A 57,671-nucleotide genomic window follows, 5' to 3' on the forward strand; every position below is an offset into this window, starting at 1 on the left:
CCGTAAGCTCACCTCGTTTTCTGTCGGTCTGAACCACACGCAGAAAATCCTGGGTGGCGTTGCCACGCTGAACCCTGTGTTCACGCGTGGTATGTCATGGTTTGACGCAGAAAGTGACCACGGTAAAAGAGATGACCAGCCGAAGAGCCAGTTTCGCAAGTTCAGCCTCAGCGCCAGTTTTCAGCGTCCTGTGACGGATGGCCTGTGGTGGCTCAGCAGTGCTTACGCTCAGTGGTCACCTGACCGCCTGCACGGTGCCGAGCAACTGACTGTCGGGGGCGAAAGTTCCGTGCGCGGGTTTAAGGAGCAGTACCTTTCCGGCAACAACGGCGGTTATCTGCGCAATGAGCTGAATTATTCCCTGTTCACCCTGCCGTTTATCGGCCAGGTCAGCACCATTGCCGCTGTGGATGGTGGCTGGCTGCATTCTGACCGGTATGACCGCTATTCCTCCGGTACTCTGTGGGGTAGCGCCATCGGTCTGTCAGCAGCAGGAAAAGGGTACTCATCGCAGTTTACCCTGGGCATTCCCCTTCAGTACCCGGACTGGCTCGCACCGGACCACCTCGTCATTTATTACCGTCTGGCGCTGGCCTTTTAACTTCAGGAACTCACCGTTATGGATAATCACCACACCGTTTCCTTCAGCCGCCGTGTTCTGAGTTATCTCATCAGTGTCCTGATAGCCGGACAGCCCATGCTGCCCGCCATCGGTGCGGCGGTCACGCCTTCCGGTAACACGAAGATGGACCAGGCAGGTAACGGGGTGCCGGTGGTGAACATTGCCACACCCAACGGGGCGGGGATATCGCACAACAGATACGGTGAATACAACGTCGGGAAGGAAGGACTGATTCTCAATAACGCCACCGGCAAGCTGAACCAGACGCAGCTTGGCGGCCTCATTCAGAACAACCCGAACCTGAAGGCGGGTCAGGAAGCCAGAGGCATTATTAATGAAGTGACGGGTGGCAAACGCTCGGAGCTGAAAGGCTACACCGAAGTCGCAGGCCGGGCCGCGAACGTGATGGTGGCGAACCCGTATGGTATCACCTGTGACGGCTGCGGCTTTATCAACACCCCGCAGGCCACGCTGACCACCGGTAAACCGGTGCTGAACGCCGACGGCAGCCTTCAGGCGCTGGAGGTGACAAAAGGCAGTATCACCATTAACGGGGCCGGTCTGGACGGCAGTCAGTCAGATGCCGTGTCCATTATTGCCCGTGCCACGGAAGTGAATGCCGCACTGCATGCGAAGGATTTAACCGTCACCGCCGGGGCGAACCGCGTCGGTGCAGATGGCAGTATCACCTCTATTAAAGGCGATGGCGCTGCACCCAAAGTTGCCATCGATACCAGTGCTCTTGGTGGGATGTACGCCAACCGTATCCGTCTGGCCTCCACCGAAAAGGGGGTTGGCGTCAATCTCGGAAATCTGAATGCCCGCCAGGGCGATATCACGCTCAACAGCGCCGGTAAGCTGGTCCTGAAAAACAGCCTTGCCAGCGGTAACACCACCCTCACCGGTACAGATGTCACGCTTTCCGGTGATAATAAGTCCGGGGGCAACCTGAATGTCACCGGACAGAGCACCCTGACGCTGAATCAGTCCCGCCTGGTGGCGGATAAAAATCTGGCGCTGTCCTCATCCGGGCAGATTGTGCAGAACGGCGGTGAAGTCACCGCCGGGCAGAACGCCACCCTCAGCAGCCAGTCGCTGAGCCAGAACAGCAGCGGCAGAATCAGTGCCGCCGGGAATATCACGCTCACCACTTCCGGGGATGCCACACTGAAGGGCAGTACCGTCGCCGGGAAAACACTCACCGCCAGTACCGGCAGTCTGAACAACGGCGGGACGCTGGCCGCCGGAACGGACGCGACGATTAACACCGGCACATTCAGCAACACCGGCACCGTCCAGGGTAACAGCCTGACGGTCACGGTCACCGACCTCACCAGTTCCGGCAGTCTGAAAAGCAGCACCACACTCGCCATCAGCGCCCGCAATGCCACGCTGTCCGGCGACACCGGCGCAAAAGGCAGAACCAGCGTCACCGCCAGCGGTAAACTCGATAACAGCGGCAGACTCATCAGCGATGACACGCTGACGCTCAGTGCCGCACAGATGAGCAACAGCGGCACCCTCTCCGGAGCCAGGGGACTTACCGCTTCCGCAGACACGCTGACCACCACCGAAAAATCGGTCACGCACAGCAACGGTAACCTCACGCTGAACAGCGCCTCCGCCACGCTTGCGGGTGAAACCAGTGCAGGCGGTGCGGTGACGGTAAAAGGCAACAGCCTGACAACCACTGCCACCGCACAGACGCAGGGCAACAGCATCAGCGTGGACGTACAGAATGCGCAGCTTGACGGCACACAGGCCGCCAGAGACGGCCTCACACTGAAGGCCCGTGACACGCTGACTCACGGCGGAAAATCGTCCGCCTCCGTGCTGAAAACCGAAAGCAGCAGTCTCAGTAACAGCGGTACGCTGACGGCTGCTGTGCTTGCGATCAACAGCCCCACAGTTATCAACAGCGGTCTGATCCACGGTGAGAGGACGCTGTCGCTGGTTTCGCGCCTGCTGGATAACCGCGACAGCGGTGTGGTGTACAGCCCGGCAGCGCTTTCCCTTTCCTTATCTGAACTGAAAAACACCGGCATTATCACCAGCGATGCCGCGCTGTCCCTGTCCGGTACTCAACTGACCAACAGCGGAGAATTGAGTGGCGCTGCACTCTCTGTTGATTACGCCACACTGAACAATAACGCGGGTGGTCTGCTGCTGGCGCAGGGCGGGAGTGCGATCACCGCACAGGCCCTGTCAAATGCGGGCACGATCGCAGGTAACACGCTGACGCTGAATGCAGACCGTCTCACCGGTTCCGGTCTGTTACAGGGAGATACCGCGCTGTCGCTGACGGCGGGCATTCTGGATTTACTGGCGGGATCGCGCACGCTCACGGGCGGGGATCTCACCCTTTCAGGCACCACGCTGACCACCGCAGGCCAGACTCAGGGGCAGAACGTCAGCGTGAATGCCCGTGACTGGCGTCACAGCGGAAGCTCACTGGCGACCGGTTCACTTGACGTTTCTGCCACCGGAACATTCAGCAACACCGGCGATCTGATGAGCCAGGGCGACACCACGCTGAAGGCAGGAACGACAGACAACCGGGGCAGTCTGCTGTCGGCAGGCGACCTCTCCCTTAGCGGAAATTCGCTGGATAACAGCGGCACCGTCCAGGGCAACCGTGTCACGGTTCACCAGGACCGCATCACCAACAGCGGAACGCTCACCGGGATCGCCGCACTGACGCTGGGCGCACGCCCGGAGATGGCGGCCCCCCTGCTGACGCTGACAAATAACAGTGGTGGATCGCTGCTCACGACCGGCGATCTGACTCTCCGCGCGGGCAGCATCAGCAACGCGGGGCAATGGCAGGGGAAACGGGTATTTATCCATGCGCAGACGGTTACAAACAGCGGTGCGCTCCAGGCGGCAGAGTTACTGGATGCGCAAATCAGCAACAGCCTCACCGGCACATCCGGCAGCAAAATCACCTCAAACGGTGAACTGGCACTGTCCGCGCTGACGCTGAGCAACAGCGGGCAGTGGATAGCGAAAAACCTGTCACTGAAGGCGGTTCGGTTTACCAACAGTGGTGACATCACCGGAGTGGATGCACTGTCGGTCACGCTGAACCAGACCCTGAATAACCAGGCGGGCGGTAAACTGCTGAGCGCCGGTAATCTGACGCTCAGCGCGGGCAGCGTCACAAACGCCGGACAGATACAGGGAAAGACAACTGCCATCACCGCAGGCTCGTTTGTTAACAGCGGACGGCTTCAGGGCGAGTCTCTGGCGCTGAACGTCTCCGGGGGACTGAACAATACCGCGAACGGCGTGCTGCTGAGCCAGAATGCCATGAATGTGACAGCGGCGACGCTGAACAACCAGGGCGCAATACAGGGCGGCGGCGAGTCTGCCGTTAAGGCCACCACCCGTGTACAGAACGACGGCAAAATCCTCTCCGGTGGTAAACTCACGCTGACCACGCCGGAGCTGACGAACACCGGCAGCGGACTGGTACAGGCCGTCACGCTGCTGCTGGATGTGGTGAACGCCGTGAACAGCGGGCGCGTACTGGCAACCGGCAGTGCTGAACTGAAAGGCACGTCGCTTAATAACAGCGGCACGCTTCAGGGCGCGGACCTGCTGGTGAATTACCGGACGCTCAGCAACAGTGGCACAGCGCTCGGCACCGCCGGGCTGACGGTAAAAGGCGATTCGCTGGTGCAGACCGACGCCGGCCGTCTGTACAGCGCAGGTAACCTGCTGCTGGATATGCGTGATGTCAGCGGTCGCGGTCAGGTGGTGGCGCTGGGTGATGCCACGCTGAAGCTGGTGAATGCGCTGACGCACACCGGCACGCTGGCCGCCGGGAAAACCCTTTCCGTCACCTCGCAGAATGTCGTCACGAATAACGGTGTGATACAAGGCAATGCCATCGTCCTCAGCGCAGGTGGAACGTTCACCAACAACAAAACGCTCACTACCGGCAGTGGCAGCAGTACTTTCAGTGCGCAGAACATCCTGCTGAATGCCTCCGGCTCGCTTCAGGCGGGCGGCGATGTCAGTCTGACCAGCCGGGGCAATATCACCGTCAATGGCTTCACCGGCACGGCGGGCAGTCTGACCATGGCAGCCGCAGGCACCCTGCTCAACACCGCGCTGATTTATGCCGGTAACAACCTGAAGCTGTTTGCCGACAGGATCCACAACATTTACGGCGACATCCTGGCCGGTAACAGCCTGTGGATGCAGAAGACGGCGTCCGGCACCGCAAATACCGAAATCATTAACCGCTCGGGGAATATCGAAACCCTCCGGGGTGATATCACCCTTGCGACAGGACATCTGCTGAACGAGCGGGACGGGCTGCAGGCAACGGAAACAGAGATCAACGGTGCTCAGGCCGTTCCCGGAATGGGAAATACGACCATTGATGTGGACATAAGCCTGTTGCCGGAAGGGAGTTTCGGGGTTAACGGATATTCCTATACCAGGGAGTCTGGTGCCTGTAATGCTAACGGGGCCTGTAACTATCATCATGAATATCAATACTACTACGCCCCTTTTGAGAGCGCTGCCACACAACAGTTTATTTCCCGTCAGGTACGCACGGATGTGACCAACACAGGTGGTGCGTCACGCATTGCCTCAGGCCGGAACCTGGTGGCAGCCGCTGACGTACTGGACAACGCCGCCAGTTATATCCTTGCTGACGGTAATGTCACCCTGACGGGAACGACACTCAATAACCAGAGCTGGCAGTCGGGTACCTGGACTGAGTATCTGGTTTATCAATATCAGACAGGGTACCACGCAGGTTATGCCGTTGACACTGTTGATATTCTTCCACCGTGGTATAACCCCGGTCAGAATGCGGCGGGTGAAAGTATTATTTTGCCGAAAAAGGACAAAATAACCTTTGTTCTTGCCGGGCATACGACGGCGCGGGAGCAGGGCGAAGATTTCCGCGCAGTGATTCAGGCGGGTGGTAATGTTAATGCCTCATTCAGTCGCGATATCAGCAACACCACGACCACGGCAAACGCAGGCGGTATCAGCAACACCATCAGTGCGCCTTCGCTGAACACGCTGACGCCGCAGACTGTCAGCAATGGCCTTAGTGCCGAATCCCTCACCAGTGCCGGGAACGCCACCATCAGCGGTCCCGGCTGGCTGGACAGTATCACCGACGGACTGAAAGACATCGCCGGGGGCTCGTCACTTTCCGGTCAGAGTGGCAGCGGTGGCAGTTATCCTCTGCCCTCCGGTAACAATGGTTACTTTGTCCCGTCCACCGACCCTGACAGCCCGTATCTGATTACGGTAAACCCGAAGCTGGACGGCCTCGGGAACCTGGACAGCAGCCTGTTTAACGGTCTTTATGGACTGCTCGGGATGAAGCCCGGTCAGGCACCGCAGGCGGATGCCCGCTGGAGTGATGAAAAACAGTTCCTCGGCTCATCATATTTCCTTGACCGTCTCGGCCTGAAGCCAGAGAAGGATTACCGCTTCCTCGGCGATGCGGCCTTTGACACCCGGTATGTCTCAAATGCGATGCTGAACCTGACCGGCTCGCGTTATATCAATGGTCTCGGTTCGGACCTGGAACAGATGCAGTACCTGATGGACAGTGCAGCGGCCCAGCAGAAAGGTCTCGGACTGACCTTCGGCGTGGCGCTGACCGCTGAACAGGTGGCACGCCTGACCGGCAGCATTCTGTGGTGGGAGTCCGCCACCATCAACGGCCAGACCGTGATGGTGCCAAAACTCTATCTCTCCCCGCAGGATATCACCATCAATAATGGCAGTGTTATCAGCGGGAATAACGTACAGCTTGCCGCAGGCAATATCACCAACAGCGGGGGGACGCTGATTGCACAGAATGACCTGTCCCTGGATGCAGACAACAGCATCAGCAACCTGAACGCGGGACTGATAAGCGCAGGGAACAGTCTGAACCTGAGCGCCATCGGGGATATTAACAATATCGGCTCGGCCATCAGTGGTAAGACCGTGGCACTGGAGAGCATCAGCGGCAGCATTAACAATGTGACCCGGACTCAGCAGTGGAGCGCGGGCAGCGATGGCCGTTATGGCAGTGTGCACGTCAGCGGCACGGACACAGGGCCTGTGGCGACTATTAAAGCGACAGAATCACTCTCACTGGATGCGGGCAGGAACATCAACATCACCGGGGCAAATGTAACATCCGGCGGAACCCTCGGAATGTCTGCGGGTAATGATATCAGTATCACCGCGAACCAGATAAGTGAGAGCAAAAGTCAGTCCGGTTTCTGGCGCACTAAAGACAACAGTTCATCATCCACCGCCTCACAGGGCAGCACCGTCAGTGCGGGCGGAAATCTGGTGATGGTGGCAGACAATAACCTGAATGTCACCGCGTCCTCTGTTTCCGCCGGTAACAGCGCCCTGCTCTCTGCGGGCAATGACCTGAACCTGAATGCGGCACGGGAGAACAGCAACAGTCGTAACGGTAAATCAGAGAGCCACGAAAGCCACGCGGTCGCCTCCACGGTGACCGCCGGGAATAACCTCACCCTTGCCGCCGGTCGCGACGTGAACAGCCAGGCTGCCAGTATCGCGGCAGAAAACGACGTTGCCATCCAGGCCGGTCGTGACGTGAACCTGATGGCCGAAGCGGCAAATGCGGGCAACAGCTATATCTCAAAAAACAAAAAAGAGATTAACGAGTCCGTCCGTCAGCAGGGCACCGACATCACGTCCGGTGGAGACACCACCATTGTGGCCGGACGGGATGTGACCGCACAGGCCGCTGACGTGTACGCCACCGGTAACACCGCCGTGGTGGCCGGGCGGGATATCACCCTCACCACCGCCACTGAAAGTGACTATGAATACCGGGAGAAGAAGAAAACCTCCGGTGGCATGTTCAGTAAAAAGACCACCCACACCATCCACGAGGAAAGCCACACCCGGGAGAAAGGCACACAGCTTTCAGGGGAAAACGTGGTACTCAGCGCAGGTAATAACCTGACGGTACAGGGCTCATCCGTTGCCGCTGAACGCGACGTGGCACTGAAGGCCGGAAACAACGTGACGGTGGAAGCCGCCACCAACACCGACACGTATTACGACATGAAGAAGACGAAGAAATCCGGCATCTTCTCCAGTGGTTCGGGTCTCGGTGTGACCATTGGTTCGCAGTCGTCGAAAACCACCCGGCGGGGTGCAGAGACCACGCAGAGCGATGCACGAAGCATGGTGGGCACCTCCGGCGGTAACGTCATTATCAGCGGAGGAAATCAGGTCACGTTAAGCGCCGCTGACGTCATTGCCGGACGGGCAAAGGACGACACGTCCCGTGCCACCGGGCATATCGATATCACCGGCAGTGACATTGCCATTATCCCCGGACGGGATACGGTCACCGAATCGGTGAAACAGGAGACAAAATCCTCCGGTCTCACCGTCAGCGTGAAAGCGCCGTTTGAGGACACGGTACGCAATGTTCGCGACACCGTGCGCGGGAAAGACGGCAACGGTAACAGCACCGTTGATAAGGTGAAATCGCTGGGTGCGGAAGGTGCCGCTCTTGCCCTGGACGGTGCCGGTCAGATGCTGTCTGTTTCCGCAGGCAGCAGCAAGTCGTCCTCTGAATCACACTACCAGGGCGAGTTTAACAGCGGAAGCCAGCTTGCCGCCGCAGGCAATATCCAGATGACCGCTACCGGCAGACAGGGTGGCAACAGCGGCAATATCCTGATTGCAGGCAGCCAGGTGAATGCCGGTGAAGCGGTGATACTGGATGCGCAGCGTGACGTGAACATCACCACCTCCACAGACACTGAACAGTACAGCAACAGCAGCAAATCCAGTGGCTGGAATATCTCAGATTCACTGAGTGCCGGGACAGCGGTCCGTGCCACTACTGGCGGGGGTAAACACGGCAGCCAGCTTCTGCCGGGCGGGATGAGCCAGTCAGAAAGCAACAGCAGCGGCACGCGCACCACGGAGAACGCGTCAGTCATTCAGGGTGCGGATATTTACGTCAACAGCCGTGAAGGCAGTGTGAACATCAGCGGCAGCCAGCTTACTGCCACAGATGACCTGTTACTTTCGGCTACAAAAGGCGACATCACGGTTACCGCCGGGCGCGACACGTCACATAGCAAAACGAGTGGCAGCAGCAAAACCATTGGCACCCTGGGTGGGGACGGTTACAGCGCCACGGCGGGTTACAGTCGGGATAAACACAGCAGCCGTGAGGACGCGACCACTGAAAGCGGGCAGCGCAGCCAGTTAACGAGCACAAACGGCAACATTATTGCTCAGGCCGGGAAGGACGTTTCCCTTTCCGGTACGGATGTCAGCGCCGGTAAATCGGTTTCACTCAGCGGTGAAAACGTGCTGTTTGACGTGAGCCGCGACATCCGTGACGGCGAGGCCCACAGCAGCAGTTCGCAGTACGGTGTGACCGCCGCTGCCGGTGGCTGGGCGGTGGATGCGGCTAAGGCGGCTGAAACGGCTGCCCGCAGTGCGGAAAATGGCGACGATGCGCGTCTGACTGCCATCAGAACAGGCCAGGCAGGTACCACTGCCGCACAGGGCATGATGACGGACTCGGCTGTTGTGAAGGGCAAGGTCTCAGTCACAGTGGGTTCATCCTCGCAGGACAGTCAGTACCACAGCAGCAACACGCAGGGCACCACCGTCAGCGCCGGTGAGAATGTCATCATTAACGCCCGCAACGATATCGCGGGTCAGGGCGTACAGATTGGCGGGAAACAGGTGGTACTGGATGCGGGGCGGGATATCCTGCTGACCGCCTCACAAAACACGCACAACAGCCAGAGTAAAAACAGCGGCAGCCAGGTCAGCGCCGGTGTGGGCGTCAGCCTCATCGGCTCACAGAACGGTATCAGTATTGAACTGGGGGCCTCACAACAGAAAGGTAAGGAAAACGGCCAGTCACAGAGCAACACCAACAGCGTTATCCGTGCCGAAGAGCAACTGACCGTGAACAGTGGACGCGACACCACCCTGAAAGGGGCTGAGCTGGAAGGCAACCGTGTGGTGGTGAACACCGGGCGCGACCTGACCATCAGCAGCGTTCAGGACACCGCCTCTTACGACAGTAAACAGTCTTCTTCCGGCGCGTCCCTTAGTCTGTGTGTCCCGCCACTGTGCTACGGTGCTTCATCGGGTAGCGTGAATGCTTCAGGTGAAAACGTCACCCAGAGTGGTAAGAGCGTCACCGACCCGAGCGGTATCTATGCCGGAAAAGGCGGCTTTGATATCACGGTCGGAAACCATACCCAGCTTGACGGTGCGGTGATTGCATCCACGGCAACGGACGACAAAAACAAACTGGATACGGGAACGCTGGGCTGGACCGATATCCACAACGAAAGCAAAACCTCCGGTGACAGCTATACCGTGGCGATTTCGGGCAGTGCGGGCGGCAGCGGAAGCGGTGAAAACCGCAACGTGGTCCCGGCCATCGGTACCGGTCATGCGGAAGAGAGCAGCAGCGGCACCACCTCATCGGCCATCAGTAACGGCACCATCATCATCCGCGACAAGGATAACCAGACGCAGGATATTGCCGACCTGAGTCGTGACACCGACAACGCCCACCATGGTGTGGATGTGAACGGTGATGTACAGAAGGTGAAGGATAACCTGGCGGTACAGAGCGAAGGGATGGCCCTGGCAACCTCTGCGCTGGATGTGTACGGCAAGTACGCAGAGAAGCAGGCGAAGGAATCCAATGCCGCGCTGGAAGCGAAGCTGGAAGCCGAAGGTGCGTTTGCGGGCATGACGGAGGCACAAAAGCAGGTGGCGCTGGAGAAAGCGGAAGGCTATCAGAACACCGACTACGGTCCGGGAAGTGAGTTCTGGACGAAGGGCAGCGCGGCGGCAGGACTGCTGGCCGGTGCGCTCGGTGGTAACCTGAAGGCAGGTGCCGCAGCCGGAGCGGCACCGCTGCTGGCCTCACTGGTTAAGGATGTGAATAACGATGCGGCCCGTGCGGCCCTGCACGGCATCGTTGCAGCGGCGATGACGCAACTGAGCGGGGGCAGCGGCTCTGATGGCATGAAGGCCGGGGCGATTGGTGCCATCACGGCTTCAGTGATGACAGAGTACCTGGTGCGCGGTCTGTATGGTAATAAAAAAATCAGTGACCTGACGGCTGACGAGAAACGTCTGGTCAGTAGTCTGGTGACGATTGCAGGCGGTCTGGCCGGTGCGGCAGGCACGGATGGTGATCTGTCAATGGCTGCGCTCGCGTCCAGCACCGCGAAGGTGGAAGTCACTAACAACTCGCTCAGCGAAGATCAGATCAATGGATTTGCAGCAAAAGCCAAAGGCTGTGAAGCCCGTGGCGACTGCGGAAAAATCGTGAAAGAAATGGAAGATCTGAGCCTCAATCAGCAGAAAGAAATGATTGCGATCTGCTCTGTTAATCCTAAAGCCTGCAAAGAGAAGTACGGGGATATCCCGGCTAATGGGATGCTGGTACGCCAAGCCCTTGATCAGCTTTTTGATGCAGATGTGCCGTCAGAAATGAAGAATGATATTTCGTCATTCTGGGCACAACAAATGGAGGCTGAAGGTGTCGTTACCAGTACCGAGTTTGCGAACCAACTGGAAAGCCGGTATGGCATGGACAAACAGCAGTCCGAGATCCTTGCAATGGCGGTGCTGGGTGCAGTGACCGGGGGAATGGGGAAAGCTGGCGCTTCAACACCAGGTAAAACAATATCGGCCAAGCCTGAGTGGTTGCAGAATGTTCAGGCTGGTAATAAGTTTAATGCGGAACAGTCTAAAAATTATCCATACAATGAGCTGTATGTGAACAAACCTAATGGAAACGGTTATTATCGTGTTGATTCATATAACCCGGCAACAGGTGAGATAGTGTCGCGTAAGTTCACACAATTTGCAGATATTACAGAGGCTACGGCGACCAGTTACATTAGGGAAGCTGTGAATAAATACCCGGCAGGTGCATCTATAGCGCAAGTGCCATCCAGTGGAGCGTTAGGTGGTAAGCAATTACAGGGTTCAAATATTCTAGAAATTCCTCCGCAAATTAAACCAATTCCACAATCTGTTCTTGACTCAGCTAAGCAATCTAACGTGATAATCCGTGACACTAACGGAAAGGTATACAAATGAGGCATAATATTTTTTATTGCAAAAAATGGTCTATTGGTTACAAAGAACCAATAACCCCATTGACTGAACACGAGGCCCAGAAGCTGCATTCTCGCGGCCTTCCATATACAGTGCTTATTGATTCGGATAAAGAGCCAACGTGTTTTTTAGAAGTGATAAAAAACAAAAAAATGGTAGGGGTTGGTTTTTTGGATGAGCAGCAAAAAGAGTATCTAATGTACCAGTTTCAGTTGGTAGAAAGTGGAAAGCTTTTTCTATCAATGGCTGTTTATCGAGAGTTTGCTGAACACGATGGCGAAGGTGCAGGTATATTGAATGTGTCGCATGGTACTACATATACCTTTAACGAAGATGGTAGTGCTGTGGTAAGAGAAGAACAGTTTAATCCCTATAAACTCGAAGAGAGTCAAACAACGGTCGATGTGACGGGGAATTATGATCAGTTTCCCGAGTTTGGAAAATATGACTCTTTGATTAGAAAAGAACGATAAAACTATTCAGCCACTTACAAACGCTTCTGAGGCGTGTGTCGTGGCATCACATCTTCAGACTGATATGATGGTGGGGTAGCAGACCAAGTGTCACGGCCGGACGGTAGCGTCTGCGGAGCCAAAAACGCTTAACAGCGCAAAAAGTTGCCGTTCCGGAAGTACAGCAGAGAAAACAAGTTGTAACTCACGGAAAGAACAGGGGAAAATTGACTTCGCCCCTGCAATCCGCGTCAGAGAGAGTTGTTTCGGACAACAATGCCCTCGCAATTGTTGCCGCAGGAAACTCAGCCGCTGCTGCTGGCTCCGGTGCGGTAGCCGGTGCAGTCGGCCAGGGCTCACAGTATCAGGTGAATAATACCACTGATGATCTTGATATAGCTGGAAGCTGTGAAGGAACCCGCGAGCAATGTGCTGTGCGCGATCCGAGCCGTGATGGAACACGCGGACCGGGGCATACTGAGTTACCAATAGCTGAACAGGACCCAACTGGTGGTAAACTGGTTAATCCTGATCAAAGTGGTGAACAAGGGCTTACACATACAGGAAATAATCAGCCTTCAGGTCAGAGCGTAACCAATACAGGTGACCCTGGTGGTAATCCTGATACTGGCGGTAATACAACTGTCACACCGATACCGGAGGGGCCAAGCAAAGATGATTTGGCTTATCTTGCCCTTAAGGGCAAAGAGGCTCAAGAAGCCGCTAAAAACTTAGGATTCGATCGTAGAATCCCACAACAGAAAGCACCATTTAACTCTCATGGACAACCAGTTTATTCTGATGGAAAAAACTATATTACCCCTGATATTGATAGTCATAACGTTACAAATGGCTGGAAAATGTTTGACCGAAAAGGGAACAGAATAGGAACTTATGATAGCAATCTGACAGGATTAAGGATTAATATATGTTTGGTATTTTTCCTGATAAGAATCTGGTGTATATTGATGGCGAACTTGCATCACCTGCATCTATTGTTATCGATGAATTCACAGAAATGATGAATATCCCTTTAACATATTGGAGTATAGATGATTACAAACTTTCTTGGCTCAGGTCTCTTGAGTATGGTTTGGCAACTAAAAAACACGCCGTTTTAGCTGTGTCGATGTACCTCCCTGAAAATGTTAAATTTATATTTGCGTGGATTCTATATTTTCATGGGGATAAGACTTTTATACAAAACAAAGTTTTATTTCTTGACGAATGTGAAGGCTTTACTGCTACCAGAATTAATGATTTTGTACAACCACGTTCAACTCATACTGAGGATGGTATCAAAATTTCTGAATGGACTATTGATTTTGGGGGAGTTATCGATTTTTATAAGACACTTAAGCAATGGGAAGAATCTCGCCAATAGGTGGTGAGATTTTTGTGACAATGGAATGAATAACATGTCAAATTATACAATAAGGTTAGCGCAATCTCTTTGGTACTTTGGGATGCCGACTCTTTGGTATGGTTTATCAATTTTTACTGGTATTTGGGTTTACAATGGTACGTTCATTAATCCAGCTTACTCATTTGTACTTTTTGTTCTAATTTCATTTATCATTATCACACCATGTTGGCTCTTATATAAAGAAAAGTATGGCACACTTACTATTGGTCGATTTTCTGGCAAATTAATGCTTCAGTTTGTTGCTGTACTTGCACCAGTTTTAATACTAACGAATTTAATGACAACAGAAGAAAATAACTGGTTCCTACAGGTTATAGACTCTTCGGTCAAAGGATGGTTAGCGGTCATACTGGCAATGGTGTTTTTTGCCCCTATAGTTGAAGAAATTATTTTTCGTGGTTTTTTATTGCAAGGCTTTTTGATATGGTTGCCAAATAATCGACTGGCTTGCTGTGTATTGGTATCATTAATATTCTCGGCAGCTCATGTACAATACAAATCAAATGCAATAATAGCTGAGTTAATTATTCTTTCTTTGTTTTTTTGCTACGTGCGTATTATCAGCAAAGGACTACTAATGCCTGTACTATGTCATATGCTAACAAATGCAATAATTTTATTATGGTACTACCTTGGTGTGGTATAAATTGTCAAAAATCTGTTCACACAGTTGGATAGGCTATTGAATGATCCCACCCAAAACCTTGGATTGACCTTTCCTAAAGGATGAGTGTACAATTCAATTGATGGCTGTAGAACTATCCGCGAGATCTTCTTGTGTTTCAGTGGGTTATCTTTTGAAGTTTACAGAGGCCCCCGCAACCATTTTCCCACAGAGTTTTTTTTCAAATAGGATGTGAAGACATTGCGCTTCGTAGCTGGATTTGAAAGAAATCTCTCGGAAAATGCTTCCAGACCGCATTTGCGGTTATAGGGTTCAGTTATCTAAAGCCCCGATTTATCGGGGTTTTTTGTTATCTGACTACAGAATAACTGGGCTATACGCCCTTTTTTTATGTCTTGGGGGTGGGTTTGTCCACATTAGAGCAGAAATTAACTGAGATGCTCACTGCGCCAGTTGAAGCCTTAGGATTCGAGCTGGTCGGCATTGAATTCGTTCGCGGTCGCACATCGACGCTGCGCATCTATATTGATAGTGAAGACGGCATCAATGTTGATGATTGCGCTGATGTGAGCCACCAGGTCAGCGCGGTGATGGATGTCGAAGATCCTATCACCGTCGCCTATAACCTGGAGGTGTCTTCCCCAGGCCTCGATCGCCCTCTGTTCACCGCTGAGCACTACACGCGTTTTGTGGGTGAAGAGGCCACGCTGGTCCTGCGTATGGCGGTTCAGAATCGTCGCAAATGGCAGGGCATCATTAAAGCGGTCGACGGTGAGATGATCACGGTAACCGTCGAAGGAAAAGATGAAGTGTTCGCGCTGAGTAACATCCAGAAGGCGAACCTGGTTCCCCACTTTTAACAGTCTGGATTGAGGTGAAAGGCCCCGATGAACAAAGAAATTTTGGCTGTTGTTGAAGCCGTTTCCAACGAAAAAGCGCTGCCGCGTGAGAAGATCTTCGAAGCGCTGGAAAGTGCTCTGGCAACGGCCACCAAGAAAAAATACGAACAGGAAATCGATGTTCGCGTTGAAATCGATCGCAAAAGCGGCGACTTCGATACCTTCCGTCGTTGGTTAGTGGTTGAAGAAGTCACCCAGCCGACCAAAGAAATCACCCTGGAAGCCGCCCGTTTTGAAGACGAAAGCTTCAACGTTGGCGACTATGTTGAAGATCAGATTGAATCGGTGACGTTTGACCGTATCACCACCCAGACCGCTAAACAGGTTATCGTACAGAAAGTGCGTGAAGCTGAGCGCGCGATGGTGGTTGATCAGTTCCGCGAGCACGAAGGCGAAATCATCACTGGTGTGGTGAAGAAAGTGAACCGCGACAACATCTCTTTGGATCTCGGCAGCAACGCTGAAGCTGTTATCCTGCGTGAAGACATGCTGCCGCGCGAAAACTTCCGCCCGGGTGACCGCATTCGCGGCGTTTTGTACGCCGTTCGTCCGGAAGCGCGTGGCGCACAGCTGTTTGTAACTCGCTCCAAACCGGAAATGCTGATTGAGCTGTTCCGCATTGAAGTGCCGGAAATCGGTGAAGAAGTTATCGAAATCAAAGCCGCTGCTCGCGATCCTGGTTCTCGCGCGAAAATCGCTGTGAAAACCAACGACAAGCGTATCGACCCGGTCGGTGCTTGTGTTGGCATGCGCGGCGCGCGCGTACAGGCTGTCTCCACCGAACTGGGTGGTGAGCGCATTGATATCGTACTGTGGGACGACAACCCGGCCCAGTTCGTGATCAACGCCATGGCGCCTGCTGATGTCGCCTCCATTGTGGTCGACGAAGACAAACACACCATGGATATCGCGGTTGAAGCCGGTAACCTGGCGCAGGCCATCGGCCGTAATGGTCAGAACGTGCGTCTGGCTTCACAGCTGAGCGGCTGGGAGCTCAACGTGATGACCGTTGATGACCTGCAGGCGAAACATCAGGCCGAAGCGCATGCCGCTATCGATACCTTCACCAGGTATCTCGATATTGATGAAGATTTTGCCACGGTGCTGGTGGAAGAAGGATTCTCTTCACTGGAAGAACTGGCCTATGTGCCGATCAAAGAGCTGCTGGAAATTGACGGTCTTGATGAACCGACCGTAGAAGCGCTCCGCGAACGCGCGAAAAACGCACTGACCACGCTGGCGCTGGCTCAGGAAGAAAGCCTCGGTGACAACAAACCGGCTGACGATCTGCTGAACCTTGAAGGTCTGGATCGCGCAATGGCATTCAAACTGGCTGCCCGTGGTGTTTGTACGCTGGAAGATCTCGCCGAACAGGGCGTTGATGACCTGGCTGATATCGAAGGGATGACCGACGAGAAGGCTGGTGAACTCATCATGGCCGCCCGCAATATTTGCTGGTTCGGTGACGAAGCGTAATAAACTGTAGCAGGAAGGAACAGCATGACAGATGTAACCGTAAAATCGCTGGCCGCAGAGATTCAGACTTCCGTGGAACGCCTGGTACAGCAATTTGCTGATGCAGGGATCCCGAAGTCCGCTGAAGACTCTGTGACCGCGCAAGAGAAGCAAACTTTATTAACGCACCTGAACCGCGAACATGGTTCAGGCCCGGATAAGTTGACGTTGCAGCGCAAAACGCGTAGCACATTAAGCATTCAGGGTACCGGTGGGAAAAGTAAATCGGTACAGATTGAAGTCCGCAAAAAACGCACCTTTGTAAAACGCGACCCTCAAGAAGCTGAGCGTCTCGCGGCCGAAGAAGAAGCGCAGCGTGAAGCGGAAGAGCAAGCCCGTCGTGAAGCTGAGGAAGCAGCCAAGCGTGAGGCGCAATTAAAAGCTGAACGTGAGGCCGCAGAACAAGCTAAGCGTGATGCCGCAGACAAGGCGAAACGCGAAGTAGCGGAAAAAGACAAAGTGAGCAATCAACAAATCGACGAAAAAACCAAAACCACCCAGGCTGAGAAGGTTCGCCGGGAAAACGAAGCTGCTGAACTGAAGCGTAAAGCGGAAGAAGAAGCGCGTCGTAAACTGGAAGCTGAAGCCCGTCGCGTTGCGGAAGAAGCTCGCCGCATGGCGGAAGAAAATGCTAACACCTGGAATGAACAGGATACCGTGGAAGACGACAAGAGCGACTACCACGTCACCACTTCTCAACATGCGCGCCAGGCTGAAGACGAAAGCGATCGTGAAGTAGAAGGCGGTCGTGGTCGCGGACGTAACGCGAAAGCTGCACGACCGAAAAAAGGCAACAAACACGCGGAATCTAAAGCTGATCGCGAAGAAGCGCGTGCAGCGGTTCGCGGTGGTAAAGGCGGTAAGCGTAAAGGTTCCACTCTGCAGCAGGGCTTCCAGAAGCCAGCGCAGGCGGTGAACCGTGACGTAGTTATCGGCGAAACCATCACTGTTGGCGATCTGGCGAACAAGATGGCGGTTAAAGGTTCTCAGGTCATCAAAGCGATGATGAAACTGGGCGCAATGGCGACCATCAACCAGGTCATCGATCAGGAAACCGCACAGCTGGTTGCCGAAGAGATGGGCCACAAAGTTATCCTGCGTCGTGAAAACGAGCTGGAAGAAGCGGTAATGAGCGACCGTGATACGGGCGCTGCGGCTGAACCGCGCGCACCGGTAGTAACCATCATGGGTCACGTTGACCACGGTAAAACCTCGCTGCTCGACTACATTCGCTCAACGAAAGTGGCATCCGGTGAAGCGGGGGGTATTACCCAGCACATCGGTGCTTATCACGTTGAAACTGAAAATGGCATGATCACATTCCTGGATACCCCGGGCCACGCCGCGTTTACCGCGATGCGTGCACGTGGTGCGCAGGCGACGGATATCGTTGTTCTGGTGGTCGCTGCTGACGACGGCGTGATGCCGCAGACTATCGAAGCTATCCAGCACGCGAAAGCGGCGCAGGTGCCGGTAGTGGTTGCAGTGAACAAAATTGATAAGCCAGAAGCCGATCCGGATCGCGTCAAAAACGAACTGGCTCAGTACGGCATCATCCCTGAAGAGTGGGGCGGCGACTGCCAGTTCGTCCACGTTTCAGCGAAAGCAGGAACCGGTATCGACGATCTGCTGAACGCTATTCTGCTGCAGGCAGAAGTGCTGGAGCTGAAAGCGATCCGTAAAGGCATGGCGAGCGGGGCGGTGATCGAATCCTTCCTGGATAAAGGTCGTGGCCCGGTGGCGACGGTTCTGGTTCGCGAAGGTACGCTGAACAAAGGCGACATCGTACTCTGTGGCTTCGAATATGGCCGTGTTCGTGCAATGCGTGACGAACTGGGTCAGGAAGTGCTTGAAGCGGGTCCGTCTATTCCGGTTGAGATCCTCGGTCTGTCCGGCGTTCCGGCGGCGGGTGATGAAGTGACCGTGGTTCGTGACGAGAAGAAAGCCCGTGAAGTGGCACTGTATCGTCAGGGCAAATTCCGCGAAGTTAAACTGGCGCGTCAGCAGAAATCTAAACTCGAGAACATGTTTGCCAACATGACCGAGGGCGAAGTCCACGAAGTGAACATCGTACTGAAAGCGGACGTTCAGGGTTCTGTGGAAGCGATCACCGACTCACTGCTGAAACTGTCTACTGACGAAGTGAAAGTGAAGATTGTCGGTTCCGGCGTAGGTGGTATCACCGAAACCGACGCGACGCTGGCCGCCGCATCCAACGCCATTCTGGTGGGCTTTAACGTCCGTGCCGATGCTTCTGCTCGCCGCGTGATCGAAGCAGAAAGCCTGGATCTGCGTTACTACTCCGTCATCTATAACCTGATCGACGAAGTAAAAGCGGCGATGAGCGGCATGCTGTCTCCGGAACTGAAACAGCAGATCATCGGTCTGGCTGAAGTGCGTGACGTATTCAAATCACCGAAATTTGGCGCCATCGCAGGTTGTATGGTTACCGAAGGTGTGGTCAAACGTCACAACCCGATCCGTGTTCTGCGTGACAACGTGGTTATCTACGAAGGCGAGCTGGAATCCCTGCGCCGCTTCAAAGATGACGTTAACGAAGTCCGTAATGGTATGGAATGTGGTATCGGCGTGAAGAACTACAACGACGTGCGTACCGGCGATATGATCGAAGTGTTCGAGATTATCGAAATCCAGCGTACGATCGAGTAATCCACGTCGTCTTTTGAGCCGCGGCTGTGTTGGCTGCACTTGTTCACTCCGGTCACATAGTTATCTATGTTCCCGGGGATTCACAAGTTTGCCGCCTTGCCGCAACTCAAAACCCTTAGTGGATTAAAAGGGGGGAGCCGGGTAAGCCCAGCGCCACCCGGCAATGTATTTCAAAAGGGGCTTTTGCCCCTTTTTTGTCTTTAGTCTGGAGAATTTATTATGGCGAAAGAATTTGGTCGCCCGCAGCGTGTGGCGCAGGAGATGCAAAAAGAGATTGCTATCATCCTGCAGCGCGAAATCAAAGACCCGCGTCTGGGTATGATGACCACCGTTTCTGGTGTTGAAATGTCCCGTGACCTGGCCTATGCCAAAGTATTTGTCACCTTCCTGAACGACAAAGATGAAGCCGCCGTCAAAGCAGGCATCAAAGCGTTACAGGAAGCGTCTGGTTTTATCCGTACGCTGCTCGGCAAAGCCATGCGCCTGCGCATCGTGCCTGAGCTGACCTTCTTCTACGATAACTCGCTGGTCGAAGGGATGCGCATGTCAAACCTGGTGACCAACGTGGTGAAGCATGACGAAGAACGTCGTGTGAACCCGGACGACAGCAAGGAGGACTGATGAGTCGTCCTCGTCGTCGTGGTCGTGATGTCCATGGTGTGCTGCTGCTGGACAAACCGCAGGGTGCGTCCAGCAATGATGTTCTGCAAAAGGTAAAGCGGATTTATAACGCCAACCGTGCCGGACATACTGGTGCGCTGGACCCGCTGGCGACCGGCATGCTGCCGATTTGCCTCGGTGAAGCGACCAAGTTTTCGCAGTACCTGCTGGATTCCGATAAGCGTTATCGTGTTATCGCGCGTCTCGGTCAGCGTACCGACACCTCTGATGCGGATGGCGAAATCGTCGAAGAGCGTCCGGTGACGTTTACCGACGCCCAATTGGCTGCGGCGCTGGACAGCTTCCGTGGCGACACGATGCAAGTGCCGTCGATGTATTCCGCGCTTAAGTATCAGGGTAAAAAACTGTACGAATACGCACGTCAGGGGATTGACGTCCCGCGTGAAGCCCGGCCCATCACTGTCTACGAACTGCTGTTTATTCGCCATGAAGGGAATGAGCTGGAGCTGGAAGTTCACTGCTCTAAAGGTACCTACATTCGTACCATCATTGACGATTTAGGCGAAAAGCTCGGCTGCGGCGCGCATGTCATTTTCCTGCGTCGTCTGGCGGTGAGCAAATACCCTGTTGAGCGAATGGTGACGCTTGAGCAGCTTCACGCGTTAGTTGAGCAGGCGCAAGAACAGGAAATCCCCGCCGCGCAGTTGCTGGATCCGTTATTGATGCCGATGGACAGTCCCGCTTCTGATTTCCCGCGGGTGAACATTCCGACGGTTGTCGCCGCTTACTTTAAGCAGGGGCAGCCGGTGCGTGCTTCACAGGCGCCCGTCACGGGTCTGGTCCGCGTGACAGAAGGCGATGACGAAGCGTTTATCGGGATGGGCGAAATCGACGACGAAGGCCGTGTTGCGCCGCGTCGTCTGGTGGTGGAATACCCGCAGTAAAGCGCGCTCATCTTGCGATTACAGGGCGCTGCGAGTAGAATATTGCCGCTTGACGTCTGCACATTTGTTTAACAATTGTCGCTGCGTTAATCTCAGGGTGGCTGAATTAGAGATCGGCACCCTTTATTTCTTTTTAATTCTGGAGTTTAAAATGTCTCTAAGCGTTGAAGCTAAAGCTAAAATCGTTTCCGAGTTCGGTCGTGGTTCTAACGACAGCGGTTCTACCGAAGTTCAGGTTGCTCTGCTGACTGCACAGATCAACCACCTGCAGGGTCACTTTGCAGAGCACAAAAAAGATCACCACAGCCGTCGTGGTCTGCTGCGCATGGTTTCTCAGCGTCGTAAACTGCTCGACTACCTGAAACGTAAAGATGTTGCACGCTACACCGCGCTGATCGAGCGTCTGGGCCTGCGTCGCTAAGTCTGGCGAGTTTCATAAAGAGGGGCCTTCATGGCCCCTTTTTTCAAGCTGATGGCAGCAATTCACTGGAAACTAATGTATTGTTGCTTTAAATGATCTTCATTGCAGAGGTTCGCGCGGCTAATGAGAGGCTTGACCCGGCGCGGGTTAGGATTGTCATTAGTCGCGAGGATGCAAGAGGATCGGGTGCACTGGTCGGCATACCAGCAGGGTGTGCTGTCCCCCAATCAAGTAAAGGATATTATTTTGCTTAATCCGATCGTTCGTAAATTCCAGTACGGTCAACATACCGTAACACTGGAAACCGGCATGATGGCGCGCCAGGCAACGGCCGCTGTGATGGTAAGCATGGATGACACCGCGGTATTCGTCACCGTGGTAGGTCAGAAAAAAGCCAAGCCGGGTCAGGACTTCTTCCCGCTAACCGTTAACTACCAGGAGCGTACTTACGCTGCCGGTAAAATCCCCGGTGGTTTCTTCCGTCGTGAAGGCCGTCCAAGCGAAGGCGAAACGCTGATCGCGCGTCTGATTGACCGCCCGGTTCGCCCGCTGTTCCCGGAAGGTTTCGTTAACGAAGTCCAGGTCATTGCAACCGTGGTTTCCGTTAACCCGCAGGTTAACCCGGATATCGTCGCGATGATCGGTGCTTCTGCGGCACTGTCTCTGTCCGGCATTCCGTTCAATGGCCCTATCGGCGCCGCCCGCGTCGGTTACATCAACGACCAGTACGTGCTGAACCCGACCCAGGAAGAGCTGAAAACCAGCAAACTGGATCTGGTGGTTGCCGGTACCGAAGCCGCTGTGCTGATGGTGGAATCCGAAGCGGAACTGCTGAGCGAAGATCAGATGCTGGGCGCGGTGGTCTATGGCCACGAGCAGCAGCAGATCGTCATTCAGAACATCAACGAGCTGGTCAAAGAAGCGGGCAAACCGCGCTGGGACTGGCAGCCGGAAGCGGCAAACGACGCGCTGAACGCACGCGTTGCTGCACTGGCGGAAGCACGTCTGAGCGATGCTTACCGCATCACCGACAAGCAGGAACGTTACGCGCAGGTTGACGTAATCAAATCTGAAACCATCGATGCGCTGGTGGCAGAAGACGAAACGCTGGATGCTAACGAGCTTGGCGAAATCCTGCACGCTATCGAGAAAAACGTTGTTCGTAGCCGCGTCCTGGCCGGCGAGCCGCGTATCGATGGTCGCGAAAAAGACATGATCCGTGGTCTGGATGTGCGTACTGGCGTGCTGCCGCGTACTCACGGCTCCGCGCTGTTCACCCGTGGTGAAACACAGGCGCTGGTCACCGCGACGCTGGGCACCGCCCGTGATGCGCAGATCATCGACGAACTGATGGGCGAGCGCACTGACAGCTTCCTGTTCCACTACAACTTCCCTCCGTACTCCGTGGGTGAAACCGGCATGGTGGGTTCGCCGAAGCGTCGTGAAATTGGTCACGGTCGTCTGGCGAAACGTGGTGTGCTGGCGGTTATGCCGACCATGGATGAATTCCCGTACACCGTTCGTGTGGTCTCTGAAATCACCGAATCTAACGGCTCTTCTTCTATGGCTTCCGTCTGTGGCGCTTCTCTGGCGCTGATGGACGCGGGTGTGCCGGTGAAAGCAGCTGTTGCGGGTATCGCGATGGGTCTGGTGAAAGAAGGCGACAACTTCGTTGTGCTGTCTGACATTCTGGGTGACGAAGACCACCTGGGTGACATGGACTTCAAAGTGGCGGGTTCCCGCGACGGTATCTCTGCGCTGCAGATGGATATCAAAATTGAAGGCATCACCAAAGAGATCATGCAGGTTGCTCTGAACCAGGCGAAAGGTGCGCGTCTGCACATCCTGAGCGTGATGGAACAGGCGATCAACGCGCCGCGTGGTGACATCTCTGAGTTCGCGCCGCGTATCCACACCATCAAGATCAATCCGGACAAGATCAAAGACGTGATCGGTAAAGGCGGCTCTGTGATCCGCGCGCTGACTGACGAAACCGGCACCACCATCGAAATCGATGATGATGGCACCGTGAAGATCGCAGCGACCGACGGCGACAAAGCAAAACACGCTATCCGTCGTATCGAAGAGATCACTGCTGAGATCGAAGTAGGCCGTGTCTACAATGGTAAAGTGACCCGTATCGTCGACTTTGGCGCGTTCGTTGCCATCGGTGGCGGTAAAGAAGGTCTGGTACATATCTCTCAGATCGCTGACAAGCGCGTAGAGAAAGTGACCGACTACCTGCAGATGGGTCAGGAAGTACCAGTGAAAGTGCTGGAAGTTGACCGTCAGGGCCGTATCCGTCTGAGCATTAAAGAAGCGACCGAGCAGTCTCAGCCTGTCGCCGCGCCGGAAGCACCGGCTGCGGAACAGGGCGAGTAAGGTTGCCATTTGCCCTCCGCGAAAGCGGAGGGCGTATTGACCCGGCAGGATGCCTGATTTGCAACCGGGGAACAGGACGTTCATCCAATAGTTGTCTTCGGGAGTGGGAAATGAAGCCTTTTTTGCGCTGGTGTTTCGTTGCGACAGCACTCACCCTGGCAGGATGCAGCAACTCTGCCTGGCGTAAGAGTGAAGTCCTCGCGGTACCATTGCAACCGACTTTGCAGCAAGAAGTGATTCTGGCACGCATGGAACAAATTCTTGCCAGTCGGGCTTTAACCGATGACGAACGCGCACAGCTTTTATATGAGCGCGGAGTGTTGTATGATAGTCTCGGTCTGAGGGCTCTGGCGCGAAATGATTTTTCACAAGCGCTGGCAATCCGACCGGATATGCCTGAAGTATTCAATTACTTAGGCATTTATTTAACGCAGGCAGGCAATTTTGATGCTGCCTATGAAGCGTTTGATTCTGTACTTGAGCTTGATCCAACTTACAATTATGCGCATTTAAATCGCGGCATCGCACTGTATTACGGCGGTCGCATTAAGTTAGCGCAAGATGATCTGCTGGCGTTTTATCAAGACGATCCCAATGATCCTTTCCGAAGCCTGTGGCTTTATGTCGTTGAGCGTAAACTCGACGAAAAGCAGGCGCGCGAAGCACTGAAACAGCGCTTTGATAAATCGGATAAAGAGCAATGGGGATGGAACATTGTCGAGTTCTACCTCGGTGACATTAGCGAACAAACGCTAATGGAAAGACTGAAGGCGGACGCAACGGATAACACCTCGCTCGCTGAGCATCTCAGTGAAACCAACTTCTATTTAGGTAAGTATTACCTAAGTCTGGGGGACATGGACAGCGCTACGGCACTGTTCAAACTGGCGGTGGCTAACAACGTTCATAACTTTGTTGAGCACCGATACGCATTGTTGGAATTATCGCTCCTGGGCCAGGAGCAAGATGACCTGGCAGAATCGGACCAGCAATAGCTGACGAACACATCAGCCCAAAGTCTTTTGATTGCCATCACCTTCGCGGGTGAGGGCTTTATTGTTCGTTAATTCAACTAATTTGAGCCGGTTCACACTTTTCAATGAAAATTGCCGTAAGTTTTCACGATGAGTTATGTAGACTGGCCGCCATTCATATTGAGGCACACGTACTACATGGCTGAATTCGAAACCACTTTTGCAGATCTGGGTCTTAAGGCTCCTATCCTCGAAGCACTCAACGATCTGGGTTACGAAAAACCATCCCCGATCCAGGCGGAATGTATTCCACACCTGTTGGGCGGTCGCGATGTTCTGGGTATGGCCCAGACCGGTAGCGGCAAAACTGCAGCGTTCTCTTTGCCGCTGCTTAACAATCTTGATCCGGAACTGAAAGCACCGCAAATCCTGGTGCTGGCACCGACCCGCGAACTCGCGGTGCAGGTAGCTGAAGCAATGACGGATTTCTCTAAACATATGCGCGGCGTAAACGTAGTAGCCCTGTACGGCGGCCAGCGTTATGACGTGCAGTTACGCGCCCTGCGTCAGGGACCGCAGATTGTCGTCGGTACGCCGGGTCGTCTGCTGGATCACCTGAAACGCGGCACCCTGGATCTCTCTAAACTGAGCGGTCTGGTACTGGATGAAGCTGACGAAATGCTGCGCATGGGCTTCATCGAAGACGTAGAAACCATTATGGCGGAGATCCCGGAAGGTCATCAGACTGCCCTGTTCTCCGCAACGATGCCGGAAGCGATCCGTCGCATTACCCGCCGCTTCATGAAAGAGCCGCAGGAAGTGCGTATTCAGTCCAGCGTCACTACCCGTCCTGACATCAGCCAGAGCTACTGGACTGTCTGGGGTATGCGTAAAAACGAAGCGCTGGTGCGTTTCCTGGAAGCGGAAGACTTTGATGCGGCGATTATCTTCGTTCGCACCAAAAACGCGACCCTGGAAGTGGCCGAAGCCCTTGAGCGTAGCGGCTACAACAGCGCGGCGCTGAACGGTGACATGAACCAGTCCCTGCGTGAGCAAACCCTGGATCGTCTGAAAGATGGTCGTCTGGATATCCTGATCGCGACAGACGTTGCGGCCCGTGGCCTGGACGTTGAGCGTATCAGCCTGGTGGTTAACTACGATATCCCGATGGATACCGAATCTTACGTTCACCGTATCGGCCGTACCGGTCGTGCGGGTCGTGCTGGCCGCGCGCTGCTGTTCGTTGAGAACCGTGAGCGTCGTCTGCTGCGCAACATCGAACGTCTGATGAAGCTGACCATTCCGGAAGTGGAACTGCCGAACGCAGAACTGCTGGGCAAACGCCGTCTGGAAAAATTCGCCGCGAAAGTTCAGCAGCAGCTGGAAAGCAGCGATCTGGACCAGTACCGTAACCTGCTCGGCAAACTGCAGCCGGAAGGTCAGGAACTGGATATGGAAACGCTGGCCGCTGCACTGCTGAAAATGGCGCAGGGTGAACGTCCGCTGATCCTGCCGCCAGACGCGCCGATGCGTCCGAAGCGTGAGTTCCGTGACCGTGACGATCGCTTTGAGCGTCGTGGCGACCGTAATGACCGTGGTCCGCGTGAAGATCGTCCGCGTCGCGAGCGTCGTGATGTGGGTGACATGGAACTGTACCGCATTGAAGTGGGCCGTGATGATGGTGTTGAAGTGCGTCATATCGTGGGCGCTATCGCCAACGAAGGCGACATCAGCAGCCGTTACATTGGCAACATTAAGCTGTTTGCGTCTCACTCTACCATCGAGCTGCCGAAAGGCATGCCGGGTGAAGTGCTGCAGCACTTTACGCGTACCCGTATCCTGAACAAGCCGATGAACATGCAGCTGTTGGGCGATGCGCAGCCGCGTCCTGACCGTGGCGGTGAACGTCGTGGCGGTGGTCGTGGTTTCGGTGGCGAGCGTCGTGAAGGCGGTCGTGGTGAAGGTCGTCGCTTCTCTGGCGAACGTCGCGAAGGCGGCCGTAGCTTTGGTGGTGAGCGCCGCGAAGGTCGCGCCCCGCGCCGTGATGACAACGGCAGCAGCCGTCGTCGTGACGCGTAATTACCGCGTAAAAAACTACGTTCACTTACGTAAAGTAAAATATACAGCCTCGATCCCTGTGATTGGGGCTTTTTTTATTCCATTTGTACTCGTGTACTGGTACAGTGCATCACGTTATCAGATCACCGTTTTTCTGGAGAAGGCTCGCATGGCGACACTCACTACCACAGCAACCCGACCGTCACTGTTTGGCGGCGTGGTCATCATCGGCGGAACGATTATCGGGGCAGGGATGTTCTCATTACCTGTTGTGATGTCCGGTGCGTGGTTTTTCTGGTCGCTGGCGGCGCTGCTTTTCACCTGGTTCTGTATGCTGCACTCGGGGCTGATGATCCTCGAGGCCAACCTCAACTACCGCATCGGCTCCAGCTTCGATACCATCACTAAAGATCTGCTCGGCAAGGGCTGGAACGTGGTGAACGGGATCTCGATTGCGTTCGTGCTTTATATTCTGACCTACGCCTATATCTCGGCGAGCGGTTCGATTTTACACCATACCTTTAGCGAGCTGTCACTGAACGTACCGGCACGGGCCGCAGGTTTCGGCTTTGCTTTGCTGGTGGCGTTTATCGTCTGGATGAGTACCAAAGCGGTCAGCCGTATGACGGCGATTGTGCTGGGCGCGAAGGTCATTACCTTCTTCCTCACATTTGGCAGTCTGCTGGGTCATGTACAACCTGCGACGCTGCTGAATGTGGCGGAACCGAATACCTCGTACATGCCTTATCTGCTGATGACGCTGCCGTTCTGTCTGGCATCGTTTGGCTATCACGGCAACGTGCCGAGCCTGATGAAGTATTACGGCAAAGATCCCCGCACCATTACCCGCTGCCTGATTTACGGCACCCTGCTGGCGCTGGGTCTGTACGTGATCTGGTTGCTGGGCACCATGGGCAACATTCCTCGCCCGGAATTTATTGGCATTGCGCAGAAGGGCGGCAACATTGATGTGCTGGTGCAGGCGCTGAGCGGTGTACTGAACAGCCGTAGCCTTGATGTGCTGCTGGTGGTGTTCTCCAACTTTGCGGTGGCGAGCTCATTCCTCGGCGTGACACTGGGGCTATTTGATTACCTGGCGGATCTGTTTGGTTTCGATGATTCCGCAATGGGGCGTTTCAAAACTGCGCTGCTGACTTTCCTGCCGCCGGTAGCTGGCGGTCTGTTGTGGCCGAACGGTTTCCTGTACGCCATTGGCTATGCAGGGCTGGCGGCAACGATCTGGGCGGCGATTGTTCCGGCGCTGCTGGCGAACGCGTCGCGTAAACGCTTCGGCAGCCCGCAGTTCCGCGTCTGGGGCGGCAAGCCAATGATTGTGCTGATCCTGCTGTTCGGTGTCGGTAACGCCGCGGTGCATCTGCTGTCGAGCTTTAATCTGCTGCCGGTCTATCAGTAACCGAAATCGCGCTCCCCGCCGGGGAGCGCGGTGTTAATACTACCGACGTCTTCCGCCTAATAAACTTCCCAGCACGCCACGCACAATCTGGTTCGTCACCTGACGCGCTGCGCTTTTCGCCATGGTTTGCACCACGCCGTCTCGCTTGCCGCCACGTGGACCGGTAGTCCCGAAGAGAATATCCTTCAGACCGCCGAGAATGCCGTCATCAACTTCCACGTTATTCCCCTTAGCCGGCGGCGCGCTTTGCGCTTCTGTCGCTACCTGAACACTTTTTTGCAGCATCTCAAAGGCGGATTCACGATCAACGTCATCTTCATACTTACCGTACATCGGTGAATTGTTGATAAGCCCGTTACGCTCGTCGTCCGTCACTGGCCCCATTCGTGAGCACGGGGCGATTACCATCGCGCGTTCGACCACCGATGGACTGCCTTTTTCGTCAAGGAAGGAGATCAGCGCTTCACCAGTGCCCAGCTCCTGGATGGCTTTCTCAGTATCAAAGGCCGGGTTGGCGCGCATGGTCTCTGCCGCCGCTTTGACGGCTTTCTGATCTTTTGGTGTAAAGGCGCGCAGCGCATGCTGAACGCGGTTACCCAGTTGCCCGAGTACCTTGTCCGGGACGTCGGACGGGTTTTGTGACACAAAGTACACGCCGACCCCTTTTGAACGGATCAGGCGGATCACCTGCTCGACTTTATCCAGCAGGACGTCAGGTGCGTCGCTGAACAGCAGATGGGCTTCATCGAAGAAGAACACCAGTTTCGGTTTTTCGAGATCGCCCGCTTCCGGCAGTTGTTCGTACAGTTCGGAGAGCATCCACAGCAGACTGGCAGCGTAGAGTTTAGGCATCTGGTAGAGCTTTTCCGCACTGAGGATGTTGATGATCCCTTTGCCATTGCTGTCGGTGCGCATCCAGTCTTTGATGTCGAGCATCGGCTCGCCGAAGAAATGTTCCGCACCCTGTTGCTCCAGCGTCAGCAGCCCACGCTGAATAGCGCCCACCGATGCGCTGCTGATATTGCCGTACTGGTTCTGGAAGCCTTTGGCGTTATCGCCGATGTACTGCGTAATGGCGCGCAGATCTTTAAAATCAAGCAGCAGCAGGCCCTGGTCATCGGCAATCTGAAAAATAATGTTCAGCACGCCGGACTGCACTTCATTAAGGTTCAGCAGGCGGGCGAGCAGCAACGGCCCAAGGTCAGACACCGTGGCACGTACCGGGTGGCCTTTTTCGCCGAAGATATCCCACAGCACCACCGGATTATCATGAGACTCCCAGTCAGTGGCACCGATCTTTTTTAGTCGCTCCTGCAACTTCTCTGACGATTGTCCCTCTCTGGCGACGCCGGTCAGGTCGCCTTTGACGTCGGCCATAAAGACCGGAACGCCAATCTCCGAAAAAGATTCCGCCAGTTTCTGCAGAGTGACAGTTTTGCCTGTCCCCGTCGCACCGGTAATCAGCCCATGCCGGTTCGCCATGCCTGGCAACAAAAACAGCTCTTTATCGATGGTACGCGCTATTAACAAGGGTGCGCTCATGATTCTTCCTCCGTTGGTCCTGCGAGCAGTATAGGCAACCTGACGTCAAAGCGACTCAGTAAATTCTGCACTTTGCGGCGTATTATCCAGTGCGAACTATGCTTTGCATACGGTTTACTTTTTTTTGGGAAATTATGTCCAGATTCTTTTTTAATGACCGCAAACAGCTGGTTAATGATGCCATTGAAGGTTTAGTGTTGTCTGCGCCGCATGGCAATCTTGTGACGCTGGATATCGATCCGGCGATTCGTATCGTCGCGCGTGGCGACTGGGATAAATCCCGCGTGGCGGTGATTTCTGGTGGCGGCTCGGGACACGAGCCTGCGCATGCCGGGTTCGTCGGCAAGGGGATGCTGACCGCCGCGGTGTGTGGCGATCTCTTTGCTTCGCCGAGCGTCGATGCGGTGCTGAACGCCATTGTGGCGGTAACTGGTGATCGCGGCTGCCTGTTGATTGTAAAAAACTATACCGGCGATCGCCTTAACTTTGGCCTCGCGGCAGAGAAAGCGAAACGCTACGGCCTGAAGGTGGAAATGGTGATTGTCGCGGACGACATCGCGCTGCCGGATAACAAACAACCGCGCGGTATTGCCGGCACGGCGCTGGTGCACAAAATTGCCGGGTATGCTGCCGAACAGGGGAAATCGTTGTGCGAAGTACGCGACATCGCTCAGAAGGCGTGCGACAGCGTGTTCAGCCTCGGTGTGGCGATGGAAACCTGCAATCTGCCGGGCAGCGACGATGACGAAAGCCGTATCAAACACGGTCAGGTTGAACTGGGGCTGGGGATCCACGGCGAACCGGGTGCCTCTGTCGTCGACAGCCACAATAGCAAAACGATCATTGATACGCTGGTGGCGCCGCTGAAAGAGAAAGTGGGTGATGCACGCGTCGCGGTGCTGATTAACAACCTCGGCGGCGTGTCGGCGCTGGAGATGGCGCTGCTGACGAAAGAGCTGGCGCACTCGGCGCTGAAAGATCAACTCGCGTACCTGGTTGGCCCGGCGCCGCTGGTGAGCTCGCTCGATATGAAAGGCTTTTCGCTGTCTCTGCTGACGTTAAATCCTGTCTTTGAAGCGGCATTGAAAGAAGAAGTTGAGACCGTCGGCTGGCAGAAACCTGTTGCCTTCGCGCCGTTGAAAACGCTGAAGCATGGAAAAATTCATGACAGCGTGGAAGTGACACCGTCTGACAACCCGCGGGTGAAAGCGCTGGTGGCGACAGCAACGCAAACGCTGATCAATCTTGAAAACCGGCTGAACGCGCTCGATGCGAAAGTCGGCGACGGCGATACCGGCTCCACCTTTGCTGAAGGCGCGCGTGAAATTGCGCAGTTGCTGGCGCAGAACAAACTGCCGCTCAACAACACCGCACAATTGCTCCAGCTGACCGGCGAGCGGCTGGCAACGGTAATGGGCGGCTCCAGCGGCGTGCTGATGTCTATCTTTTTCACGGCGGCGGGGCAATCCGTACAGAATGGCAAAGCATTACCGGACGCGCTGCTGAACGGTCTGAAGCAAATGAAACACTACGGTGGCGCGGATCTCGGTGATCGCACGTTGATCGACGCGCTCCAGCCTGCGCTGGAAGCATTGCGCGACAGTGATCTCAGCGCGGCTATCACCGCGGCGAAGCAGGGCGCTGCGCGTACGGCGACAATGCAAAAAGCAGGTGCCGGACGTTCGTCCTACGTGAATAAACAGAATCTCGACGGCGTAACCGACCCGGGAGCAGTGGCGATTGCGGAGGTGTTTGCAGCGATCGGGCAATAACATTCTGGCGCCTTCACACAGTATGAAGGCGCCAGTAGTATTACTTCACTTCCGCCAGCGCGGTTTTCTCAACGTATGGTTTCATCAGCGTGTCGGCTTCCTGCTGCGCGGCTTTCGCGGCCGCTTCCGGCGTTACCTTCTGGTCGTTAACCACAGCGGCCAGCTGGTTTTCCATCGCCTTACGTACCGCCACCGTTTCATAAGTGGAGTACCACGGATGCGCGTATTTCAGCTGTTCCAGCGCGATTGCCGCGCGCGGATCTTTTTGCAGATACGCTTTCATCTCCGGCGTATCGTAAGACGCTTTGCGCGGTGAGAAGTAGCCGGTAAAGCGGCTCCACTCGCCGTTAACCTGCGGGCTGATAAGCCAGGTCAGGAACTGATATGCGGCTTTTTTCTGCGCGTCGGAAATGCCTTTAAAACTGACCAGGCTGGCGCCGCCAATCGGCACCGCACGCTGTTCTTTGGCAGGTAACATCGCCACGCCCAGCTCGAAGTCTTTAGCGTTTTCGCGCATAAAGCCCAGTGCGCCGGTGCTCAGCATCGCCATACCGACTTTGCCGGAGAAGAACGCGGCGCTGATCTGCTTCGAGTTCAGCACGCCGGACGGCATCACTTTGTCTTTGTAGATCAAATCCTGCCAGAAGCGCAGCGCGCCAGTGGTGGACGGGGCGTCGTAATAGACTTCGCCAGGGTAGTCTTCGTTGAAGTACTTACCGCCGTTGGCGCGAACCAGCGAAGAGAAGATCCAGCCGCCGTAGTCGTCATTCGTTGAAGGCAGCATGATCCCCCACTGGCCTTTGCTTTCGTCGGTCAGTTTTTTGGCGGCGGCCAGCAGTTCCGTCCAGGTTTGCGGCTCTTTGAGACCGGCCTGGTTGAACAGGGTTTTGTTGTAATAGAGGATCGGCGTTGAGTTGTGGAACGGGATGGCGTAGGTCACTCCCATCACCTGCGCGTTTTTATGCATCGCCGGAAAGAACTCGTTCAGCAGGAAAGGGCCGGCTTTTTGATTACCGAATTTGAACAGTTCGTCCATCGGTAAAATTTCGTCTTTCAGCGCCAGGTCGGTAGTAAAGTTGGCGGACATGATCACCAGCGCGGGTGGTTGCCCGGCCTTTTGGGCGGATTCCGCTTTGATCTTTGTGGTGTCGTAGTTACCAGTGAAAATGCCGCGGACTTCCACATCCTGCTGCGAGTCGTTGAAGACTTTAATGACGCGGGTCATCTCCTTCGTCAGTTGACCGTCGACCGGTGCCGGGAACATAAAATCGATCTGTTCTTTAGCCAGCACCGTACCGCTAAAGGCGAGTACAACGCTGACGGTGAGCGCCTGCAACTTCTGTTTCAGGGGCTTAAGCATGATGGTCAATCTCCTGGAGTAAGTTGTGCTGTTTCTCAGCATGAAAAAAATGAATATCCGACGGCGAAAAGCCGAGGGTAAGAGTATCTCCCTTATCGGGCACCACCCCGCGATGGCGGCGGCTGTAGCGCAATGTCCCGACAGGGGTGCTGACGTGGAGCAGGTAATCGGCTCCCATCAGTTCTCGTTGCATCACCGTCGCGGGCAGAACAAGCTGGTCGTCCGTCGGGTGATCGGTAATGTGTTCCGGGCGTATGCCCAGCCAGACGCGCGTCTCCTCGCGGGAGAGTGGCGGCAGCGGGTACGTCACTTCGCCGAGTTGCACCTGACCTTCCGCACAAGGCAGCAGCACCAGGTTCATCGCCGGGGAGCCGATAAACCCGGCCACGAAGAGATTCGCCGGGCTGGCGTAGAGATGTTCCGGTTTGCCCACCTGTTGCACGTAACCGTTGTTCATCACCACGATGCGGTCAGCCATCGACATCGCTTCGGTTTGATCGTGGGTCACGTAGATGGTGCTGGTTTTGAGCTGCTGATGCAGCGCCATAATGCTGTCGCGCACTTCACTGCGCAGACGTGCATCGAGGTTGGAGAGCGGTTCGTCCATCAGGAACAACCGTGGATTGCGCACAATCGCCCGTGCCATCGCCACGCGCTGACGCTGGCCGCCGGAGAGCTTCGCCGGTTTGCGATCGAGCAGTTCCTCCAGTTGCAGCATCTGCGCGACCCGCTCAAGGCGCGGCTGCCAGCTGGCTTTCTCCTCATTGCGGATCTTCATGCCGAAGGTGATGTTGTCGCGCACCGACAGATGCGGAAACAGGGCGTAGTTCTGGAAAATCATCGCGAAGTTGCGTTCGCGCGGCGACAGCGACGTGATGTTCTCGTCGTTCAGCCAGATTTCACCGTCGCTCACTGCTTCCAGCCCGGCGAGCAGGCGCAGCAGCGTGCTTTTACCGCAGCCGGACGGCCCGACCAGCACCACAAATTCCCCTTCGCCGATATCCAGCGACAGCGCATTCAGTGCCGGTTTGCCGTCGAATTCCTTACTGATATTGTTCAGGCTCAACATGGCGATTAACGCTCTTGCGTCGGGCAACTGGTATTTTCGTCATACAGCCATGGCCCGGCGTAGTGTGCCAGCGAGTGCTGATAACTGACCCACTGTTCGCCCACCTGGCGGTGCATCACACACGACGGCGGCGACATGTCGTAATACGGGCGCGTATCTTCATGATGGAACGGCACCTGATGGACAGTGGCAGGCACGGTGGCGATCATCGCCTGACGATATTGCGTCATAGTCAGGTTATGGTTATGACCACAGAATATGCGCACCAGCGACGGAAAACGCTCCACCAGTGCCAGCAGACGATGACCGTTTTCGCAGAAGATAGGGTCCATCTGGGCGTTACCCAGCGGCAGCGGTGGGTGATGCATAAACACGGCGGCAGGTTTGTCGCCGCCTTCAAACAGTTGCGCTTCCAGCCATTCGAGGGTCTCTTCCGTCAGCCAGCCTTTGGAATGGCCCGGCAGGCTGGAATCGATAAACAACAGGCGGGTGGCGAAGTCATCCACTACGTAGCGCATGTTCTGCGGATCGTTGCCCAGTTGCGGGCACAGCGGTTGCAGATATTCCAGGAACAGGGCTTTGTCATCATGATTGCCGGGGATCAGCAGCAGCGGGTAATGCAGTGCGCCGAGCGTCTGGCGGGCGACAAGGTACTCTTCCGGGCGACCGCAGTTGACGATATCACCGCTGACGACGACCGCGTCCGGGCGTTCGCGCAGGGCGTTAAGCTGCGCCACCACATCGGCATTACCGGCGTTGACGTCGATAAAACCATACAATTTCTGACCCTGGCTACGGAAATGGGTATCGGAAATATGCGCTAACAGCATGAAATAACTCCTTATTTTATGCCTGAAAAACCGAAGCTTCGCAGGAACTGTTTCTGAAATGCGATAAAAGCGATCATCAATGGCAGACAGACCATCAGCGTCCCGGCGCCGATCATTCCCCACTGACCGCCGGATTCCGCGCCCATGGCGAAGGAAACCAGTCCGACGGTTAACACCTGTTTGTCCGGGTCGTTGAGCATCATCAACGGCCACAAATATTCATTCCAGTGATAGGTAATGCTCACGGTGGCGAAGGCCAGCACCGACGGCCACGACATCGGCAGCAGCACGCGATACAGCACCTGCCACCAGCGGCATCCCTCCATCAGCGCCGCCTCTTCCAGCTCTTTCGGAATGGCGAGGAATGCCTGACGCATCAGGAACACGCCAAACGCCGATGCGAAATAGGGCATCATCACGCCGGTCAGCGTATTGAGCAGCCCGATGGTTTTCAGCGTCATCATGTTCGGTACCATCATCACCACCGGCATGATCATCAGTTGCACGAGAAACAGCAGGAACAGCGTCTGCTTGCCGCGAAACTCATGGCAGGCAAAGACGTACCCGGCAGTGGTGATGGTCAGTAACTGCACGGCAAAGGTGCCGAACGCGAAGATAAGGGTGTTGGCGTACAGGCTCAGCCAGTTCGCGCTGTCCCAGGCGTCGCGGAAGTTGTCGAATGTCAGCGGGAAACGCGGCAGCACCGAGGCCATTCCCTCGCCAAACGTACTGGCGCTGAAGGCCGACGACAGCATCCACAGGAACGGGCTAATCCACAGCAGCGCCATGCAGCTCATCAGCACGCTGAGGGTGACGGTTTTTGAACGGCGCAGACGCAACCACAGCGGGCGCGAGGCGTTTTGCGTAGGAGGGATGACCGGCGAGATCTCAACGCTCATGGTGCGCACCTCGTTCCAGTAATTTCAGGTTAATGAAAGAGAAAGCGAACAGCCCGGCCAGCGTCAGGAAAGTGGCAGCGGAGGCTTTGCCGAGATCGTGGGTATCCCACGCCAGATTCTGGATGTAATAGAGCAGCACGCTGGTGGCGTTGTCCGGCCCGCCGCGCGTCATCACCGCGACGTGGTCAATCTGCGTAATGGAGTAGATGAGCGCCGTCGTAACCACAAAGCTCAGCGTCGGGCGCAGCAGCGGTAGCGTCACCTTGAATAAGATCTGCGTCGGCGTGGCGCCTTCCATCATCGCCGCTTCGCGCGCCGAAACCGGAATGCTCTGCAACCCGGCGAGGAAAAACAGCATGTAATAGCCGGCGAATTTCCACACGCCGATCAGTGCCAGCGCGTACAGGGCGCTGTTGCTGCGACCGAGCCAGTTGTTGTTCATCGGCCCGAACAGCTTCGCCAGATAGTAATCCAGCATCCCCATGCCCGGCATAAAGATGAACAGCCACAGCGCCGCAGCGCTGACCATCGGAATAATCATCGGAAAGAAGAAGGCGGTGCGCAGCCAGCGGTTAACGCGGTGGTTTTCCCACAGCGCGACGGCCAGCAACAACGCCAGCGCCACACCGGGCACCACCGTCAGCAGGATATAAATCAGGTTGTTGACCAACGACTGCCAGAAGACGGCGTCTTCAAACAGACGGATGAAATTGCCCATGCCGACGTACGACGCCGTTTCGCCCGCCATGCGGGTATCGAACAGGCTGTCGTAGACCGAACGCACCAGCGGAAAGTAAGTAAACAGCAGTAAAAACAGCAGGGAAGGCGACAGGATAAGCCAGGGAAGCCAGGTTTTTTTCGTCATCATCATCGGGCTCGCTAAGGCGTTTCAAAGCGACCCAGTCTGGAAAAGATTTACTGCAAATGAATGGCGGTAAGATGATGGTTTTATGAACAGGACGATTTTTGGCCCTCTCAGGAGAGCGGGCCAAAGGGATCAGAAGTCCGCTTTCAGCACCACGCGGTAGCGTGCTTTGCCTTCACGAAGGTGCTTTAGCGCGTCGTTGATTCTGGACATCGGGAACAGCTGTGTTGTTGGCGTCACGCCGCTGCGCCCGGCAAACTTCATCAGTTTACGCAGTTCAGACGGATTACCCGTCGCCGAACCAGAGACGCTGCGATCACCCGCAATCAGCGTAAACGCCGGAACCGACAGCGGTTTGAGCACCGCGCCGACGGTATGGAAGTTGCCGCCATAGGTCAGCGCTTCGAAGTACGGTTGCCAGTCGAGGTCAACGTTGACGGTGTTGATGATCAGATCGTACTGACCCGCCAGCGCCTGTAACGCGGCTGCATCGCGGCTGTTGACGACCTTATCGGCACCCATCGCACGGACTTCCTGCTCTTTCGCCGGGTTTGAGCTGAACGCCGTCACTTCCGCGCCCATGGCATGCAGCAGTTTAATGGCGATATGCCCCAGCCCGCCGATACCGATCACCCCTACACGGCTGGTGGCCGTGACGTGATGCATCAGCAGCGGTTTAAAGACGGTGATACCGCCGCACAGCATCGGGCCTGCACTTTCGATATCAATGTTTTCCGGCAGCGGGATCACCCATTGCCAGTCAGCGCGCAGCTTATCGGCAAAACCGCCACGGTTGATGATGGTCGGCACCGCGCCTTCCAGACAGTTGATCTGATTACCGCTGATACAGGCATCGCAATGACCGCAGCTACGCGCCGTCCAGCCCACGCCCACGCGCTGACCAATTTTCAGCCCTTTACCCTGCGCCGCGCTGCCGAGCGCCACCACGCGACCGATCACCTCGTGGCCCGCCACCAGCGGATACTGCGACATACCCCATTCGTTGTCGATCATCGACAGATCCGAATGGCAGATCCCGCAGTAATCCACCTGCACTTCCACATCTTCCGGCGTCAGTTCACCCGCGTCGTACTCCCACACTTCCAGATCGGCACCCGCTTGTTTTGCGGCATAGCTTTTTATAATCGTCATCATGCTTTCCCGTTGTTGGTGTTGAACTGGAAGTGTAGAGCATGCGCGAAGCAGGCGCTTTGGCAGAAGGAGGCATGGGGGTTAGCGTGCGGTTGATTTCACCAGCAGTGCGTTCAGCCAGATTTCATCCCGATCGGGGCGTTTGTCCTGGGTTTTCCACATTGATGAGATATGGATATCCGGCAGTCCGGCGACCAGCGCGTTTAACCCGGCTTCATTCAGATCGGTAAAATGACGCCCGTCTTTCAGCCGCTCGCCCTCGCCATATTTAAACGACACATACCACGCGCCGCCCGGTTTTAATGCACGTGACAGACGCTGCATCGCATCCGGCAACGCATCCATGCCAACATGCAGAAGCGAGGCGCAGCACCAGATACCGTCATAACGTTCGCCATCATTGAGATCGGCAAAGGTCTGCTGGCGCACGGGCAAGCCGGTATAGTCCGTAGCCAGTACGACCATTTCCGCTGAGGCGTCAAAGGCATCAACCTCAAACCCCATCTCTGAAAACGCTTTGCTGTCGCGGCCAGAACCACAGCCCGCATCGAGGATTTTCCCCTTCGGCACGACCGCTGTCACGAAAGGCGCATACAGTGAGGACATATCCACGGCAACCGTGGCATCAAAAAAGCTATTCGCGTTCTGCTGGTAAAATTGAATGGTCATCAGAATATATCCGGGCCGCTGGATTGAGGTTCCCATTGGTGAATCAACGTCTGTTGCGCAGTGTTCCATACCCGGTTCAGAAAATCACCCCGTTGCGCAGGCGTATTGCCCGTCTGCTGGATCAACGTTTCACGAAGCGGCAGATGGCTGTTAATAAAGTATTCGTTCCTGTCGTGCAGGCGCTTTAACAGCTTCAGCGACGGGACGTGCGCAAACTTTCCCTGCACGCCACGGTTGCAGTGTTTACACGCCAGCACCAGATTCCACACACCATTGATATTTGCCACCTGATGACGCGCTGCCCAGGGGATAAAATGGTCGACGTCTGCCAGATCATCATCGTCTGGCTCAAGGCTTATCGGCGCATAACAGTAAAAACAGTACCCTTTCTGGTAACCGTTGAGGCTGTCGCGACAACTGGTGATCGTCACCCGACGATGATTCACAGTGCTGAATAGCTGTTGTTCTGCGGCATCGTATTCAATGGCAATCACATTGCGCGACACCCCCATCGCCCACGCCTGCTCAACCAGCCGCCAGCGGGCGTCGGTTTCATGGATCAGATTCTGGAACTGCTGGCGTTCCGTCAGCCGGTAAAAGTTATCCGTCAGACGAATACCTTTGTGTGTTTTGCGCTCATCAATGAAAAAGCGTTTCTCTATTTCAGCCTGATTGACGTTGTGAAACTTATCCAATACCACGCTGAAACCCGTCTTCACTGTCGCCGCGGTTAAGACGTCCTGATCGATCTCGCCGTTATTAAAGCTCCCGCAAGTATTCAGATACTGACTGTTTTTAGCGGTGATTTGCTTCGGCGCTTGCGCCAGATGGCGACACAGATGCTGACTGAAGGGCAGGGCAAGATCTTCAAGCAGGATGAGATCACTGCCATCGCGTTTAACGTCATACAGGGCATGCGCCAGCGCGAACTTGTAGGAGGCGACATTTTTACCAAAGAGGATGATGCCGCGCCAGTAGTTCTCCAGCGAGGGATCGACCTGATAGAAACGCATGCGTAATCCTGATTAATGGATGAGGTGAATAACAGCAACCAGTAACAGGATCAGATACCAAACGAGCGGAAATGTAAACCACAACGATCACGTTGCAGCGTTTTGCGAGGCGGATTCAGGAATGAGGGCCGCGAAACGGCCGATGCTGAAATTTTCGGCATTCAGAAGATGTTAGGCGGGTGAACCCTTGCACGAGGATCCCCAACAGGTATAATGCACCGGCTATCAGCATATCCCCTTCCGTGCCGGAGTGGCGAAATCGGTAGACGCAGTTGATTCAAAATCAACCGTAGAAATACGTGCCGGTTCGAGTCCGGCCTTCGGCACCATCGGAACATCAATAGACGTCAACGGACGTCTTTTTTTGTGCCTGTAAATCAATACCAGCAATGTTTACCTTTCTCGTTCGCGGGATATTCAATCGACATTTTTGCGCTCTTTTTAAATGGGTTATTCAACCCGATATTCATTTCTTTGCCCTGTATCGTTTGCGATAGCCCTTGTTACGAGTATGATTTTGCGAATTACTTTCCAATACTGACTTTTTGCCTGGGCATATTTGCGCTATGGCTGCGATCTTTCCAGAGGGCATCATGACTAACACTAACTTTTCTCAAACGGCTGCGTTTATCTGGTCAGTGGCCGATCTGCTGCGCGGGGACTTCAAGCAATCTCAGTACGGGCGCGTGATCCTGCCCTTTACGCTGTTGCGTCGTCTTGAGTGTGTGCTGGCAGAGACCAAAGACGCGGTGGTGGCGAAATACGATGAATTAAAAACCAGCCCACTGCCGGAAGATGCCAAAGAGAAGTTTCTGCTGCGCGCCAGCGGGCTTTCCTTCTTCAACACCTCGAAGATGGATCTTGGCAAGATGGGTCAGAACGACATCAAAGCTAACCTGGAAAGCTACGTACAGGCGTTCTCCCCGGATGCACGTGAAATCTTCGAACACTTCAAATTCAGTGAGTTTGTCGGCCTGCTGGAAGATGCCAACCTGCTGTTTAAAGTGGTGAAGAAATTCGCTACCACCGATCTCAGCCCGAAAGCGATTTCCAACTATGAGATGGGCCTGGTGTTTGAAGAGCTTATCCGTCGTTTCGCGGAGAGCTCTAACGAGACCGCAGGTGAACACTTTACCCCACGCGATATCGTGCGCCTGACTACCTCGCTGGTGTTTATGGAAGATGATGAAGCCCTGACGCAGGACGGTATCATCCGCACCATTTATGACCCAACTGCCGGGACCGGCGGCTTCCTCTCTTCGGGCATGGAATATGTGCACGAGCTGAACCCTAACGCGGTGATGCGTGCCTTTGGTCAGGAGCTGAACCCGGAATCCTACGCTATCTGTAAAGCCGACATGCTGATCAAAGGTCAGGACGTCAGCCGCATTAAGCTGGGCAACACCCTTTCTAACGACCAGCTGCCGCAGGACCAGTTCGACTACATGCTCTCTAACCCGCCGTTTGGCGTGGACTGGAAAAAAATTGAGGGCGAGATCAACGACGAACATACGCAGAAAGGCTTTAACGGTCGTTTTGGCCCGGGTCTGCCGCGTGTATCCGACGGCTCGCTGCTGTTCCTGATGCACCTGATTAGCAAAATGCGCGATAACCACAATGTCGATGGCACCGTGAGCAATGGCGGGCGTATCGGGATTATCCTTAACGGCTCGCCACTGTTTACCGGTGGTGCGGGCAGCGGTGAGAGTGAAATTCGACGCTACATTCTGGAGGCCGATTTGCTGGAAGGCATTGTCGCACTGCCAACGGACATGTTCTACAACACCGGCATTGCCACCTACGTCTGGATCCTCTCCAACAAGAAAGCGCCTGAGCGTAAAGGCAAAGTACAGCTGATTGATGGCACCAACCTGTGCGGAAAAATGCGTAAATCGCTGGGTTCGAAGCGCAACCTGATGGGCGAAGACGATATCAAGCTGATCACCCAAACCTTCGGTGAGTTTGAGGTGGTGGATGCCACCACTCTGGAAGAACTGGGTCTGGAAAAAGCCGCCGAGCAAAAATCCAGCCGCGGTCGCCAGCCTGCCACTGCCAAAACCGAAGCGCCGAAAACCTTCGCCAGCAAAATCTTTAACAGCACCGACTTTGGCTATCGTCGCCTGACCATTGAACGCCCGCTGCGTTTATCTGCTCAGGTGACGGATGAGGCGATTGCGACTCTGCGCTTTGCACCGAAGCCGTTTAACGCGCCGATGGAACGCTTGTATGACGAGTTCGCTGCGCAGTGGCAGGCGGATAACTACGGTGATTTCTCCGAACTGGAAGCAGAAGCGCGCGCTATTATTAAAGCCGAATTTGCAGAACTGAAAGAGAAGCAGATCAAAGACCTGCTCGACAGTAAGCTGTGGCTGGCACAGCGCGGATTGATGGAAAAGGCTCAGCAGATTCAGACGGCTCTGGGTACGCAGGCGGGTGGTAAAACGCTGGTGAGCAATGACTTCAACCAGTTCCAGCTGACCCTGAAAGGGGCCATCAAAATGGCTGGCGTGAAGCTGGATGCGAAAGAGAACAAACAGTTTACCGACGCCATCACCACCAAAAACCCGGATGCCGAGCCGGTGGTGAAGAAGGCGCTGAAAGAAGCGGCTCAGCCGTTGTACGGGGCATTTGAGTACAAAGGCAAAGTGGTGGAGTTTGAGCAGGACGGTGAGCTGCGTGATAACGAGAACGTACCACTGAACCCGGCAGTGTCCACCAGCGACCTGATTGAAAACTATTTTAAAGCAGAAGTCCTGCCACATGTGAATGACGCGTGGATTAACGCCGATAAGCGCGACGCGAAAGATGGTGAGGTGGGAATTGTCGGTTATGAAATTCCGTTTAACCGCCATTTCTATGTCTATCAGCCGCCGCGCCCGCTGGAGGAAATTGATGTCGATCTGGATGCGGTCAGCGCCGAGATTATGAAGCTGCTGCAGGAGGTACATTCCTGATGGCTAAGTATAAGGCGTATCCGGAGTATAAGGATTCTGGGGTTGAGTTGTTAGGTGAAGTACCGCTGACATGGCGCGTATTTAAATTAAAATTTGGTTTGTCTGAACCACTGGTTTATGGGGCTAATGAGGCTGCATTAGACGACAATCCAGATAACCCTCGTTATATTCGCATTACAGATATGAATCCCGATGGTACTTTGCGTAATGATACTTTTAAATCGTTACCTAAAGTCATATCCGAACCATATATGTTAATCGATGGAGATATACTGTTAGCTCGAAGTGGTGCGACTGTTGGTAAATCGTTTTATTATAAATCTATTTTTGGACCATCTTGCTTTGCAGGATATTTAATCAGAGCGAGATTTAATGGTGATAAAATAGTTCCGCGATTAGCATACTGGTTTTTCCAATCATCAATATACTGGCAATATATTAGTGGTAGTCAAATTCAGGCTACGATTCAAAATGTTAGCGCAGAAAAATATTCCGATTTGTATCTATCAGCGCCGCTAGGGTACGCAGAACAAGCACTAATTGCGGACTTCCTCGATCACGAAACCGCAAAAATCGATAACCTGATCGAGAAGCAACAGCAACTGATTGAACTGCTGAAAGAAAAACGTCAGGCAATGATTAGCCATGCCGTCACCAAAGGGCTAAACCCTGATGTAACGATGAAAGATTCTGGTGTTGAGTGGTTAGGGAAAGTGCCGGAGCATTGGGAACTCGTACCACTTAAATATTTGTGCAATTTTAGTGGGGGTGGGACTCCGACAAAAGATAACTTATCTTATTGGCAGGGGGGGACTGTTCCATGGATTTAGCCGAAAGATATGAAGTCTTTTTGGATTTCAGAAACTCAAGATTATGTTACACCAAAAGCAGTAAGTGAATCCTCAACAAACTATGTTGAAGAAGGTTCATTGCTCATGGTAGTTCGTTCTGGAATTCTTCAGCGAAATATTCCTGTGGCTATAAATATCGTAAAGGTTACGATGAATCAGGATATGAAAGCGTTAAGATTTAATGAAAGAATGAAGGCCCATTATGCCGCGTATTTTATCAACGGGAATGTCAATTCTTTGTTGTTAGAATGGACAAAAGAAGGGGCTACTGTCGAAAGCATTGAGCATGAGTATCTTGCAAATGGATTGATCCCTGTCCCACCGATAGATGAGCAACATTCGATAATTAAGAGCATCTCAGACCAAATGATACGCTTTGAGTTATTGGAAGAAAAAGCATTAACAGGTATCCGACTTCTCCAGGAACGCCGCACCGCCCTTATCTCCGCCGCCGTCACCGGAAAAATTGACGTCCGCGATTGGGTTGCCCCGGACACGCAGGATGTTGAGGAGCCACAGGAGGCCACCGCATGAGCATGGATAGCACCAAAGAGTTGATTTTCCAGAATGAAATGATTGCTCAGATGGAAGCAAAAGGCTGGATTTGCGGTAAAGCTGACGGCTACGATCGCGAACGTGCACTTTACTCGCAGGATGCGCTGACCTTTGTGCAGGCAACCCAGCCGCAGGAGTGGGAGAAGTTTGCCAAAATTTACCCTACCGATACCGAGCGTCATTTCCTCGATGCGCTGGTGGCGCAACTGAAAAAAGCGGACATCAACGCCACCGATGTTTTATCTCGCACCTACGGCACGCTCGGCGTGCTGCGTCATGGTATCAAAAGCCATAACGCACGCTTTTCCCTGTGCCAGTTTAAACCGGAACATAACCTTAATCCGGAAACCCTGACGCGCTACAAACAGAATATCTGCCGCATCGTGCCGGAGCTGGTTTACAGCCCGCATGCGTCGAAAGCCGCGTTTGAAGAAACGGGCATCAAGGCCAAGAAATGGCGTATCGACCTGGTGTTGTTCGTCAATGGCCTGCCGGTAGCGACCCTTGAACTGAAGTCCGAATTTAAGCAGACGGTACAAAACGCTATTACGCAGTATAAGAAAACGCGTTTACCGAAAGATCCTGGCACCAATAAACCCGAGCCGCTGCTGACCTTTAAACGCGGTGCGCTGGTACACTTTGCCGTCAGCCAGTACGAAGTGTTTATGGCGACCAAACTGGATGGCGATAAAACCTTCTTCCTGCCGTTTAACAAAGGCACCCATGACGGCGGCGCGGGGAACGATATCCCGGAAGATGCAAACGACTACGCCACCAGCTACCTGTGGAATGAGGTGCTGCTGCCAGACAATCTGCTGAAAATTCTTGCGAGCTTCGTGCATCTGCAAATCGTCGAAAAAGAAAACGCCATTGGCCTGAAGTACAAAAGCGAGAGCCTGATTTTCCCGCGCTATCACCAGTGGGACGTGGTGAACAAACTGATCACCGCCGCCACAGTGGAAGGCACCGGCAATAAATATCTGATCCAGCACAGCGCGGGGTCGGGCAAATCGAACTCTATCGCCTGGACGGCCCATCAGCTTTCCCGCCTGTACGATGAAAATGGCGAGAAGCAGTTCCACTCGGTGATTGTGGTGACGGACCGCACCGTGCTTGACGACCAGTTGCAGGACACCATCTATCAGTTTGAGCATCAGGACGGCGTGGTCGGGCGTATCAATAACAAAGAAGGCGACGGTTCGAAATCGGAGAAGCTGGCGAGCGCACTGGAAAACTCACAGCCGATAATCATCGTCACCATTCAGACCTTCCCGTTCGTTCTGAAGGCGATTGAAAACAGCGTCAGCCTCAAGCAGCGAAAATACGCGGTGATCGCTGATGAAGCACACTCTTCGCAGAGCGGCTCTACGGCGCGTCAGCTGAAAGAAGTGCTGATGACCGAAGAGGCGGAAGACGATGTGGAGATGTCTTCAGAAGATATTCTGGACGCTACCGTCTCCGCGCGTAAAGGCAGCAGCAATCTCAACTATTACGCCTTCACCGCCACGCCGAAAGCAAAAACACTGGAGCTGTTTGGCCGTCGTCCTAACCCGCAGGAACCGGCATCGAAAACCAACAAACCGGAAGCGTTCCACGTTTACTCCATGCGTCAGGCAATCGAAGAAGGCTTTATTCTAGATGTACTTAAGAACTACACCAACTACAAAGTGGCGTACAAACTGCTGCAAAAGCTGGACGATCCTGACCGGGAAGTGGACAGCAAGAAAGCGAAGATCAAACTGAACCAGTGGGTCTCTCTGCACGATCATAACGTGTCGCAGAAAGTGAAGGTAATTGTTGAGCACTTCCGTAAGCATGTTATGCACTTACTGGCTGGCCAGGCGAAAGCGATGGTGGTGACCAGTTCGCGTAAAGCGGCGGTGCGCTACAAGCTGGCGTTTGATAAATACATCGCCGAGCAAAAGTACGACAAGATCAGCGCGATGGTGGCATTCTCCGGGGAAGTGGAATTCCATGAAGATGATCACAACAGCCTTGCGCTGCTCAATCAAAAGTTCACCGAGATCAATATGAACCCAGGCCTGAAAGGCCGGGATATGCGTAAAGCGTTTGATACCGACGACTACCAGGTGATGCTGGTGGCTAACAAATTCCAGACCGGTTTTGACCAGCCCAAGCTGTGCGCCATGTACGTGGATAAAAAGCTGGGCGGTGTGGAGTGCGTACAGACGCTGTCGCGCCTGAACCGTACTTATCCCGGGAAGGCGCAGTCCGGCACCTTTGTGCTCGATTTTTACAACGAACCCGACGAGATTTTGGCTGCTTTCCAGCCGTACTACCAGACCGCGGAACTAACGGATGTCAGCGATCCGCAGCTCGTCTTTGAGCTTTATGAAAAGCTTCGTACCAGTGGCATTTTCCTGTGGAACGAAGTGGAGCAGTTCTGCGAGGCGTTCTTCAGCAAAAACAAATCAAACGCAGCCATTAGCAATATTTGCAAACCTGCAGTAGAACGCTGGAAGCACCGCTACACCTCGGCAATTGAGGCGTATGTGCTGGCCAAAGAGATGTTTGAACGCACCAAGAAGACCGGCGATGTTGTGCTGATCACTAATGCGGAAAACACCTTCAAAGAGTGCGAGAAAGAAAAAAGTAAGTTGGATATCTTCAAGAAAGATCTCGGCAGCTTTGTCCGCTTTTACGAGTTTATGTCGCAAATCGTCGATTACGATGACAAGAACTTAGAAAAACTAAGCCTGTTTGCCCGTCACCTGCGTCCGTTGCTGCATGAGCAGCGCATCGAAGAAGATGAGATTGATTTAAGCAACGTGGAGATGAGCCATTACCGCCTGTCGAAGCTCCACGAACAGCACCTGAAGTTGCAGGAAGATGCGGCGGAGTACAAAATCAAACCGGGTAATGATGTCGGTACGGCGAAACCAAAGGACAAAAAAGAAGAATTTCTGTCGAATATCCTGGCTCGTCTGAATGAGCTGTTTGTCACCGATAATCTGACCGATAAAGACATGATCAATTATGCTTTCGCGGTGCGCGACAAGCTGTCAGAAAACCAGGCTGTAATGACTCAGATTGCGAACAATACGCGCGAACAGGCGATGCTGGGCGATTTTCCGAAAGCCATTGATGATGCCGTGATGGACAGCAACGACGCCCAGCAGGAGATGATGGTGCAATATCTTTCGAACCCTGAACTGGCGAAAGGCTTTGCCCGCGTAGTGTTTGATATGTTGAAAGGGGCTTAAGTTTTAACTGATATTAACGAGATCATCGCAAGGTACTATCCGGGAATATCGTAGCGGTAGCCGCTAAGGTTTTTTGATGCCTAAGGATAACAAGCATATGATCTTTCGTAATTTCTATTTCTCACTAAGGAACGGATATGAGTAACAGAATGTGGATGATTCGTGGTGATGGCGGTAAACTCTATGATGATTTCCGCGATAAACAAATTGTGGGTATCGGTTGGTCTCAGCTTGCTCCTTTGGTTAAGCCCGGTTTATCCCGAGCTCAGTTACTTCAGTTATATCAGGAGGCAGATCCGTTAACCAAGTTAGGAACTGCACGTTCTGGCGCATCGCAAGTATGGCGTTTTGTAAATGAAATCCAAAAGGGTGATTGGGTTATTACTTATTCACCAGCCAACCGTACTTACCTTTTGGGCAAAGTCATATCCGACTTCCAATATCATCCTGAATGGGTTGAAGAAGGGATGGGGATTGCTCGTCAGGTAAAATGGAACGCTGAAGAAATTGACCGCGACAGGTTATCTTCAGCTACCAAAAATACCCTTGGTTCCACGCTGACGGTTTTCCAGCTTCCGGAATACGCGCTCGGAGAGCTTTTACAGGATAAGAAACCCGTCGTTGATGTTATTACTCGAAATCCAATCGCCCTTGATGAAGATGAAGTTATCTCTGATCCACTCCGGGATATGGAAATACTGGCGTTTGAAGGTATTAAAGATCGCATTAATTCTCTTGATTGGGATGAGATGCAAGATTTAGTTGCTGGAGTTTTACGCAGCATGGGATATAAAACACAGGTTTCTCCTGCGGGCCCTGATCGCGGGAAAGATATCATCGCTTCACCTGATGGGTTTGGTTTTGAAAACCCGCGCATTATCGTTGAGGTAAAGCACCGTAGAGAACAGATGGGAAGCCAACAGATTCGCAGCTTTATCGGTGGCAGACACAAAGACGATCGCGGGCTTTATGTCAGCACGGGCGGTTTTACCAAGGATGCTCGTTATGAAGCAGATCGTTCGACGATACCGCTGACTCTTTGGACGCTGGACGATCTTGTCCGGGCGCTTATTGAAAACTATGAGCAAGTTGATCTCGAGACCAAACTTTTGGTTCCGCTGAAAAAAACCTTCTTACCTGCTTAACTCTCATTATAATAGCCATATCGGTGTTGTACTGATATGGCTTTGTTACTAACCGGCTTCATCCGAGTTTTTGTCTGTGATTGCTGGTGCGTGTAATATAATTAAGATACGTTATGTTTTATAATATTAAATTCACGTAATTCATTTTTTTGAAATGCATGGCATTCTCTTGCTTTTTCTTTTAGAGTATCATTTAACTTTCCATCATATATTTTATCCGCTGGGATAAATTTAATGCTGTTGTTATACGCATCCAAAACATGAACAGGGCATACCAATTTAATATCGCCAAATGAGTACATTGTTATTCCGTCAATTAAATAATGGCCTTTCCCAGTGGTTTTTCTCGAGTTCCAGTTTTTTATATTGAAGATTTCAATTGGATACTGTTCTTCGTTAATTAGATATGAATGAGGGTTGTAATTATTAATCCCTAATATTTTCATCGATGCATTTATGACGAGGACAGGGAGAGGTGTTATTACCCATGACATCGAAAACAATGAAAAGAACACTGCATATCCTGTCATTAACATTCTTGCTTTAGATTCGTGCTCTCTTATATATACAATTCCAGGAATTAGAGCAAAATTGACAGCAAATAATGATGTGGCTAATACATATACAATTAACGTGCTATCGCTAATATTCTCTGAGATTCTATTTATAATGATAGAAAGAGGGAAGGCGTAGAAAGCAGTCATAACGCAAATCAATAACGGTATGGTAATGTAGTAATGATATTTCACTTTCAGGTCGTTTTTATTGAATGAAATGTTGATTTTTGGAGAAAGGATTCTTCTGTTAAGGAAATAGGATAGTAATAAGCTTAAAGTGATTGTTAATAAGATTGATGCAATCATAATGGCTAAGGTATTGCTCTCATTATGAGAAATTAACCACGTAGAAAATATGAATAGACTGACTGCAAAAGAAGAGACAATAATAGCGATTTTGATGAAATTATTCTTTATTCCTATTTCTGATAAAATGTTATTCCCCAATTTTTTAATAATTAACGCTAAGGTAATTGAAGGAAGAAATATGATAAGTGAAATTGAAAATAAACTCACCAGGAAAGTGGATGCGACTACAATGAACATGTCTTTAAACGAAATAGATGGAATGAATATATCTAGCCAGCCTAAGCGATTGAGATAAAGCCAGATAACAAATAATGCTAAAAATCCCATTAGCAAAGCCGGTGTAATGATTTTTTTGGCTATGACAGAAAGCTTCGTTTGTAGTTCATCGTCGTGCATTTTATCACCTGTCTAATGTTTCATTTATCATGAGATAATGAGCCGTTGCCGTTGACTATTTTAGCCTTGTTATCTTTATGGAAATTGATTTTTTTTATGCCCTAATCATTCCATAAATTAAATTTATTGTGTTAAAGTGAATTTTATGGCTTGCATCGAATTGAAGAGTTAATACTGTTGCTGGCCATGTTACCATCTCATAAATTATAATTTCACCAACGCCGACTATTCGCTGTGGTTACTTTTTCGGGTATGGCATAAAGAGACTATGCGAAAATTTACCCCTTTATTATATCCGGGCAGATTCGTTATTTATTAAGTTCCCAAAACCCCTTCGGTGATAGTTCTACTGCTTTGATTCGTCCAGCATGGCGTAGCCGGTTTGCAGCCCAACGTATATCGTACTGCCAGGTGAAAAACAGATCTCCACTGGTCTTTAATTCTTTCTCGTAGGTTTTCCAAATGAACTTCGCAACCTGAACGATAGTTGCTTTGCCACTATGGGCTTCCAGTGCAGCGATAACACATTTTTCCAGATCTTGTTTCTGCATTTCGGTTCATCCTTATAAAAGAGAGCCAATACCTAAATTCTCAGCCCTTTCTTGCAAACCAACCCGCCACCACCTCAGCCAAATCATCCTCAACTGTATAAAAGTAACAAGCCGGGATATTCAGAACGGCCGCCAGCTTACAGGCCAACGCAAAATCAGGTGTGTGGATCCCTCGTTCATACTGGTTCATCCGGGCGCTTGCAGTGGCTTCATCGATGCCCGCGAGAATGCCCAATTTTTGCTGGGACAGGCCAGCTCTCAGGCGCGCTTCTTTTAAACGGTGTGGCAGCATGATGATCCCGAATGTCTGGAAACAGAATCATGATTTTGGTATTTAGCAGTTGAAAATGTACTAAGCATTCCTTAGTATTTGCGGTGAAAATCTGAACTGCCAGGTTGATTCAAAGAGGTTACGTATATGGAAAGAAAAGATATGCATCCGGCTGATATTATTGCTCTATTACATAAGCGGAAATCATCATTAGCCGCACTATCCCGCCAGTCGGGATTGGGCTCTTCCACGCTTGCCAACGCGCTGAGCAAGCCATGGCCCAAAGGCGAATATCTCATTGCAGAAGCGCTGGATCTTGAGCCAAGTATTATCTGGCCGAGCCGTTATTTTGATGAAAAGGGTAATTTGATTGATCGCCGAAAACTAATGCGTTCTGTGAACAAATGATCGGGTTGCTGGGGCATAGCTAAAACCATTTCTCTATGCCTCCGGCCTGGCTCCCTTCCACACACAAATACTCCCAACAAACTCCCAAACCCTTTCCCTTGCTCTCCTCGCCATCCCCTCATCAAACGCCGGTTCGTGGCGGGCGATGAATCCACGCCCTTGCCATTCCTCGCGCACATGCTGGATGTGCGCGTTTATGCCATAAATTTCATGCAGAATGACAACAGCCTGGCAGTTGGCGGCCACGGTGGGTTTAGTCGTCCGCTTTATGCGCCCAGGCGGGCATTGCGGTCAGGTAGCGCTTCGCGCGCTTACGGGATTCTTCGGGGCCGACATGCTGCCAGCTGTCGAGAAATTCCGCGGTACCGGCAAGGGCTTCTTCCCAGGGTTTCAGGTTCCCTTCTTTGTCGCTGCAATAGAAACAATATTTATCGCTGGCGCTCGGCTGGTCCATTACAGACATCGGTACGCCACAGGCTTCACAGAACTTATCGAATGTTGGCATGGTACTCTCCTTGTGTTGTGGTTGTGGCTAATAAATATACTAATTTTCCCTTTCTGTAATGCCATGTCAGATCAAACAATCCTGATGGTAATGCCACAATCATTGACTAAACGTATATATATTTGGCTTAAGGATTGATACGCTCGGCATCCACTCATCAAAACAAGGGACTGTTGTGCTGGAAATCTTTTCTTAACCCGCTGAAAAATATCTCACCGATATTTTTCGCATAACAAACGCCATGGTTCGTTTTTTAACGGATCCAGTTTTGTATGGGTTAAAGAAAGGTACAGTATGCAAGTCACATGGACGGTCAGCCCTGTCGGCTACCAGGGGATTGTAAAACGCTGCCCGGCGTGCAACGTCAAACGCGAGTTTCTTCCGGCTGGGGCGTTCCGGATGAATTCACAGAAAAAGAGGCTTGATGTCTGGAGTATTTATAAATGTACGCACTGCGATTACACCTGGAATATCAGCCTGTTCTCACGCCTGCCAGTAAGCCGCATTAACCACTCGCTCTATCGCAGGATCATGGCCAATGATGAAGCAACGCTGATGTATTTTTCGCATGATGATCAGGTCCTCAAGCGCAATAATGCGGTGTTGTCAGGCGCGCCAGAATTTCACGTTCAGGAGCAGTGGTCTGCGGGGCATCCGTGCAATAAACGATTGAAGGTGCACATCAGGTTACATTGTTCGTTTCAGGTTAGTCTGTTGTCAGTGATGAAAAAACAGCTTTCCCTCACCGCCAGTGAAATAAAAAAACGGGTTGTGACGGGTGAAATTGCCGGTGTTACTCTGAAGGACCTTAAATCGACAAAGCGGAAGACAGCCGGAGTTGTGATATGGGTTTCAGCCAGCGTCTTTTATTCCGGGAGGAAAATCATGCTGTAACGCATGGGGAATTTGGAAAACTAAAAAACGATGCCGCCAGTCTGCGGCATCGTTACAATTTCAGAACAGAACGCTCAACGTATAATCGGCAGGTGAGTGACAGGACATGGATGAATATCACATTTTACTTTTCATTAACAATGATCTTTAAATAATGCTTTATAAGTAGATAAGAGGAAAAATGTCCAGTGAAACTATAAATTAATTTTTCCGCCTTAATTTTCCATTAAGAACTTTCTATAATTTTTGCGAGATCTTAATTTCCCATTTCAGGCATTTTAAGTTTATGTGTTTGATTTATTTCTCATTGTTGCAACCGATAATGCTCCTTGTTAGAATGATCGTTAATATCTGCGGTCTCTTTTGATAAAAACCATTGATGGTGCTTTTGCATCTTATCCCGGATGACCTGGCCATATTTTTCCAGCGGTAGTAACAAATGTCTGACTTTATAAATTGAAATACCACACTGGTCAGCCAGCTCTCTTGTAGACAGACCTTCAGTACTATGCTTATTTAGCAGATCGAGAATAAATACTTGTTCCGGAACCCTGACCGTAGCGAAGCCACTTATTCCCGTTTCCGCCGTCAACAGCTGCAGATTGTCGAGAGGAGCGTTGTAGTCCTGATGTAACGCACCTGAGTTGTAAGAACACAGCGAGAGTTTCATTTTGCAGACTCCACGGTTTTAAAGGAGTTTACAGTATGCCGCTCCACCCGGTTGGCTAGCAACGTTAGCTGAAGATGGACGAATAAATAGAGTTTTTATCTGTGATTTATCTCTTTTTTTTATGAAAACTCTATCTGTCGGCAGGAAACGCGGTTTGGTAAGGAGGTGACATGAGGTTTGATATAGAAGGATTTATTACTTTTGACACCGAGGATGCCACACTCGTTAACGTGTTGACCGGGGACTGCATTGAATTATCGCAGACGTCTACTCGCCTGCTGACGGAATTGCTTAATCATCACGGCGATCTCCTGTCAAGAAACGAAATCTTCCAGTCAGTGTTTGATAAATATGGCGCACGTGCGTCAAACAGCAACCTGAATCAATATATTTCTACGCTGCGCAGAAATCTGTGCGATCTGGGCGTGGAAAAAGAAATCATCGTCACAGTACCGCGTATCGGATTTAAAATATCTGAAGAGGCGATTATCAATAATGACCGTGAGTACAAAACCCCTTGTCTGGAAGAGAAAACGCCTGACGTCTCACCCCCTTATCAAAAGTGGCGATACCGGCCAGTGCTCATCAGAGCGCTCATTGTGGCATTTGCCATTGTAGTACTGGGTATTAACCTTGATATCGGTCGGGCAGATGCCGACACCCAGGAAATTGTGCAGGATAAATGTCAGTTCTTTTTATCTCCCGCGCTTTCGATGAAAGACGTCGCGGACAGCTTTGCTTTAGCATCGCAACCATTAGACTGTTCTTCTATTAAAGAAGTTTATGTTTATCGACAGCAGATAAAAAGCAGCTTAGGGAATTATATCCAGTTGTTGATTGTTGAATGTAAGAAGAGTAAAAGCAACTGCGTCAGTTTTTACATCAGAGAGCAGGGCAATGTTTAAACGAATCATAACGGTTATCGTTTTCGTGATCATCATGCTGATCGTTTCAACCGCGCTTTATGCCAGGCATTCCAGTTTTTCATGTATATCGCAATTTTCTATTGTGCGGAACATCAATACAGTTAATACTCGTGCAGAAGGTTTCGCTTTTTTTGATCTCAGTGATGATCATTTGCTTATCAATATTGATGGCTTACTCACCCAGAACAATAAGAAGTATATTATCTCGCGAACGGTTAGCGTGAAATATAAAAGTTATAATATTAATGCGAATTTATATAAAATATTGCATGTCAGGATGACTCGTGATGACTCTGATAATGTGAATGATAAGATTGCTAACGGCTTATTATTCAACGAGGGAGGAGAGGGAAAACTCATTTTTATTAAAAAGATAAATGATGACATGATCTTATTTGGTAACCACACATTTCCGCAGTATGGTTGCAAGCGACGTTAAACCGTGTGGTTTTGCTTAAGTGGAGTATAAAATAAGTTAAATTTCTTAATTATGATGAACATAAACCTCATAGAATCGTTGGCTTGCATCTCTAAAATAATAGACATGATCAACCCCAGACTGAACTTACATCATGTCAGAACGGCATTTATTGCCTGGCATTTAGCCCGGGAATCCCATTTTTCTCTGGCGCAGTGCCGTAAAACCTTACTGGCGGCACTTCTTCATGATATTGGCGGTCTGGATGAGGAATCGCGGCTGCAGCCACTCAGCTATTATGATAATGAACTTAATGATCACGCGGTGATTGGCGGGGAACTGTTGGCCAGTGTTCCCTTACTGAACCCATTGCAGCGTATCGTGCGTTATCATCATACCCGCTGGCAGGAAGGTAAAGGCGAATATGTGAATGGCGAAAAAGTGCCGAAAGAGAGTCATATTATTTATCTTGCGGATCGCATCGATGTGCTGGTGGCGCGTTATAGAAAAGAAGATCTGCTCTCGGAAAGAGAAGCAATCACTCAAGTTATTCTCGATGGGGAAACTTCACTTTATAAACCAGAATATATCACTGCATTCAGAAAAATATCCGCTTGTGAACATTTCTGGCTCATGATGACGTCGACCGATTTCGATGATTACATCAAAGAAATACCCCGCATTCACAATGATGCGATTTCATTACATAACTTTCGTGATATCGCCGGGATGCTGGCGTTTGTCATTGATGGCTTTAGTCAACACGGCGTGCAGCACTCTCTGGTGATCGGCAGGATATCGGGTTATCTGGCAAGAGAGATGGGCATTGCGCCTGTGCAGTGCCTGAAAATTGAAATCGCCGGGCTGCTGCATAACCTGACCTCCCTGGCGCTGTGCGCCGCGCCAGCCCACACCGGTGATGAAAATGTGGTCTGGGAAGTGCTTTCGCCCATTGAGGCCATCAGTGATATTGCCAGCTGGTGCCGGCGTCAGAAAGAAGAAGATGTCGCTTCTGCAAATCACCCCGAAGTGAAGATCCTGAAAGCCAGTATTTATCTGGCGTCGCTATTGCCGGAAGTGACGTTGTTAACAGAGTTCAATGCGCGTGTCGGGGAATCGGCGGAGATCGCGCCGGAACTGACGGAACTGGTCCGCCAGCACAGCGCGACGTTACTACAAATTTTTAATGAATCTGTTCGTGAGCGGCTCACGCTGGTACAACATATCAATCAGCTGAGCAGGCACTAAACAGATAAACCACCATCAATCACCAGCGTCTGTCCGGTGACATAACCGCTTCCTTCCCCGACCAGAAATGCCGTCGCCTGCACCACATCCTGCATACGTCCGAGACGACGCAGCGGAATGTGCTGCCGCAACGCTTTCAGTTTCGTTTCCGGAATGGCCTGCACCATGTCGCCTTCAATCAGTCCCGGCGCCAGGCAGTTGACCCGGATGCCAAATCGCCCAACCTCCAGCGCCAGGGAGTGCGCCAGACCAATCATCGCCGCCTTGCTGGCTGCATAGGCTGTCTGTCCGCTGTTGCCTTTAAGCGCCGACACGGACGACATCAGCACAATGGCGCCGCTTCCCTGCGTCATCATCGCCGGAAGCAGATGCCGGTTCCAGTTAACGATAGATATCAGGTTATTACCCAGCACTTCATGCCAGTCTTTCGCATTCTGATGAATATGCAGCGCATCAAGGGTCATTCCCGCGTTATGGACAATGGCGGCTGGCGCGCCGAACTCTCGAATGAGTGACGTCGCGACCTGCTCCACTCGTGTTTCATCGGTGCCATCGCAGCAAAGTCCTTTAACCCAGGTGGCGGCGCGCTGGCTTCTGGCGAGTGCCAGCGTATGGGCGATGCCCGTCTCGCTGCGCCCTGTAAAGGCGATATTCCACTCCGGCAGCAGGTGTGTCACCAGCGCCTGACCGATCCCCCGACTGCCGCCAGTAATCAACATCCATTTTCGTGTCATATTAGCCCGCCATCTGCTTTTCAATCGCCTGGCACAATTCCCGCAGCGTCATATGCGGGTTCTGTATGAACATCTCCGCCGTCAGCGTTACCGAAAACTCCCGCTTCGCCAGCACCATCAGCTCAACATAGTCGAGACTGTCCAGCTCCAGCGCTGGCAGGGTGGTATCGGGGGTCAATGCCTCTGGCTCCAGATCTTTGGCGTCGCAAATCATGTCGCTGATTTTGGCGTAAATCATCTCGTATTGACTCATGGCAATCTCCTTGCTTTATTGCGCGCCAATGGGCCCCACTTTAAGGGTGATGGCGCTGCTGATGTTATGGTGTAAAAAACGGGTCTGGTTGGCGATGCGCACAATCGCTCCGTGCTGAAGGTCGCCGACCACCAGCGCCGGTAAGGTCTCGATCTCAAGAGCGGCCGGTAGCGTATCCGCCTGCCAGGGTGCCAGTAACTGGCTGTCGAAAATAACCTCCTGATGGGTTTGCACCACCGGATAACACGACAGCAGCGAGGACAGCGTGTCGCAGTGCGGCTGCAGGGCGGCGATAGCGTCCTGACGAAGCACGCTGTTGTCCTGAATAAGATGACGAAACAACAGCGCATCCAGAAAATGCCACTGTTGCGCCGTTGGCAGTAGCGGCACAAATTTCGTCTGCAACGCGGCCAGCGTGGCGCCACCCAGTACCGCCCGATGTCTGATTTCGGAAGGCGGAAAGTGGGTCTGCGGGGTGAGCTGACAGGAGAGAAAAATCTGCCCGGCGAGGATGTCGGTGACCACTGCGGCGCCTTTTCTGGCGCTGTCGTGTGTCAGGAGATACGTCGTGTCATGCAACAGCGGTCGGCGCAAACGCACGGTACAACTCAGGTACGGGGCGTGCGCCACCTCATGGCTCAGCGAGCGTTTTACATCCAGCAATGCCAGCATGCCGTGAACGCTCAGCGCGGTCCCGCCCTGCGCTTTCACCCACGCTTCATCAAAATGCACCGGGTTGTAATCCCCGGAAAACGCCGCCCAGCGGTGGGCATCGTCAAGGGTGTAGTAAAGCGGCGTCATTGCGGCTTCTCCAGAATCAGCGCCGCATTCGCCCCGCCAAAACCAAAACTCAGGTTCAGCGTCCGGTGAAGATCACCATGGCGATGACCGTCAACGATATAGTCGAGATCGCAAAGCGGATCGGCCTGCCGGAAATTCGCCGTGGCGGGCATGATGCTGTTTGCAATGGCCTGCAGACAAACAATGCTTTCGAAGCTGCCCGCCGCTGAGATCAAATGCCCCGAGTAAGATTTGGTGCTGGAGACCGGGATCTGATACGCCGCGTCACCGAGAGCCATCTTCAGCGCCTGCGTTTCGTTGATATCATTCAGCGGCGTCGAGGTGCCGTGGGCGTTGATATAGTCGAGTTGTTGCGGCTCCAGCCCCGCCTGTTGCAGCGCATGGGTAATGGTCTGCACGCGGGCGAGGCAATCGTCAGCCGGAGAGGTGAAGTCCCAGGCGTCGGAAAAGTTGGCGTAACCGGTGATTTCGCCAAGGATCGTCGCCCCGCGTGCCAGTGCGCTTTCGCGCTCTTCGAGGCACAGCACCGCCGCACCTTCCGAGAGTACAAACCCGCTGCGTTCGGCACTGAACGGGCAGTTTGCCCGCTGCGGATCCTCCTTTTCTTTGCTTAACGCCCCCAGCACATCAATGTTCCACACCGCGCAGGTACTGGTGAGCGACTCCCC

45 protein-coding genes, 1 tRNA gene and 1 pseudogene (1 of these 47 running past the window's edge) are annotated in these 57,671 nt (G+C 52.9%); 29 read left to right on the forward strand and 18 right to left on the reverse strand.

The window, feature by feature from the left end; genetic code table 11:
• From GTGU_RS21560 to mtr, 17 genes are all read left to right on the forward strand, one after another.
• A partial coding sequence (locus tag GTGU_RS21560) for a ShlB/FhaC/HecB family hemolysin secretion/activation protein (RefSeq protein ID WP_038162380.1) occupies positions 1-601 on the forward strand: 601 nt, incomplete at its 5' end.
• An 18-nt stretch (positions 602-619) separates the two neighbouring features.
• On the forward strand, positions 620-11,743 hold the full coding sequence (locus GTGU_RS21565) for a hemagglutinin repeat-containing protein (RefSeq protein WP_051857422.1): 11,124 nt from the start codon (positions 620-622) through the stop codon (positions 11,741-11,743).
• A complete protein-coding gene (locus GTGU_RS21570; RefSeq protein WP_038162383.1) occupies positions 11,740-12,234 on the forward strand; it encodes a hypothetical protein in 495 nt (164 codons plus the stop codon). The genes GTGU_RS21565 and GTGU_RS21570 overlap by 4 nt, the downstream gene beginning before the upstream one ends.
• A 206-nt stretch (positions 12,235-12,440) precedes the next feature.
• On the forward strand, positions 12,441-13,235 hold the full coding sequence (locus GTGU_RS26390) for a toxin C-terminal domain-containing protein (RefSeq protein ID WP_211252879.1): 795 nt from the start codon (positions 12,441-12,443) through the stop codon (positions 13,233-13,235).
• A complete protein-coding gene (locus tag GTGU_RS21575; protein WP_038162386.1) occupies positions 13,142-13,597 on the forward strand; it encodes a hypothetical protein in 456 nt (151 codons plus the stop codon). The genes GTGU_RS26390 and GTGU_RS21575 overlap by 94 nt, the downstream gene beginning before the upstream one ends.
• Positions 13,598-13,631: 34 nt before the next feature.
• A complete protein-coding gene (locus GTGU_RS21580) occupies positions 13,632-14,285 on the forward strand; it encodes a CPBP family intramembrane glutamic endopeptidase (protein ID WP_038162389.1) in 654 nt (217 codons plus the stop codon).
• 386 nt (positions 14,286-14,671) lie between these two features.
• Complete coding sequence (rimP, locus tag GTGU_RS21585; RefSeq protein WP_038162392.1) at positions 14,672-15,124, forward strand: ribosome maturation factor RimP; 453 nt, start codon at positions 14,672-14,674, stop codon at positions 15,122-15,124.
• A 27-nt stretch (positions 15,125-15,151) separates the two neighbouring features.
• Positions 15,152-16,639 carry a transcription termination factor NusA gene (gene nusA, locus GTGU_RS21590; RefSeq protein WP_038162395.1) on the forward strand — a complete coding sequence of 496 codons (1,488 nt, stop codon included), beginning with the start codon at positions 15,152-15,154 and terminating at the stop codon, positions 16,637-16,639.
• A gap of 24 nt (positions 16,640-16,663) precedes the next feature.
• Positions 16,664-19,348, forward strand: coding sequence for a translation initiation factor IF-2 (gene infB, locus GTGU_RS21595; RefSeq protein ID WP_038162398.1), 2,685 nt, complete (start codon positions 16,664-16,666; stop codon positions 19,346-19,348).
• 219 nt (positions 19,349-19,567) lie between these two features.
• Positions 19,568-19,969, forward strand: coding sequence for a 30S ribosome-binding factor RbfA (gene rbfA / locus GTGU_RS21600; RefSeq protein ID WP_038162401.1), 402 nt, complete (start codon positions 19,568-19,570; stop codon positions 19,967-19,969).
• Complete coding sequence (gene truB, locus GTGU_RS21605) at positions 19,969-20,913, forward strand: tRNA pseudouridine(55) synthase TruB (protein ID WP_038162404.1); 945 nt, start codon at positions 19,969-19,971, stop codon at positions 20,911-20,913. The genes rbfA and truB overlap by 1 nt, the downstream gene beginning before the upstream one ends.
• A 151-nt stretch (positions 20,914-21,064) precedes the next feature.
• The gene (gene rpsO, locus GTGU_RS21610) at positions 21,065-21,334 is read left to right on the forward strand and encodes a 30S ribosomal protein S15 (protein ID WP_017457357.1); all 270 of its coding nucleotides are present in this window, start codon (positions 21,065-21,067) and stop codon (positions 21,332-21,334) included.
• A gap of 246 nt (positions 21,335-21,580) precedes the next feature.
• Positions 21,581-23,716 (forward strand): polyribonucleotide nucleotidyltransferase, encoded by a 2,136-nt coding sequence (pnp, locus tag GTGU_RS21615; RefSeq protein ID WP_038162731.1) that lies wholly within the window; start codon positions 21,581-21,583, stop codon positions 23,714-23,716.
• Positions 23,717-23,826: 110 nt separating this feature from the next.
• Positions 23,827-24,711 carry a lipoprotein NlpI gene (gene nlpI / locus GTGU_RS21620; protein WP_038162411.1) on the forward strand — a complete coding sequence of 295 codons (885 nt, stop codon included), beginning with the start codon at positions 23,827-23,829 and terminating at the stop codon, positions 24,709-24,711.
• A 104-nt stretch (positions 24,712-24,815) separates the two neighbouring features.
• A complete protein-coding gene (yrbN, locus tag GTGU_RS25900; protein WP_124965724.1) occupies positions 24,816-24,896 on the forward strand; it encodes a protein YrbN in 81 nt (26 codons plus the stop codon).
• A complete protein-coding gene (locus tag GTGU_RS21625) occupies positions 24,889-26,769 on the forward strand; it encodes a DEAD/DEAH family ATP-dependent RNA helicase (protein ID WP_038162413.1) in 1,881 nt (626 codons plus the stop codon). Before yrbN ends, GTGU_RS21625 begins: the two co-directional genes overlap by 8 nt.
• A 148-nt stretch (positions 26,770-26,917) precedes the next feature.
• Positions 26,918-28,162, forward strand: a complete 1,245-nt coding sequence (mtr, locus tag GTGU_RS21630) for a tryptophan permease (RefSeq protein WP_038162733.1) — start codon at positions 26,918-26,920, stop codon at positions 28,160-28,162.
• A 39-nt stretch (positions 28,163-28,201) separates the two neighbouring features.
• On the opposite strand, the gene GTGU_RS21635 is transcribed toward mtr, so the two are convergent.
• Entirely contained in the window at positions 28,202-29,704 is a 1,503-nt protein-coding gene (locus tag GTGU_RS21635) for a helicase HerA-like C-terminal domain-containing protein (protein WP_038162417.1), read from the reverse strand.
• A 134-nt stretch (positions 29,705-29,838) separates the two neighbouring features.
• On the opposite strand from GTGU_RS21635, the gene GTGU_RS21640 reads away from it, so the two are divergent.
• Positions 29,839-31,476, forward strand: coding sequence for a dihydroxyacetone kinase subunit DhaK (locus GTGU_RS21640; protein ID WP_038162419.1), 1,638 nt, complete (start codon positions 29,839-29,841; stop codon positions 31,474-31,476).
• Positions 31,477-31,516: 40 nt separating this feature from the next.
• On the opposite strand, the gene GTGU_RS21645 is transcribed toward GTGU_RS21640, so the two are convergent.
• From GTGU_RS21645 to GTGU_RS21680, 8 genes are all read right to left on the reverse strand, one after another.
• Entirely contained in the window at positions 31,517-32,836 is a 1,320-nt protein-coding gene (locus GTGU_RS21645) for an ABC transporter substrate-binding protein (RefSeq protein ID WP_038162422.1), read from the reverse strand.
• Positions 32,829-33,905 carry an ABC transporter ATP-binding protein gene (locus GTGU_RS21650; RefSeq protein WP_038162425.1) on the reverse strand — a complete coding sequence of 359 codons (1,077 nt, stop codon included), beginning with the start codon at positions 33,903-33,905 and terminating at the stop codon, positions 32,829-32,831. Before GTGU_RS21650 ends, GTGU_RS21645 begins: the two co-directional genes overlap by 8 nt.
• Before the next feature lie 5 nt (positions 33,906-33,910).
• The gene (locus tag GTGU_RS21655; protein ID WP_038162431.1) at positions 33,911-34,735 is read right to left on the reverse strand and encodes a phosphodiesterase; all 825 of its coding nucleotides are present in this window, start codon (positions 34,733-34,735) and stop codon (positions 33,911-33,913) included.
• Positions 34,736-34,746: 11 nt separating this feature from the next.
• Positions 34,747-35,634, reverse strand: coding sequence for a carbohydrate ABC transporter permease (locus tag GTGU_RS21660; protein WP_038162475.1), 888 nt, complete (start codon positions 35,632-35,634; stop codon positions 34,747-34,749).
• Positions 35,624-36,505 (reverse strand): carbohydrate ABC transporter permease, encoded by an 882-nt coding sequence (locus GTGU_RS21665; protein WP_038162478.1) that lies wholly within the window; start codon positions 36,503-36,505, stop codon positions 35,624-35,626. Before GTGU_RS21665 ends, GTGU_RS21660 begins: the two co-directional genes overlap by 11 nt.
• A 126-nt stretch (positions 36,506-36,631) precedes the next feature.
• Positions 36,632-37,651: an NADPH-dependent aldehyde reductase Ahr gene (gene ahr / locus GTGU_RS21670; protein WP_038162481.1), complete on the reverse strand. Its 1,020-nt coding sequence runs from the start codon at positions 37,649-37,651 to the stop codon at positions 36,632-36,634.
• Positions 37,652-37,732: 81 nt separating this feature from the next.
• The gene (locus tag GTGU_RS21675) at positions 37,733-38,320 is read right to left on the reverse strand and encodes a class I SAM-dependent methyltransferase (RefSeq protein ID WP_038162484.1); all 588 of its coding nucleotides are present in this window, start codon (positions 38,318-38,320) and stop codon (positions 37,733-37,735) included.
• Positions 38,320-39,333 carry an HNH endonuclease gene (locus tag GTGU_RS21680; protein WP_038162487.1) on the reverse strand — a complete coding sequence of 338 codons (1,014 nt, stop codon included), beginning with the start codon at positions 39,331-39,333 and terminating at the stop codon, positions 38,320-38,322. The genes GTGU_RS21675 and GTGU_RS21680 overlap by 1 nt, the downstream gene beginning before the upstream one ends.
• 244 nt (positions 39,334-39,577) lie before the next feature.
• Between GTGU_RS21680 and GTGU_RS21685 the strand changes: the two genes are divergently transcribed.
• From GTGU_RS21685 to GTGU_RS21710, 6 genes and pseudogenes are all read left to right on the forward strand, one after another.
• Positions 39,578-39,662, forward strand: a tRNA-Leu gene (locus GTGU_RS21685).
• 264 nt (positions 39,663-39,926) lie between these two features.
• A complete protein-coding gene (locus GTGU_RS21690) occupies positions 39,927-42,287 on the forward strand; it encodes a type I restriction-modification system subunit M (RefSeq protein WP_038162489.1) in 2,361 nt (786 codons plus the stop codon).
• Between the two features lie 527 nt (positions 42,288-42,814).
• Positions 42,815-43,019: pseudogene (locus GTGU_RS27105) on the forward strand (restriction endonuclease subunit S); the annotation flags it as partial.
• Positions 43,020-43,126: 107 nt separating this feature from the next.
• Positions 43,127-43,672 carry a restriction endonuclease subunit S gene (locus GTGU_RS25525; RefSeq protein WP_084222843.1) on the forward strand — a complete coding sequence of 182 codons (546 nt, stop codon included), beginning with the start codon at positions 43,127-43,129 and terminating at the stop codon, positions 43,670-43,672.
• A complete protein-coding gene (locus tag GTGU_RS21705; RefSeq protein WP_038162494.1) occupies positions 43,669-46,917 on the forward strand; it encodes a type I restriction endonuclease subunit R in 3,249 nt (1,082 codons plus the stop codon). The genes GTGU_RS25525 and GTGU_RS21705 overlap by 4 nt, the downstream gene beginning before the upstream one ends.
• A 137-nt stretch (positions 46,918-47,054) precedes the next feature.
• Positions 47,055-48,062, forward strand: a complete 1,008-nt coding sequence (locus GTGU_RS21710) for a restriction endonuclease (RefSeq protein WP_038162498.1) — start codon at positions 47,055-47,057, stop codon at positions 48,060-48,062.
• A 101-nt stretch (positions 48,063-48,163) separates the two neighbouring features.
• Here the strand turns inward: GTGU_RS21710 and GTGU_RS21715 are convergent, their stop codons facing one another.
• The 3 genes from GTGU_RS21715 to GTGU_RS21725 all read right to left on the reverse strand — a co-directional run bounded on the left by GTGU_RS21715 (position 48,164) and on the right by GTGU_RS21725 (position 50,167).
• On the reverse strand, positions 48,164-49,324 hold the full coding sequence (locus GTGU_RS21715; protein ID WP_038162501.1) for a hypothetical protein: 1,161 nt from the start codon (positions 49,322-49,324) through the stop codon (positions 48,164-48,166).
• Positions 49,325-49,632: 308 nt separating this feature from the next.
• Positions 49,633-49,875 carry a hypothetical protein gene (locus GTGU_RS21720; protein ID WP_038162504.1) on the reverse strand — a complete coding sequence of 81 codons (243 nt, stop codon included), beginning with the start codon at positions 49,873-49,875 and terminating at the stop codon, positions 49,633-49,635.
• Between the two features lie 40 nt (positions 49,876-49,915).
• Positions 49,916-50,167 (reverse strand): helix-turn-helix transcriptional regulator, encoded by a 252-nt coding sequence (locus GTGU_RS21725; RefSeq protein WP_038162506.1) that lies wholly within the window; start codon positions 50,165-50,167, stop codon positions 49,916-49,918.
• A gap of 126 nt (positions 50,168-50,293) precedes the next feature.
• Between GTGU_RS21725 and GTGU_RS21730 the strand changes: the two genes are divergently transcribed.
• Positions 50,294-50,554 carry a helix-turn-helix domain-containing protein gene (locus GTGU_RS21730; RefSeq protein ID WP_038162508.1) on the forward strand — a complete coding sequence of 87 codons (261 nt, stop codon included), beginning with the start codon at positions 50,294-50,296 and terminating at the stop codon, positions 50,552-50,554.
• Positions 50,555-50,807: 253 nt separating this feature from the next.
• On the opposite strand, the gene GTGU_RS21735 is transcribed toward GTGU_RS21730, so the two are convergent.
• On the reverse strand, positions 50,808-51,059 hold the full coding sequence (locus tag GTGU_RS21735; protein ID WP_038162511.1) for a zinc ribbon domain-containing protein: 252 nt from the start codon (positions 51,057-51,059) through the stop codon (positions 50,808-50,810).
• Positions 51,060-51,353: 294 nt separating this feature from the next.
• On the opposite strand from GTGU_RS21735, the gene GTGU_RS21740 reads away from it, so the two are divergent.
• Positions 51,354-51,953, forward strand: a complete 600-nt coding sequence (locus GTGU_RS21740; protein WP_038162514.1) for a DUF1062 domain-containing protein — start codon at positions 51,354-51,356, stop codon at positions 51,951-51,953.
• Positions 51,954-52,257: 304 nt separating this feature from the next.
• On the opposite strand, the gene GTGU_RS21745 is transcribed toward GTGU_RS21740, so the two are convergent.
• Positions 52,258-52,623, reverse strand: coding sequence for a FaeA/PapI family transcriptional regulator (locus tag GTGU_RS21745; RefSeq protein WP_038162516.1), 366 nt, complete (start codon positions 52,621-52,623; stop codon positions 52,258-52,260).
• Positions 52,624-52,793: 170 nt separating this feature from the next.
• Here GTGU_RS21745 and GTGU_RS21750 point away from each other — a divergent pair, with 170 nt between their 5' ends.
• The 3 genes from GTGU_RS21750 to GTGU_RS21760 are packed head-to-tail and all read left to right on the forward strand — an operon-like array spanning position 52,794 to position 55,215.
• Complete coding sequence (locus GTGU_RS21750) at positions 52,794-53,528, forward strand: winged helix-turn-helix domain-containing protein (RefSeq protein ID WP_038162519.1); 735 nt, start codon at positions 52,794-52,796, stop codon at positions 53,526-53,528.
• Positions 53,529-53,553: 25 nt separating this feature from the next.
• Positions 53,554-53,988 (forward strand): hypothetical protein, encoded by a 435-nt coding sequence (locus GTGU_RS21755; RefSeq protein ID WP_342665351.1) that lies wholly within the window; start codon positions 53,554-53,556, stop codon positions 53,986-53,988.
• Positions 53,989-54,042: 54 nt separating this feature from the next.
• Positions 54,043-55,215: an HD domain-containing protein gene (locus GTGU_RS21760; protein ID WP_038162742.1), complete on the forward strand. Its 1,173-nt coding sequence runs from the start codon at positions 54,043-54,045 to the stop codon at positions 55,213-55,215.
• Here GTGU_RS21760 and GTGU_RS21765 read toward each other — a convergent pair.
• The 4 genes in view from GTGU_RS21765 to GTGU_RS21780 are tightly spaced (at most 15 nt apart) and all read right to left on the reverse strand, a layout consistent with a single transcriptional unit that may run on beyond the window.
• Complete coding sequence (locus GTGU_RS21765; protein WP_038162522.1) at positions 55,212-55,949, reverse strand: SDR family NAD(P)-dependent oxidoreductase; 738 nt, start codon at positions 55,947-55,949, stop codon at positions 55,212-55,214. The two genes, GTGU_RS21760 and GTGU_RS21765, sit on opposite strands and share 4 nt — an antisense overlap.
• Before the next feature lies 1 nt (position 55,950).
• Positions 55,951-56,202 carry an acyl carrier protein gene (locus tag GTGU_RS21770; RefSeq protein WP_038162525.1) on the reverse strand — a complete coding sequence of 84 codons (252 nt, stop codon included), beginning with the start codon at positions 56,200-56,202 and terminating at the stop codon, positions 55,951-55,953.
• Between the two features lie 15 nt (positions 56,203-56,217).
• Positions 56,218-57,003 (reverse strand): hotdog family protein, encoded by a 786-nt coding sequence (locus GTGU_RS21775; protein WP_038162528.1) that lies wholly within the window; start codon positions 57,001-57,003, stop codon positions 56,218-56,220.
• Positions 57,000-57,671 carry the 3' portion of a beta-ketoacyl-[acyl-carrier-protein] synthase family protein gene (locus GTGU_RS21780; protein ID WP_038162531.1) on the reverse strand. Its footprint extends 582 nt past the window's final position, so only the last 672 of its 1,254 coding nucleotides appear in the window; its start codon lies beyond the right edge, outside the window — the gene reads right to left on this strand; it ends in the stop codon at positions 57,000-57,002. Before GTGU_RS21780 ends, GTGU_RS21775 begins: the two co-directional genes overlap by 4 nt.

Source organism: Trabulsiella guamensis ATCC 49490 (assembly GCF_000734965.1).
Lineage (GTDB): Bacteria > Pseudomonadota > Gammaproteobacteria > Enterobacterales > Enterobacteriaceae > Trabulsiella > Trabulsiella guamensis.

Excerpts from the sequence above, each read along its gene's own strand:
- GTGU_RS21775 (WP_038162528.1), bottom strand. The coding sequence starts at position 57,003 with ATGACGCCGCTTTACTACACCCTTGACGATGCCCACCGCTGGGCGGCG.
- ahr (WP_038162481.1), bottom strand. The coding sequence starts at position 37,651 with ATGACGATTATAAAAAGCTATGCCGCAAAACAAGCGGGTGCCGATCTG.
- GTGU_RS21710 (WP_038162498.1), top strand. The coding sequence starts at position 47,055 with ATGAGTAACAGAATGTGGATGATTCGTGGTGATGGCGGTAAACTCTAT.
- GTGU_RS21665 (WP_038162478.1), bottom strand. The coding sequence starts at position 36,505 with ATGATGATGACGAAAAAAACCTGGCTTCCCTGGCTTATCCTGTCGCCT.
- GTGU_RS21760 (WP_038162742.1), top strand. The coding sequence starts at position 54,043 with ATGAACATAAACCTCATAGAATCGTTGGCTTGCATCTCTAAAATAATA.
- GTGU_RS21640 (WP_038162419.1), top strand. The coding sequence starts at position 29,839 with ATGTCCAGATTCTTTTTTAATGACCGCAAACAGCTGGTTAATGATGCC.
- GTGU_RS21675 (WP_038162484.1), bottom strand. The coding sequence starts at position 38,320 with ATGACCATTCAATTTTACCAGCAGAACGCGAATAGCTTTTTTGATGCC.
- GTGU_RS21705 (WP_038162494.1), top strand. The coding sequence starts at position 43,669 with ATGAGCATGGATAGCACCAAAGAGTTGATTTTCCAGAATGAAATGATT.
- GTGU_RS21575 (WP_038162386.1), top strand. The coding sequence starts at position 13,142 with ATGTTTGGTATTTTTCCTGATAAGAATCTGGTGTATATTGATGGCGAA.
- GTGU_RS21660 (WP_038162475.1), bottom strand. The coding sequence starts at position 35,634 with ATGAGCGTTGAGATCTCGCCGGTCATCCCTCCTACGCAAAACGCCTCG.
- GTGU_RS21645 (WP_038162422.1), bottom strand. The coding sequence starts at position 32,836 with ATGCTTAAGCCCCTGAAACAGAAGTTGCAGGCGCTCACCGTCAGCGTT.
- GTGU_RS21745 (WP_038162516.1), bottom strand. The coding sequence starts at position 52,623 with ATGAAACTCTCGCTGTGTTCTTACAACTCAGGTGCGTTACATCAGGAC.
- infB (WP_038162398.1), top strand. The coding sequence starts at position 16,664 with ATGACAGATGTAACCGTAAAATCGCTGGCCGCAGAGATTCAGACTTCC.
- rbfA (WP_038162401.1), top strand. The coding sequence starts at position 19,568 with ATGGCGAAAGAATTTGGTCGCCCGCAGCGTGTGGCGCAGGAGATGCAA.
- GTGU_RS21715 (WP_038162501.1), bottom strand. The coding sequence starts at position 49,324 with ATGCACGACGATGAACTACAAACGAAGCTTTCTGTCATAGCCAAAAAA.
- GTGU_RS21740 (WP_038162514.1), top strand. The coding sequence starts at position 51,354 with ATGCAAGTCACATGGACGGTCAGCCCTGTCGGCTACCAGGGGATTGTA.
- GTGU_RS21570 (WP_038162383.1), top strand. The coding sequence starts at position 11,740 with ATGAGGCATAATATTTTTTATTGCAAAAAATGGTCTATTGGTTACAAA.
- GTGU_RS21765 (WP_038162522.1), bottom strand. The coding sequence starts at position 55,949 with ATGACACGAAAATGGATGTTGATTACTGGCGGCAGTCGGGGGATCGGT.
- yrbN (WP_124965724.1), top strand. The coding sequence starts at position 24,816 with ATGAAAATTGCCGTAAGTTTTCACGATGAGTTATGTAGACTGGCCGCC.
- GTGU_RS21650 (WP_038162425.1), bottom strand. The coding sequence starts at position 33,905 with ATGTTGAGCCTGAACAATATCAGTAAGGAATTCGACGGCAAACCGGCA.
- GTGU_RS21720 (WP_038162504.1), bottom strand. The coding sequence starts at position 49,875 with ATGCAGAAACAAGATCTGGAAAAATGTGTTATCGCTGCACTGGAAGCC.
- GTGU_RS21725 (WP_038162506.1), bottom strand. The coding sequence starts at position 50,167 with ATGCTGCCACACCGTTTAAAAGAAGCGCGCCTGAGAGCTGGCCTGTCC.
- nlpI (WP_038162411.1), top strand. The coding sequence starts at position 23,827 with ATGAAGCCTTTTTTGCGCTGGTGTTTCGTTGCGACAGCACTCACCCTG.
- GTGU_RS21565 (WP_051857422.1), top strand. The coding sequence starts at position 620 with ATGGATAATCACCACACCGTTTCCTTCAGCCGCCGTGTTCTGAGTTAT.
- GTGU_RS21655 (WP_038162431.1), bottom strand. The coding sequence starts at position 34,735 with ATGCTGTTAGCGCATATTTCCGATACCCATTTCCGTAGCCAGGGTCAG.
- GTGU_RS21750 (WP_038162519.1), top strand. The coding sequence starts at position 52,794 with ATGAGGTTTGATATAGAAGGATTTATTACTTTTGACACCGAGGATGCC.
- nusA (WP_038162395.1), top strand. The coding sequence starts at position 15,152 with ATGAACAAAGAAATTTTGGCTGTTGTTGAAGCCGTTTCCAACGAAAAA.
- GTGU_RS21580 (WP_038162389.1), top strand. The coding sequence starts at position 13,632 with ATGTCAAATTATACAATAAGGTTAGCGCAATCTCTTTGGTACTTTGGG.
- GTGU_RS21770 (WP_038162525.1), bottom strand. The coding sequence starts at position 56,202 with ATGAGTCAATACGAGATGATTTACGCCAAAATCAGCGACATGATTTGC.
- mtr (WP_038162733.1), top strand. The coding sequence starts at position 26,918 with ATGGCGACACTCACTACCACAGCAACCCGACCGTCACTGTTTGGCGGC.
- GTGU_RS21680 (WP_038162487.1), bottom strand. The coding sequence starts at position 39,333 with ATGCGTTTCTATCAGGTCGATCCCTCGCTGGAGAACTACTGGCGCGGC.
- GTGU_RS21625 (WP_038162413.1), top strand. The coding sequence starts at position 24,889 with ATGGCTGAATTCGAAACCACTTTTGCAGATCTGGGTCTTAAGGCTCCT.
- GTGU_RS21690 (WP_038162489.1), top strand. The coding sequence starts at position 39,927 with ATGACTAACACTAACTTTTCTCAAACGGCTGCGTTTATCTGGTCAGTG.
- GTGU_RS25525 (WP_084222843.1), top strand. The coding sequence starts at position 43,127 with ATGAAGTCTTTTTGGATTTCAGAAACTCAAGATTATGTTACACCAAAA.
- GTGU_RS21735 (WP_038162511.1), bottom strand. The coding sequence starts at position 51,059 with ATGCCAACATTCGATAAGTTCTGTGAAGCCTGTGGCGTACCGATGTCT.
- truB (WP_038162404.1), top strand. The coding sequence starts at position 19,969 with ATGAGTCGTCCTCGTCGTCGTGGTCGTGATGTCCATGGTGTGCTGCTG.
- GTGU_RS21730 (WP_038162508.1), top strand. The coding sequence starts at position 50,294 with ATGGAAAGAAAAGATATGCATCCGGCTGATATTATTGCTCTATTACAT.
- GTGU_RS21635 (WP_038162417.1), bottom strand. The coding sequence starts at position 29,704 with ATGAGCGCACCCTTGTTAATAGCGCGTACCATCGATAAAGAGCTGTTT.
- rpsO (WP_017457357.1), top strand. The coding sequence starts at position 21,065 with ATGTCTCTAAGCGTTGAAGCTAAAGCTAAAATCGTTTCCGAGTTCGGT.